At 52.9% G+C, this 57,082-nt stretch carries 54 protein-coding genes and 2 pseudogenes (2 of these 56 only partly in view); 15 read left to right on the forward strand and 41 right to left on the reverse strand.

All coding sequences use genetic code 11. The annotated features are described in order from the left end of the window. The 5 genes in view from arnT to arnB are tightly spaced (at most 3 nt apart) and all read right to left on the reverse strand, a layout consistent with a single transcriptional unit that may run on beyond the window. Positions 1-993, reverse strand: the 5' portion of a protein-coding gene (gene arnT / locus ACK8NJ_RS07725; protein WP_179151185.1) for a lipid IV(A) 4-amino-4-deoxy-L-arabinosyltransferase. The gene continues 660 nt to the left of window position 1, outside the view; the window shows 993 of its 1,653 coding nt (coding positions 1-993); its start codon is at positions 991-993; the stop codon falls past the left edge of the window. Next, positions 993-1,883, reverse strand: a complete 891-nt coding sequence (gene arnD, locus ACK8NJ_RS07730; protein WP_000169719.1) for a 4-deoxy-4-formamido-L-arabinose-phosphoundecaprenol deformylase — start codon at positions 1,881-1,883, stop codon at positions 993-995. The genes arnT and arnD overlap by 1 nt, the downstream gene beginning before the upstream one ends. After that, positions 1,880-3,862, reverse strand: a complete 1,983-nt coding sequence (arnA, locus tag ACK8NJ_RS07735; protein ID WP_097439665.1) for a bifunctional UDP-4-amino-4-deoxy-L-arabinose formyltransferase/UDP-glucuronic acid oxidase ArnA — start codon at positions 3,860-3,862, stop codon at positions 1,880-1,882. The genes arnD and arnA overlap by 4 nt, the downstream gene beginning before the upstream one ends. Beyond that, positions 3,862-4,830, reverse strand: coding sequence for an undecaprenyl-phosphate 4-deoxy-4-formamido-L-arabinose transferase (gene arnC / locus ACK8NJ_RS07740; RefSeq protein ID WP_000461642.1), 969 nt, complete (start codon positions 4,828-4,830; stop codon positions 3,862-3,864). The genes arnA and arnC overlap by 1 nt, the downstream gene beginning before the upstream one ends. A gap of 3 nt (positions 4,831-4,833) precedes the next feature. Continuing rightward, positions 4,834-5,973 (reverse strand): UDP-4-amino-4-deoxy-L-arabinose aminotransferase, encoded by a 1,140-nt coding sequence (gene arnB / locus ACK8NJ_RS07745; RefSeq protein WP_411962311.1) that lies wholly within the window; start codon positions 5,971-5,973, stop codon positions 4,834-4,836. A 307-nt stretch (positions 5,974-6,280) separates the two neighbouring features. Here arnB and ais point away from each other — a divergent pair, with 307 nt between their 5' ends. Continuing rightward, positions 6,281-6,883: a lipopolysaccharide core heptose(II)-phosphate phosphatase Ais gene (ais, locus tag ACK8NJ_RS07750; RefSeq protein WP_001306469.1), complete on the forward strand. Its 603-nt coding sequence runs from the start codon at positions 6,281-6,283 to the stop codon at positions 6,881-6,883. 38 nt (positions 6,884-6,921) lie between these two features. Here ais and nudI read toward each other — a convergent pair whose 3' ends face one another. Beyond that, positions 6,922-7,347, reverse strand: coding sequence for a nucleoside triphosphatase NudI (gene nudI, locus ACK8NJ_RS07755; protein ID WP_001303598.1), 426 nt, complete (start codon positions 7,345-7,347; stop codon positions 6,922-6,924). Between the two features lie 278 nt (positions 7,348-7,625). Between nudI and ACK8NJ_RS07760 the strand changes: the two genes are divergently transcribed. The 6 genes from ACK8NJ_RS07760 (at position 7,626) to yfaU (ending at position 13,858) form a co-directional block, all read left to right on the forward strand. Beyond that, the gene (locus ACK8NJ_RS07760; protein WP_000717009.1) at positions 7,626-8,168 is read left to right on the forward strand and encodes a YfaZ family outer membrane protein; all 543 of its coding nucleotides are present in this window, start codon (positions 7,626-7,628) and stop codon (positions 8,166-8,168) included. 99 nt (positions 8,169-8,267) lie between these two features. Further along, the gene (locus ACK8NJ_RS07765) at positions 8,268-9,470 is read left to right on the forward strand and encodes a nicotinamide mononucleotide deamidase-related protein YfaY (RefSeq protein WP_411962312.1); all 1,203 of its coding nucleotides are present in this window, start codon (positions 8,268-8,270) and stop codon (positions 9,468-9,470) included. Positions 9,471-9,689: 219 nt separating this feature from the next. Next, positions 9,690-10,472, forward strand: coding sequence for an IclR family transcriptional regulator (locus tag ACK8NJ_RS07770; RefSeq protein WP_411962313.1), 783 nt, complete (start codon positions 9,690-9,692; stop codon positions 10,470-10,472). 14 nt (positions 10,473-10,486) lie between these two features. Then, on the forward strand, positions 10,487-11,692 hold the full coding sequence (rhmD, locus tag ACK8NJ_RS07775; RefSeq protein ID WP_309803668.1) for an L-rhamnonate dehydratase: 1,206 nt from the start codon (positions 10,487-10,489) through the stop codon (positions 11,690-11,692). Between the two features lie 56 nt (positions 11,693-11,748). After that, a complete protein-coding gene (locus ACK8NJ_RS07780; RefSeq protein WP_411962314.1) occupies positions 11,749-13,038 on the forward strand; it encodes an MFS transporter in 1,290 nt (429 codons plus the stop codon). 16 nt (positions 13,039-13,054) lie between these two features. After that, on the forward strand, positions 13,055-13,858 hold the full coding sequence (yfaU, locus tag ACK8NJ_RS07785) for a 2-keto-3-deoxy-L-rhamnonate aldolase (protein WP_411962315.1): 804 nt from the start codon (positions 13,055-13,057) through the stop codon (positions 13,856-13,858). Between the two features lie 40 nt (positions 13,859-13,898). Here yfaU and ACK8NJ_RS07790 read toward each other — a convergent pair. The 5 genes and pseudogenes from ACK8NJ_RS07790 to glpA all read right to left on the reverse strand — a co-directional run. After that, a pseudogene (locus ACK8NJ_RS07790) lies at positions 13,899-14,132 on the reverse strand (hypothetical protein); the annotation flags it as partial. Continuing rightward, positions 14,133-15,128 (reverse strand): ISNCY family transposase, encoded by a 996-nt coding sequence (locus ACK8NJ_RS07795; protein WP_097420762.1) that lies wholly within the window; start codon positions 15,126-15,128, stop codon positions 14,133-14,135. Positions 15,129-15,320: 192 nt separating this feature from the next. Further along, a complete protein-coding gene (glpC, locus tag ACK8NJ_RS07800) occupies positions 15,321-16,511 on the reverse strand; it encodes an anaerobic glycerol-3-phosphate dehydrogenase subunit GlpC (protein ID WP_001000377.1) in 1,191 nt (396 codons plus the stop codon). After that, positions 16,508-17,767, reverse strand: coding sequence for a glycerol-3-phosphate dehydrogenase subunit GlpB (glpB, locus tag ACK8NJ_RS07805; protein ID WP_217800939.1), 1,260 nt, complete (start codon positions 17,765-17,767; stop codon positions 16,508-16,510). Before glpB ends, glpC begins: the two co-directional genes overlap by 4 nt. After that, positions 17,757-19,385, reverse strand: coding sequence for an anaerobic glycerol-3-phosphate dehydrogenase subunit A (gene glpA / locus ACK8NJ_RS07810; protein WP_000857243.1), 1,629 nt, complete (start codon positions 19,383-19,385; stop codon positions 17,757-17,759). The genes glpB and glpA overlap by 11 nt, the downstream gene beginning before the upstream one ends. 272 nt (positions 19,386-19,657) lie before the next feature. On the opposite strand from glpA, the gene glpT reads away from it, so the two are divergent. Both glpT and glpQ read left to right on the forward strand, forming a co-directional pair. Continuing rightward, positions 19,658-21,016 (forward strand): glycerol-3-phosphate transporter, encoded by a 1,359-nt coding sequence (gene glpT / locus ACK8NJ_RS07815; RefSeq protein ID WP_000948724.1) that lies wholly within the window; start codon positions 19,658-19,660, stop codon positions 21,014-21,016. Positions 21,017-21,020: 4 nt separating this feature from the next. Further along, positions 21,021-22,097: a glycerophosphodiester phosphodiesterase gene (gene glpQ, locus ACK8NJ_RS07820; protein ID WP_001600213.1), complete on the forward strand. Its 1,077-nt coding sequence runs from the start codon at positions 21,021-21,023 to the stop codon at positions 22,095-22,097. Between the two features lie 41 nt (positions 22,098-22,138). Here glpQ and ACK8NJ_RS07825 read toward each other — a convergent pair whose 3' ends face one another. Then, on the reverse strand, positions 22,139-23,017 hold the full coding sequence (locus ACK8NJ_RS07825) for a LysR family transcriptional regulator (protein ID WP_001600212.1): 879 nt from the start codon (positions 23,015-23,017) through the stop codon (positions 22,139-22,141). A 151-nt stretch (positions 23,018-23,168) separates the two neighbouring features. Here ACK8NJ_RS07825 and ACK8NJ_RS07830 point away from each other — a divergent pair, with 151 nt between their 5' ends. Next, positions 23,169-24,359 (forward strand): MFS transporter, encoded by a 1,191-nt coding sequence (locus ACK8NJ_RS07830; RefSeq protein ID WP_000660227.1) that lies wholly within the window; start codon positions 23,169-23,171, stop codon positions 24,357-24,359. A gap of 80 nt (positions 24,360-24,439) precedes the next feature. Beyond that, positions 24,440-25,090, forward strand: coding sequence for a lipopolysaccharide kinase InaA (inaA, locus tag ACK8NJ_RS07835; RefSeq protein ID WP_000301032.1), 651 nt, complete (start codon positions 24,440-24,442; stop codon positions 25,088-25,090). A 53-nt stretch (positions 25,091-25,143) separates the two neighbouring features. Here inaA and yfaE read toward each other — a convergent pair whose 3' ends face one another. The 3 genes from yfaE to nrdA all read right to left on the reverse strand — a co-directional run bounded on the left by yfaE (position 25,144) and on the right by nrdA (position 28,959). Then, positions 25,144-25,398 (reverse strand): ferredoxin-like diferric-tyrosyl radical cofactor maintenance protein YfaE, encoded by a 255-nt coding sequence (gene yfaE, locus ACK8NJ_RS07840; RefSeq protein ID WP_000135039.1) that lies wholly within the window; start codon positions 25,396-25,398, stop codon positions 25,144-25,146. Next, positions 25,398-26,528, reverse strand: coding sequence for a class Ia ribonucleoside-diphosphate reductase subunit beta (gene nrdB, locus ACK8NJ_RS07845; protein ID WP_000332037.1), 1,131 nt, complete (start codon positions 26,526-26,528; stop codon positions 25,398-25,400). Before nrdB ends, yfaE begins: the two co-directional genes overlap by 1 nt. Before the next feature lie 145 nt (positions 26,529-26,673). Continuing rightward, positions 26,674-28,959: a class 1a ribonucleoside-diphosphate reductase subunit alpha gene (gene nrdA, locus ACK8NJ_RS07850; RefSeq protein WP_001075170.1), complete on the reverse strand. Its 2,286-nt coding sequence runs from the start codon at positions 28,957-28,959 to the stop codon at positions 26,674-26,676. A gap of 127 nt (positions 28,960-29,086) precedes the next feature. Between nrdA and ypaB the strand changes: the two genes are divergently transcribed. Next, positions 29,087-29,230, forward strand: a complete 144-nt coding sequence (gene ypaB, locus ACK8NJ_RS07855) for a protein YpaB (RefSeq protein WP_273885480.1) — start codon at positions 29,087-29,089, stop codon at positions 29,228-29,230. Positions 29,231-29,654: 424 nt separating this feature from the next. Further along, positions 29,655-33,398: an AIDA-I family autotransporter adhesin YfaL/EhaC gene (gene yfaL, locus ACK8NJ_RS07860; protein WP_411962316.1), complete on the forward strand. Its 3,744-nt coding sequence runs from the start codon at positions 29,655-29,657 to the stop codon at positions 33,396-33,398. Between the two features lie 60 nt (positions 33,399-33,458). Here yfaL and ubiG read toward each other — a convergent pair whose 3' ends face one another. Further along, entirely contained in the window at positions 33,459-34,181 is a 723-nt protein-coding gene (gene ubiG, locus ACK8NJ_RS07865; RefSeq protein ID WP_000990773.1) for a bifunctional 2-polyprenyl-6-hydroxyphenol methylase/3-demethylubiquinol 3-O-methyltransferase UbiG, read from the reverse strand. 146 nt (positions 34,182-34,327) lie between these two features. Here ubiG and gyrA point away from each other — a divergent pair, with 146 nt between their 5' ends. Together gyrA and ACK8NJ_RS07875 are read left to right on the forward strand one after the other, a co-directional pair. Then, a complete protein-coding gene (gene gyrA / locus ACK8NJ_RS07870; RefSeq protein WP_001281263.1) occupies positions 34,328-36,955 on the forward strand; it encodes a DNA topoisomerase (ATP-hydrolyzing) subunit A in 2,628 nt (875 codons plus the stop codon). A 142-nt stretch (positions 36,956-37,097) separates the two neighbouring features. Beyond that, positions 37,098-37,190: pseudogene (locus ACK8NJ_RS07875) on the forward strand (hypothetical protein); the annotation flags it as partial. Positions 37,191-37,306: 116 nt separating this feature from the next. Here ACK8NJ_RS07875 and ACK8NJ_RS07880 read toward each other — a convergent pair. The 25 genes from ACK8NJ_RS07880 to ACK8NJ_RS08000 form a co-directional block, all read right to left on the reverse strand. Further along, the gene (locus ACK8NJ_RS07880; protein ID WP_074400346.1) at positions 37,307-38,032 is read right to left on the reverse strand and encodes a protein mom; all 726 of its coding nucleotides are present in this window, start codon (positions 38,030-38,032) and stop codon (positions 37,307-37,309) included. Beyond that, on the reverse strand, positions 37,953-38,138 hold the full coding sequence (locus ACK8NJ_RS07885) for a Com family DNA-binding transcriptional regulator (protein WP_001372435.1): 186 nt from the start codon (positions 38,136-38,138) through the stop codon (positions 37,953-37,955). The genes ACK8NJ_RS07880 and ACK8NJ_RS07885 overlap by 80 nt, the downstream gene beginning before the upstream one ends. A gap of 123 nt (positions 38,139-38,261) precedes the next feature. After that, positions 38,262-38,828 (reverse strand): DUF4376 domain-containing protein, encoded by a 567-nt coding sequence (locus tag ACK8NJ_RS07890; protein ID WP_411962517.1) that lies wholly within the window; start codon positions 38,826-38,828, stop codon positions 38,262-38,264. Beyond that, positions 38,828-40,438 carry a prophage tail fiber N-terminal domain-containing protein gene (locus ACK8NJ_RS07895; protein WP_411962317.1) on the reverse strand — a complete coding sequence of 537 codons (1,611 nt, stop codon included), beginning with the start codon at positions 40,436-40,438 and terminating at the stop codon, positions 38,828-38,830. The genes ACK8NJ_RS07890 and ACK8NJ_RS07895 overlap by 1 nt, the downstream gene beginning before the upstream one ends. Beyond that, entirely contained in the window at positions 40,425-40,955 is a 531-nt protein-coding gene (locus tag ACK8NJ_RS07900; protein WP_411962318.1) for a tail fiber assembly protein, read from the reverse strand. Before ACK8NJ_RS07900 ends, ACK8NJ_RS07895 begins: the two co-directional genes overlap by 14 nt. A 14-nt stretch (positions 40,956-40,969) precedes the next feature. After that, positions 40,970-41,779, reverse strand: coding sequence for a phage tail protein (locus ACK8NJ_RS07905; protein WP_411962319.1), 810 nt, complete (start codon positions 41,777-41,779; stop codon positions 40,970-40,972). A 3-nt stretch (positions 41,780-41,782) separates the two neighbouring features. Further along, positions 41,783-42,367 (reverse strand): YmfQ family protein, encoded by a 585-nt coding sequence (locus ACK8NJ_RS07910; protein ID WP_000951402.1) that lies wholly within the window; start codon positions 42,365-42,367, stop codon positions 41,783-41,785. Then, on the reverse strand, positions 42,352-43,428 hold the full coding sequence (locus tag ACK8NJ_RS07915; protein ID WP_411962320.1) for a baseplate J/gp47 family protein: 1,077 nt from the start codon (positions 43,426-43,428) through the stop codon (positions 42,352-42,354). Before ACK8NJ_RS07915 ends, ACK8NJ_RS07910 begins: the two co-directional genes overlap by 16 nt. Further along, positions 43,418-43,870 carry a phage GP46 family protein gene (locus ACK8NJ_RS07920; protein WP_000206927.1) on the reverse strand — a complete coding sequence of 151 codons (453 nt, stop codon included), beginning with the start codon at positions 43,868-43,870 and terminating at the stop codon, positions 43,418-43,420. The genes ACK8NJ_RS07915 and ACK8NJ_RS07920 overlap by 11 nt, the downstream gene beginning before the upstream one ends. Beyond that, positions 43,867-44,403 (reverse strand): phage baseplate assembly protein V, encoded by a 537-nt coding sequence (locus ACK8NJ_RS07925; RefSeq protein ID WP_411962321.1) that lies wholly within the window; start codon positions 44,401-44,403, stop codon positions 43,867-43,869. Before ACK8NJ_RS07925 ends, ACK8NJ_RS07920 begins: the two co-directional genes overlap by 4 nt. Then, positions 44,394-45,464 carry a phage baseplate assembly protein gene (locus tag ACK8NJ_RS07930; RefSeq protein WP_411962322.1) on the reverse strand — a complete coding sequence of 357 codons (1,071 nt, stop codon included), beginning with the start codon at positions 45,462-45,464 and terminating at the stop codon, positions 44,394-44,396. Before ACK8NJ_RS07930 ends, ACK8NJ_RS07925 begins: the two co-directional genes overlap by 10 nt. Continuing rightward, a complete protein-coding gene (locus ACK8NJ_RS07935; protein WP_328070885.1) occupies positions 45,464-46,738 on the reverse strand; it encodes a DNA circularization protein in 1,275 nt (424 codons plus the stop codon). Before ACK8NJ_RS07935 ends, ACK8NJ_RS07930 begins: the two co-directional genes overlap by 1 nt. Further along, the gene (locus ACK8NJ_RS07940; protein ID WP_411962323.1) at positions 46,738-48,531 is read right to left on the reverse strand and encodes a phage tail protein; all 1,794 of its coding nucleotides are present in this window, start codon (positions 48,529-48,531) and stop codon (positions 46,738-46,740) included. Before ACK8NJ_RS07940 ends, ACK8NJ_RS07935 begins: the two co-directional genes overlap by 1 nt. A gap of 86 nt (positions 48,532-48,617) precedes the next feature. Next, positions 48,618-49,013 (reverse strand): phage tail assembly protein, encoded by a 396-nt coding sequence (locus tag ACK8NJ_RS07945; protein ID WP_289251651.1) that lies wholly within the window; start codon positions 49,011-49,013, stop codon positions 48,618-48,620. A 1-nt stretch (position 49,014) separates the two neighbouring features. After that, positions 49,015-49,371, reverse strand: a complete 357-nt coding sequence (locus ACK8NJ_RS07950; RefSeq protein ID WP_001062748.1) for a phage tail tube protein — start codon at positions 49,369-49,371, stop codon at positions 49,015-49,017. A 9-nt stretch (positions 49,372-49,380) separates the two neighbouring features. Continuing rightward, entirely contained in the window at positions 49,381-50,856 is a 1,476-nt protein-coding gene (locus ACK8NJ_RS07955; RefSeq protein WP_032084906.1) for a phage tail sheath subtilisin-like domain-containing protein, read from the reverse strand. Then, positions 50,856-51,041 carry a DUF2635 domain-containing protein gene (locus ACK8NJ_RS07960; RefSeq protein WP_053289374.1) on the reverse strand — a complete coding sequence of 62 codons (186 nt, stop codon included), beginning with the start codon at positions 51,039-51,041 and terminating at the stop codon, positions 50,856-50,858. Before ACK8NJ_RS07960 ends, ACK8NJ_RS07955 begins: the two co-directional genes overlap by 1 nt. Then, the gene (locus ACK8NJ_RS07965; protein WP_411962324.1) at positions 51,022-51,633 is read right to left on the reverse strand and encodes a hypothetical protein; all 612 of its coding nucleotides are present in this window, start codon (positions 51,631-51,633) and stop codon (positions 51,022-51,024) included. The genes ACK8NJ_RS07960 and ACK8NJ_RS07965 overlap by 20 nt, the downstream gene beginning before the upstream one ends. Then, positions 51,630-52,172, reverse strand: coding sequence for a phage virion morphogenesis protein (locus tag ACK8NJ_RS07970; protein WP_000513058.1), 543 nt, complete (start codon positions 52,170-52,172; stop codon positions 51,630-51,632). Before ACK8NJ_RS07970 ends, ACK8NJ_RS07965 begins: the two co-directional genes overlap by 4 nt. After that, a complete protein-coding gene (locus ACK8NJ_RS07975; RefSeq protein WP_167813343.1) occupies positions 52,172-52,609 on the reverse strand; it encodes a gp436 family protein in 438 nt (145 codons plus the stop codon). Before ACK8NJ_RS07975 ends, ACK8NJ_RS07970 begins: the two co-directional genes overlap by 1 nt. After that, positions 52,609-52,920: a hypothetical protein gene (locus tag ACK8NJ_RS07980; RefSeq protein ID WP_411962325.1), complete on the reverse strand. Its 312-nt coding sequence runs from the start codon at positions 52,918-52,920 to the stop codon at positions 52,609-52,611. Before ACK8NJ_RS07980 ends, ACK8NJ_RS07975 begins: the two co-directional genes overlap by 1 nt. Before the next feature lie 76 nt (positions 52,921-52,996). After that, a complete protein-coding gene (locus ACK8NJ_RS07985) occupies positions 52,997-53,899 on the reverse strand; it encodes a Mu-like prophage major head subunit gpT family protein (RefSeq protein ID WP_411962326.1) in 903 nt (300 codons plus the stop codon). Continuing rightward, complete coding sequence (locus tag ACK8NJ_RS07990) at positions 53,899-54,861, reverse strand: phage protease (protein ID WP_235166595.1); 963 nt, start codon at positions 54,859-54,861, stop codon at positions 53,899-53,901. Before ACK8NJ_RS07990 ends, ACK8NJ_RS07985 begins: the two co-directional genes overlap by 1 nt. Before the next feature lie 214 nt (positions 54,862-55,075). Next, a complete protein-coding gene (locus ACK8NJ_RS07995) occupies positions 55,076-55,840 on the reverse strand; it encodes a phage minor head protein (RefSeq protein ID WP_411962327.1) in 765 nt (254 codons plus the stop codon). After that, a protein-coding gene (locus ACK8NJ_RS08000; protein ID WP_410778449.1) for a DUF935 domain-containing protein crosses the window boundary here: on the reverse strand, positions 55,833-57,082 show its 3' portion. It continues 322 nt past the right edge of the window; only the last 1,250 of its 1,572 coding nucleotides appear in the window; its start codon lies beyond the right edge, outside the window — the gene reads right to left on this strand; it ends in the stop codon at positions 55,833-55,835. Before ACK8NJ_RS08000 ends, ACK8NJ_RS07995 begins: the two co-directional genes overlap by 8 nt.

Raw genomic sequence — 57,082 nt, forward strand, 5'->3', positions numbered from 1 at the left:
AGCGTAATGCGCCATCAGCATTGCCAGAGGTGCAAAGCAGGAAAGAATATAGGTGGGCAATTTGCCTTTAGCGACGGAGAAAAACAGCAGCGGCATTATCGTCCAGCTCAACAAATAGACGGTTGCGGAATGCTTGCGGTTTTTCCAGCCTGCGTACAGTGCTCCGGGGAGTAATCCCAGCCACGGCAGGCTACCGGCAATGATGACCGGCAAGTAGTACCAGAACGGAGCTCTATGCTGAGCATCATCCATTGCAAAGCGTTGAATATGCTCAACCCAGAAAAAATAGTGCCAGAAGTCAGGCTCCCGCTGCGCTATCGCCAGTCCCCAGGGGAGAACCGTCAGTACGCAACTGATGACCGCCAGCCAGCCGTAAATAAAGAGATCTTTCCAGCGTTTTTGCGTCGCTACCCATGGCAGCACGCTTAATACCGGCACGGCAAGGGCGAGAAAACCTTTGGTCATCACCCCCATGCCGCAGGTGATTCCCAGCAGTAAAAATCCTGCGCTTTTGCCTTTCCACGTCTGTGCCTGCATTGCCAGCCAGAAGCTGCACATTCCCGCCACCAGCCAGAATGCAATAAACGGATCGAGCACGGCATAAGTGCCGATGGCATAGACAATGAACAATGAGAGGTAAATCACTGCGGCGAGTAATGCCAGACGTTTATCGCGCCATAAGCGCAGAGTAAACCAGGTCACCAGCGCGGCAGTTAACAGGGTCGCAAAGATAACGCCTGCCCGCACACCAAAGTTATTCGCGCCAAATAGCCATTGCCCAATGCTGTTAATCCAGTATCCGGCAATGGGTTTTTCGAAATAACGTAGCCCTAACAAATGGGGCACAATCCAGTCGCCGGATGCCAGCATTTCTCGACTGATTTCCGCATAACGCGTTTCATCGGGTTGCCATAGCAGACGCGTGCTGATCGGTAACAGGTAATAGCAGGCAATAAACGCGAAGAGGCCGATAAGGTAACGTACCGATTTCATCAGCGACTACCCGCAATTTGTTGGCAACCCAGCCAGCCTTCACGTCCGGCAATATTTCCGCGAACAACTTGTCCGAGCGGTAACGTCCCTGATAACAGTTCGCTTAAAGGGCAAAATGTCACGCCTTCCTGGGCTGCCCGTTTCAGGAGATCCACAAAATTATGCTGATAAGCGCAGCCTTCAACTTCTGCATGAATGGTATAAACCGGCGTGCCTTTATCTCGCAGGATGCGGTTGAGTAACCAACCGTTAAAATCTTCTGATTTCACATCCCGACCAATCACTTCATCCCAGGTGGGTAAGGTCACCGGAATTTGCGCAGTACCGGGTTTTCCTGATTCGAGCAATGGACGAAACGGCATCGCTCCACGACAATCGCTGTTGTAGCGCAAATGGAACGCTTCTTTTGCTTCGATCACCTGCTGGTCGGCACGCCAGCCAGCGGCTGCGGAGCAAGTTACCGGTTGGCCGATAATTTCTTCCAGGGTGCGAAGGCCGCGTGCGATATCGTCGACCATTGTTTGCCGATCCCAGTTACCGCTATGGGCTTGCCAGGCATGGTGATCCCAGGCGTGCAGGCCGACTTCGTGGTGTTTAGCCGCTTCACGAATGATATCGGCATTGGCATGACCAATCTCTTTACCTGGCCAGGCCGTACCTGCCAGTAAAATATCCCAGCCATAAAGCGATGCCGCGTTTGAGCGCAGCATCTTCCACAAAAACTGTGGCTTCACCAGTCGCCAGAGATGGCGGCCCATATTGTCCGGGCCGACGCTGAAAAAAATGCTGGCCTGAATATTATGCTTACTCAAGATTTCCAGCAGACGCGGCACGCCTTCACGGGTGCCACGAAAGGTATCGACATCAATGCGTAAGCCTACTTTGGTCATGATGGTTTATCCGTAAGATCAACGGTGCGCAGGAAGAAATCCAGCGTTTCGTCGATGGTTTCCTGCATATCAATTTTCGGCTCCCAGTCCAGGCAGCGGCGGGCATTGCGGATGCTTGGTTTACGATGCTCTACGTCCTGATATCCTTTGCCGTAGTAGCTGCTACTTTCGACAACGCGAAAGCCCGCAAACGGTGGGAAGTGATGGCGCAGCGGATGTTTTTCGAAGCTCGCCAGCAGCATCTCGCCCAGTTCCTCAATGCTCGCTTCGTTATCAGGATTGCCAATGTTGATAATTTCGCCGTCGCAGCGATTTCCCGCATTTTCGATGATGCGGTATAACGCCTCGATACCATCGCGAATATCAGTAAAGCAGCGTTTTTGTTTTCCGCCATCAATCAGCTTAATCGGTGAACCTTCTACCAGATTGAGAATGAGTTGCGTAATAGCGCGGGAGCTGCCAATTCGCGCTGCATTAAGGTTATCCAGTCGTGGCCCCATCCAGTTAAACGGGCGGAAGAGGGTGAACTGTAAACCCTCTTTTTCGCCATAGGCCCAGATCACTCGATCAAGTAATTGTTTAGACACCGAATAAATCCAGCGTGGTTTATTCACCGGGCCGACGATTAAATTAGAATGGTCCTCATCGAAGTATTTATCGCTACACATCCCATAAACTTCTGAAGTCGACGGGAAGATGATTCGCTTACGGTACTTCACGCAGTAGCGGATAATGCGTAGATTCTCTTCAAAATCGAGTTCAAATACGCGCAGTGGGTTGCGGGTATATTCAATCGGCGTGGCTATCGCCACCAGCGGCAAGACGACATCACATTTTTTGACGTGATACTCAATCCATTCGGAATGAATACTGATATCGCCTTCGACAAAGTGAAAATGCGGATGATTCAGAAAACGGCTTATCGCATCGCTGCCAATATCCAGACCGTAAACTTCATAATGATCTTCGCGCAGCAGGCGTTCTGTCAGATGGTTGCCAATAAAGCCATTCACCCCGAGGATGAGTACCCGGGTACGGCGTCGGGCGGTGCAGGCAGGCTGGCTATTCAAGCGTGAACCTTGCACCAGGCCCAGCGTCTGCGCTAATTGCGAGCCCTGCATAGTAATGCCGTCGCCCGCCTGTCCGGTGACGATTTCCAGCGCGCCATCGCCACAGGCAATCAGCAGTGGCGCTACAGAAATCACGCTCCCCGGCTGTGCTGCAGGCGCATGAGAATGCACGCGTGACGACCAGACGGTAAATTTCTGATTACCAACATAGCTGAAGGCACCCGGCCACGGATCGGCAACGGCACGCACCATGTTGTGCAGCACGGATGCCGGTTTATGCCATTCGAGGAAACTGTCTTCCGGTGTTCTGCGACCAAAACAGGTGGCTTCGTTTTCGCGCTGGGCGATTTCCAGAATATTACCGTGTTTAATGGTGGGTAATGTCTGCTCCAGTAGCTGGCGCGCGGCATGACATAACTTATGATGCAGCGTAATGGCGATATCGTCTGGCGCAATGGCAATGCGCAGTTGCGCCACAATGGCCCCGGCATCGGCACGTTTCACCATTCGGTGCAATGTAACGCCAGTTTCCGTTTCACCGTTCACCAGCACCCAGTTCAGCGGCGCGCGACCACGATATTTTGGTAACAGCGAACCATGCAGATTAAATGCACCTGCGGGAGCGAGCTGCAAAATCTCGTCGCAAATAAGATGGCGATAATAAAAAGAGAAAATCACCTCTGGTGAGAGTTGGGCAATACGTTCCACCCACAGCGGATGATTAACGTTATCCGGCGCATAAACCGGAATGCCTCTTTCCGCCGCCAGACGAGCCACCGAACCATAAAAGGCTTTTTCACCGGGATTATCGGTATGGGTAAAAATGGCGCTAATTTCGTAACCGGCAGACAGCAGGGCTTCAATACCGAGGCATCCCATATCGTGGTAGGCAAAAACGACGGTTTTCATTATTCATTTTCCTTGCTGGATGGACGGATAACTTGCTGAACAAAATAGCGGGGGCGGGCGCGGACATCGGTGTAGATCCTGCCGATATATTCACCGAGTAATCCCATGCCGATAAACTGAGCGCCAATAAAAGTAAACAGCACGGCAAATAGCATAAAGACGCCTTCTGCCGCCCATTGTGGTCCGAAGGTCAGGCGTAAAATCACCAGCAGCACAGCAATGCTAAAACCTCCAATCGCAATAATGCTGCCGAGCAGACTCAGCATACGTAGCGGCGTTGTGGTAAGGCAGGTCACCAGGTCGTACATCAAATTAATCAGGCGCATAAAGCTGTATTTGGATTCACCAAACTCACGCTCGGCATGATGCACTGGAATTTCAATGGCACGGCGGGCGAAGATATTCGCCAGAATCGGGATAAAGGTACTGCGTTCATGGCAGTGCAACATCGCATCGACAATATGACGGCGATAGGCGCGCAGCATACAACCATAGTCACCCATCGCTTTGCCAGTGGTGCGCTGAATAAGCCGGTTAATCATCTTCGAAGCGGTTTTACGAAACCAGCTGTCCTGGCGGTTCTGGCGTACAGTCCCTACCACGTCGTAACCTTCATCGGCTTTTGCCACCAGACGGGGGATCTCCTCTGGCGGATTCTGGAGATCGGCATCGAGGGTAATAATTAAGTCGCCGGTGACGTGACTGAATCCCGCCATAATCGCTGAGTGTTGCCCGTAATTGCGGTTAAGCAAAATAGACACAATATGGCTATTCTCCGCTTGTGAGGCTTCGACCAGCATATGCGCGGAATTATCGCTACTGCCGTCATCAATCAGCAGGATCTCATACTCTTTCCCCAGTGATTCACAGGCTTTTGTGGTGCGCCTGATTAATTCCGGTAAGCTTTCCTGCTCGTTATAAACGGGAATAACCACCGAGACTTTCTTAACAGGGTGGATTTCAAACATGGCTTATTGTCCTGCGAGTTGCTGAAGGGCTGTGATGACGCGGTCGGCATCGGCGGTAGTCATATCCGGGAACAGCGGCAACGAACAGATGCGTTCGCTATTCCATTCGGTATTCGGTAACGACAGCGTGGTAAAACGCTCGCGATAATATTTTTGTGTGTGAGCGGCGCGGAAATGTAACCCGGTACCAATACCTCTTTCTTTTAACGCTTCCATCAACGCATCGCGACTGATACCACAACGTTGTTCATCGACACGAATAATAAACAGATGCCAGGCGTGAACGTGCGGCCAGGCGGGAAGGCTTAATGGCTGAAAGGGGAGAGCTGCTAGTGCTTGCTGATATTGCTGGGCAATTTCGCGCCGACGGGTGTTGAGGTGCTCTAATTTTGCTAACTGTGTCAGGGCAATCGCGGCGTTAATATCGGTCAGATTGTACTTATAGCCCGGTGTTAAGACTTCAGCTTGCGGTGCACGGCCCCAGGTTTGTCTGTCATAGGCATCGACACCCAGACCGTGAAATTTCAGCATCCGTAGCTGGCGGGCAAGGTTTTCATTATCTGTAACAATCAGGCCACCTTCCGCACAGGTAATATTTTTGATGGCGTGAAACGAAAAAATAGCGGTACCTTTTGCGCCAATATGTCGCCCTTTGTAATACGTACCGACGGCATGGGCAGCATCTTCGATAACTGCGATGCCGTAACGTTCGCCAATGGCGCGAATGGCGTCAATATCTGCTGGCGCACCGGCATAATGCACCGGAATGATGGCTTTAGTGCGTGGCGTAATGGCTGCTTCGATCGTTTCAGGCGTGACCATCAGCGTATCGCGGTCGACATCCACCATTATCGGCGTTGCACCCAACAAGGAAATCATATTGAGGGTTGAAACCCAGGTCAGGGAAGGCGTAATAACTTCATCGCCCTTGCCAATTTCCAACGCCATTAGCGTGATATGCATTCCGGCGGTGGCTGAACTGACCGCGATGGCATGCTGATTTCCCGTCAACTGGCAAAAGGCTTGTTCAAGCGCCTGATTCTTCGGACCGGTTGTGATCCAACCGGATTCGAGAACCTCTTTAACTGCAGCGAGTTCCTCCACGCCCATTGCTGGTCGCGAAAAAGGCAAAAATTCTGACATTGCTTTTCCTTCCGCCATTGAATACCTGTCCACTTATATTTGCTATAAAGAGTGTTGTGTATATTTTGCCATTTGGAGCAAAATTTTAAGGATAGAATATTAACTTAACCTTAAGAAACTAATATTAGACGTAAATATTGAAATTTTTATATTTTTTCTTATTTAGGCTTTGCATTTGGCAAAATTTTGAGGCATTTTGCCGGCATCGCAGGATTTTTAATATTACACCAACTGCTAATTATCGCCAGAAATGTCGCTCAATTTCACGGTAATTGTCTGGTTGCGCTTGTCTATAGGTGGAGTTTACGTGTTAGCTTTTTGCCGCTCTTCGTTGAAGTCAAAAAAATATTTCATCATTTTACTGGCGCTCGCTGCAATTGCCGGACTGGGTACTCATGCCGCCTGGAGTAGCAATGGTTTGCCACGTATCGACAATAAAACGCTGGCCAGACTGGCACAGCAGCATCCGGTTGTCGTTTTGTTTCGCCATGCTGAACGTTGCGATCGTTCAACCAATCAATGCTTGTCAGATAAAACAGGTATTACGGTCAAAGGTACCCAGGATGCCCGTGAACTGGGCAACGCTTTTAGTGCTGATATCCCTGATTTCGATCTTTATTCCAGTAATACCGTCCGGACCATTCAGTCGGCGACCTGGTTTTCAGCGGGTAAAAAGCTGACGGTAGATAAACGACTTCTTCAGTGCGGTAATGAGATTTATAGTGCAATTAAGGACTTACAAAGCAAAGCGCCTGATAAAAATATCGTTATTTTCACCCATAATCATTGCCTGACATATATTGCTAAAGATAAGCGTGATGCGACATTTAAACCTGATTATCTGGATGGTTTAGTCATGCATGTGGAAAAAGGCAAAGTTTATCTGGATGGGGAATTCGTTAACCACTAAATTTTCAATCTGACAGCCAGTAATGGCTGTCATCATTATTACAGAAGACCTTTCAAACGTAACGTTTTTCGGGTGGCGACATTCAAATCATAGTGCGCCAGATCTTCAGGTTTTACCCACGCGTAGTCCTGAAACTCTTCGTTTATTTTCACTTCTCGGTTGGCAGAAACGCAGTCAAAAATCAGGTAAATCATATAAATCTCTTCCTTGCGACCATCTGCATACGTCTTGGTGCGAATATCATCGCTGAAGGTCCACGGCGTGATTTCTGTCAAAAGCAACTGTTCTCCCAGTTCTTCGCGAATTTCGCGGCGTAGTGCCTCTTCAATTCGTTCGCCAGGCTCTACGCCGCCACCCGAAAGCGCCCATTGACCGGGGAAAACGCCGCGATCGTCGGCCATTTTACACAGCAAATAAGCACCATCATTTTGAATCAAAGGGCATACAATAGTCCGTTGTCGCACAGGGGTATTCCTTATAAATTAAAAGAAACCATGAGAATACGGTAACTCAGAAATATGTGAAAGTGACAGTAATCTCTTTTGCGATGATAACTGCACTTATTATTATTTTTGTGTGTATCGATAAAGTGTGTTTATTTTTTCGGCGTTTAATTATTTAAGAAGTATTTAGTTACAATAAGTGACTAGATCCCTTTTTTCGCTCATTGAATCCTCTGTGCCAGGCAGTACAATCCCGCAGCTTTGGGAATTTTGATTTATTGCTTGTGGGAGAGGGGAAAATGAAAAAAATTGCGCTAGCAGGTCTGGCCGGAATGCTGTTGGTTTCTGCATCGGTCAATGCAATGAGCATCAGCGGCCAGGCGGGTAAAGAATACACCAATATTGGTGTCGGTTTTGGGACTGAATCGACGGGCCTGGCGTTAAGCGGTAACTGGACACATAACGACGACGACGGTGACGTCGCGGGCGTGGGGCTGGGGTTGAATCTGCCTCTCGGGCCGTTAATGGCGACCGTTGGCGGAAAAGGCGTTTACACCAACCCGAATTACGGCGATGAAGGTTATGCCGCAGCGGTAGGAGGTGGTTTGCAGTGGAAAATTGGCAACAGCTTCCGTTTGTTTGGCGAGTATTACTACTCTCCGGATTCGCTCTCCAGCGGTATTCAAAGTTATGAGGAAGCGAATGCTGGCGCGCGTTACACCATTATGCGTCCAGTCAGTATTGAGGCGGGTTATCGCTACCTGAATCTGTCGGGTAAAGACGGTAACCGCGACAACGCAGTGGCTGACGGCCCGTATGTTGGGGTTAACGCCAGTTTCTGATCCCTTCCGGCGCGGCATTCTGCCGCGCCATTCAGTTTCTTACTACGCCTTATCTCCCTTTGCGTTATAGTGATTCGATAACAAAAGCAGGAGATAACCATGTTAAAAGTGGAAATGTTATCCACCGGGGATGAAGTGTTACACGGGCAAATCGTTGACACTAACGCTGCCTGGCTGGCCGATTTTTTCTTTCATCAGGGGTTGCCATTATCTCGCCGCAATACGGTGGGGGATAACCTTGATGACTTAGTCACCATTCTTCGCGAACGGAGTCAGCACGCCGATGTGCTGATCGTTAACGGCGGGCTGGGGCCGACCAGTGATGATTTAAGCGCACTCGCCGCTGCGACAGCAAAAGGTGAAGGCCTGGTGTTGCATGAAGCCTGGCTCAAAGAGATGGAACGCTATTTCCACGAACGTGGACGAGTAATGGCACCGAGCAACCGTAAACAAGCAGAGCTGCCTGCCAGTGCTGAATTTATCAATAACCCGGTAGGCACCGCCTGTGGTTTTGCCGTGCAGCTTAATCGTTGCCTGATGTTCTTTACCCCTGGCGTACCGTCAGAATTTAAGGTGATGGTCGAGCACGAAATCCTGCCGCGCCTGCGCGAGCGTTTTTCTTTACCACAGCCGCCGGTTTGCCTGCGTTTGACTACCTTTGGTCGTTCGGAAAGCGATCTGGCACAAAGCCTGGACACTCTACAACTGCCGCCGGGCGTAACAATGGGCTATCGCTCCTCAATGCCTATCATCGAACTGAAACTCACCGGACCGGCAAGCGAGCAACAGGCGATGGAAAAACTGTGGCTGGACGTTAAACGTGTTGCCGGACAGAGCGTGATTTTCGAAGGCACCGAAGGACTGCCCTCGCAGATCAGCCGCGAATTGCAAAACCGCCAGTTCAGCCTGACGTTGAGCGAGCAATTCACCGGTGGTTTATTGGCTTTGCAACTTTCTCGCGCAGGTGCTCCATTGCTGGCGTGTGAAGTGGTTCCTTCACAGGAGGAAACCCTGGCGCAAACTGCGCACTGGATTACAGAACGGCGGGCCAACCATTTTGCCGGGCTGGCACTGGCTGTTTCTGGTTTCGAGAACGAACATCTCAACTTTGCGCTAGCCACGCCAGACGGCACTTTCGCTCTGCGTGTGCGTTTCAGCACTACGCGCTACAGCCTGGCTATCCGTCAGGAAGTGTGCGCAATGATGGCACTGAATATGCTGCGCCGTTGGTTAAACGGCCAGGACATCGCCAGTGAGCATGGCTGGATTGAGGTTGTTGAGTCCATGACTTTATCTGTCTGATTCCGCCACTCTGTGCCGGTTTACTGCACCGGCACATTCCCCCTCCGGCAAAATTTGTCCAACCTGTTGTACTCAATAAGAAAAAATCCGTGCGCTGATTCACAAATTTGTGCGTAATTTCTCCAGTCCGCTGGACGAGGTGCGGGATTTGATGCGCTTCACAATTTTACTCCCCCTGAGCAACGAGACTGATTCCAGTATCTAAGACTGGAGCCCAGTATGTTGGAATCAAGCAAAGTTCCCGCCCTGACACGGGCTATTGATATTCTCAATTTGATTGCCCGCATTGGCCCCTGTAGTGCTGCGACGATCATTGACACATTGGGGATCCCTAAAAGCACGGCCTATTTGCTGCTTAATGAACTCAGGCGTCAGCGTTTTCTTAGCCTTGATCACCAGGAAAATTTTTGTTTGTGGACCAAGCTGGTGGAGCTTTCCGGTCATGCGTTAAGCAAGATGGATCTCCGGGAACTGGCTCGACCGCGTTTGACGCAACTGATGGATACCACCGGGCTGTTATGTCACCTGGGGATTATTGATAACGGCAGCGCTTATTACATTTTGAAAGTGGAGTCATCAGCCACTATCAGCGTGCGTTCCCATGAAGGAAAAAGCCTTTCGCTTTATCGCTCCGGAATAGGTAAATGCCTGCTTGCCTGGCAACCTGCAGCTGTACAGCAAAGTATTATCGAAGGGCTGGTCTGGGAGCAGGCGACACCCACAACGATTACTCATCCACAGCAACTTCACGAAGAACTGGCGCGTATTCGCCGTCAGGGCTGGAGCTATGACAACGGCGAAGATTACGCCGATGTCCGTTGTGTCGCTGCGCCGGTGTTTAACGCGAATAACGAGCTTACCGCTGCGATTTCGGTGGTCGGTACCCGCTTACAAATCAATGAAGAATACCGTGATTATCTGGCGGGCAAGGCCATTGCCTGCGCCAGGGATATTTCACGTCTGTTGGGATGGAAAAGTCCCTTTGTCTTACAGGCCTCATAACAATGGAGAACATCATGACCCTACCAAAAATCAAACAGGTTCGCGCCTGGTTTACTGGCGGTGCGACAGCAGAAAAAGGCGCTGGCGGCGGTGATTATCACGACCAGGGGGCAAATCACTGGATTGATGATCATATTGCCACCCCGATGAGTAAATACCGCGAATACGAGCAGTCCCGCCAGTCATTTGGCATTAACGTTCTTGGCACGTTGATTGTTGAAGTTGAAGCAGAAAACGGCCAGACCGGATTCGCCGTTTCGACAGCCGGTGAAATGGGCTGTTTTATTGTCGAAAAACATCTTAACCGATTCATTGAGGGTAAATGTGTCAGTGATATCAAACTGATCCACGATCAAATGCTCAATGCCACCCTGTATTACTCCGGCTCTGGTGGCCTGGTGATGAACACGATTTCCTGTGTCGATCTGGCTCTGTGGGATCTGTTCGGCAAAGTGGTCGGGCTTCCGGTTTATAAACTTTTAGGCGGCGCAGTTCGTGATGAGATTCAGTTCTACGCCACAGGTGCGCGTCCGGATCTGGCAAAAGAGATGGGCTTTATCGGTGGCAAAATGCCGACGCACTGGGGGCCACATGATGGCGATGCAGGGATCCGCAAAGATGCCGCTATGGTCGCGGATATGCGTGAAAAATGCGGTGAGGATTTCTGGTTAATGCTCGACTGCTGGATGAGTCAGGACGTGAACTATGCCACCAAACTGGCCCACGCTTGCGCGCCCTATAACCTGAAATGGATCGAAGAGTGCCTGCCGCCACAGCAGTATGAAGGTTATCGCGAACTGAAACGCAACGCGCCAGTCGGAATGATGGTCACCAGCGGTGAGCATCACGGCACACTGCAATCTTTCCGTACGCTTTCAGAAACCGGTATCGACATTATGCAGCCGGATGTTGGCTGGTGCGGTGGCTTAACCACGCTGGTGGAAATTGCCGCAATCGCCAAATCCAGAGGGCAACTGGTGGTGCCGCACGGTTCGTCTGTTTACTCTCACCATGCGGTGATCACCTTCACCAATACGCCATTCAGCGAATTCCTGATGACCAGCCCGGATTGTTCAACGATGCGTCCGCAATTTGATCCGATTCTGCTTAATGAGCCAGTGCCGGTGAATGGTCGTATTCATAAATCAGTGCTTGATAAACCCGGTTTCGGCGTCGAACTCAATCGTGACTGCAATTTGAAACGCCCCTACAGCCACTAATCACTCCGGGCGTTGCTGTGACAACGGTAACGCCCACATATTCTAAGGAGCTTTTTATGAGCACCGCTTTGCTTGACGCCGTGGTGAAGAAAAACCGCGCGCGTTTAATTCCGTTTATGTTGGCGCTGTATGTGCTGGCGTTTCTCGACCGTTCGAATATTGGTTTTGCCAAACAGACCTACCAGATTGATACCGGGCTGAGTAATGAAGCTTATGCGCTGGGAGCAGGCATTTTCTTTGTGGTATACGCGTTTCTGGGGGTTCCGGCGAATCTTTTGATGCGAAAACTGGGGGCCAGAACCTGGATTGGTACGACAACACTGCTGTGGGGATTTCTTTCGGCAGCCATGGCATGGGCCGATACTGAAGCGAAATTTCTGATCGTTCGCACTCTGCTTGGTGCTGCGGAGGCCGGGTTTTTCCCTGGTATGATTTATCTCACCTCGCAATGGTTTCCGCAGCGTAATCGCGCCAGCATTATGGGGTTGTTCTATATGGGCGCACCGCTGGCGTTAACACTGGGATCACTGCTTTCCGGCGCGCTGCTGGAGATGCATGGATTTATGGGGCATCCCGGCTGGTTCTGGATGTTTGTGATTGAAGGATTGCTGGCAGTCGGCGCTGGGGTATTCACATTCTTTTGGCTTGATGACACACCGGAGCAGGCACGTTTTCTGAGTAAACAAGAAAAAACGTTGCTTATCAATCAACTGGCAAGTGAAGAACAACAGAAAGTGACTTCTCGATTGAGCGATGCGCTGCGTAATGGCCGAGTCTGGCAACTGGCGATTATCTACCTGACCATTCAGGTGGCGGTTTACGGATTAATTTTCTTCCTGCCGACCCAGGTTGCTGCATTGCTGGGGACAAAAGTGGGCTTTACGGCGTCGGTGGTCACCGCCATTCCGTGGGTTGCGGCCTTGTTTGGGACCTGGCTTATTCCGCGCTATTCCGATAAAACCGGCGAACGGCGTAATGTCGCAGCGTTGACATTACTGGCGGCGGGCATTGGTATTGGTCTGTCCGGGCTGCTTTCTCCAGTACTGGCGATCGTAGCACTGTGTGTTGCAGCCATCGGGTTTATTGCCGTGCAGCCGGTGTTCTGGACGATGCCGACACAACTGCTTTCCGGTACGGCGCTGGCGGCGGGGATTGGTTTTGTAAACCTGTTTGGTGCAGTGGGTGGGTTTATTGCCCCGATCCTGCGCGTGAAAGCAGAAACGTTGTTTGCCAGCGATGCGGCGGGATTACTGACGCTGGCAGCGGTGGCGGTCATCGGTTCGCTGATTATTTTCACTCTGCGTGTAAATCGCACTGTTGCGCAGACCGACGTGGCACATCATTAATAGGTTAAGGAACACGATGAACGCATTATTAACCAATCCCTTTAAAGAACGTTTACGCAAGGGCGAAGTGCAAATTGGGCTGTGGTTAAGCTCAACGACTGCCTATATGGCAGAAATTGCCGCTACTTCCGGTTATGACTGGTTGCTGATTGACGGGGAGCACGCGCCAAACACCATTCAGGATCTTTATCACCAGCTACAGGCGGTAGCGCCCTATGCCAGCCAACCCGTGATCCGTCCGGTGGAAGGCAGTAAGTCGCTGATTAAACAAGTCCTGGATATTGGCGCGCAAACTCTACTGATCCCGATGGTCGATACTGCCGATCAGGCACGTCAGGTGGTGTCTGCCACGCGCTATCCTCCCTACGGTGAGCGTGGTGTCGGGGCCAGTGTGGCACGGGCTGCTCGCTGGGGACGCATTGAGAATTACATGGCGCACGTCAACGATTCGCTTTGTCTGTTGGTGCAGGTGGAAAGTAAAACGGCACTGGATAACCTGGACGAAATCCTCGACGTCGAAGGGATTGATGGCGTGTTTATTGGACCTGCGGATCTTTCTGCGTCGTTGGGCTACCCGGATAACGCCGGGCACCCGGAAGTGCAGCGAATTATTGAAACCAGCATTCGGCGGATCCGTGCTGCGGGTAAAGCGGCTGGTTTTCTGGCTGTGGCTCCTGATATGGCGCAGCAATGCCTGGCGTGGGGAGCGAACTTTGTCGCTGTTGGCGTTGACACGATGCTCTACAGCGATGCCCTGGATCAACGACTGGCGATGTTTAAATCAGGCAAAAATGGGCCACGCATAAAAGGTAATTATTGATATCAAAGGCCCATGGGGGTCGGCTGTGGGCCTGTGTTAATTAGTGGTTATTCGCTGCCAGATCGGCTTCGCTTAGCTGGGTGGCTGCGAGCACCAGGTCACGATCAATGCCCTGTACCAGCATGCGCAAAGCAATTTTAATGGCTTGTTTACGCATACCTTCCTGCAAACCTTCTAATTTACCCTCCTGCCAGCCTTCAAGCTTACCTTCCTGCCAGCCAATCTGATGCCCTTCCTGCCTCAGCCGTTCAGCAATAGTCATCAATCTCTCCTTTTAATGACAGTTCGGAATATCAGCATCAGTGAGTTGGGTTGTCGCCAGCACAATCTCACGTTCAAAGCCCTGCTCCAGCATGCGCAAGGCAATTTTAATGGCTTGTTCATGCATGCCTTCCTGCAAACCATCTAATTTACCTTCTTGCAAACCTTCTAATTTACCTTCCTGCCAACCTTCAATTTTACCTTCCTGCCAGCCTTCAATCTTACCTTCCTGCCAGCCAATTTGATGCCCTTCCTGCCGCAGCCGTTCAGCAATAGTCATTAATCTCTCCTTTTGTAGTGGTGAACGTTCGGCAATCTCCTCAATAAAACGGGTGAAACGGGAGGTATCGCCGCATTGCAGCAGATAATTAAACAGCGTTTGTAGCTGGCTGTCATTAGTGAAGCCTCTAACCAAAAGCGTGGTGATCCTGTCGACCATACCGATTAAATCGCGGTCGCGAATATGCTTTTGAATCAGTTCAAGCAGAGCTATACGCCGATGTTGCATGATCTCATCGTCAGGTACGATGGTGATATCCACCAACGGAAAAGCTTCGGTGTACAACTGCCGGGCAAGTTGCGGATCGTCAAACTCATCCAGCCAGTTGAGTGAGTACGGGTAGGGCGAGGTTTCGCCATGATAAAACAGTAACGGTACCACCAGCGGGACTCTGTCATAGCCTTTGTCCAGATGACGTTGCATGGCGGCAGTGGCATAGCGCATTAGCCGAAAGGCCATATTCTTTTCCGCTGAACTTTGATGTTCAATCACGCAGTAGATATAGCCGTCACCGTCGCTGGTTTCCACCGACCACAAAACATCCGAGTAGTAAGCGCGTAAACTTTTTTCAATAAAGCTGGTGGGTTCCAGGCGTAAAGTTTGCAGGTTGCAAAGCTTGCGCAGCGGCTCTGGTAGATGTATTTCCAGAAAATCCCGAGCGGTTTCGGGTGTGAACATAAAGGTTTTAAACACCGCATCATGCGGGGAGGAGGTTGTTGATTCGGTCATGGTTGTCCGTCACCTGATATTTATGATGACGCGACATTACGGTTATCCCAGGCCTTTGACATCTGCCAGTTTCAGCCTTTGCGAGACGTTTTCAGAGGAATTTTCACTGCGTTGCAACGCATACATTGGGCACGGAATCGTGTACGCAAAAATGCCCGGTAACAACATGCTTACCGGGCATCAGAAAGGAGTTTAAGCCAGCGCCTGGGCCAGCAGCGTAATCGGATGTTCGCAGCGAAGACTTGTGGACATCTCAATCTGCCATTTGCAGGTTTCGCAGTCGGTAACCACCAGATCTGCGCCGCTTTCTTCTATCTGACGGAACAGTGGTGCGCCGATGGCTTGTGAGGTGGGGTAGTTCTCTTTTTTGAAACCGTAAGTACCTGCAATACCGCAGCACTGGGAATCCAGCACCGTTAACTCAAGCCCCGGGATTTTACGCAACAGCTCCAGGGTGTAGAGCGTCCAGCCCATTTTTTCCATATGGCACGGAGTGTGATAAACCACTTTCAGCGGCAGCGGTTTCAGCGGCAAGGTTTTGCCTTCGTCCAGCTTGCGCCACAGCCAGCGGGTCGCCAGTTCGATGTGATCGCGCAAGCCTTTGTTGTCGACATTCAGCACTTCCGGATATTCGTCGCGCAGGGCAAATGTACAGGTTGAGGAGGTGGCAATCACCGGAATGCCTTTTACTCCCACTGCTTCGCGGATCGACTCTACATTTGTGATTGCCTGTTTACGTGCTTTATCGGTAAAGCCGTTGGCGATCAGCGGTACGCCGCAGCATTTTTCTTTGCTGAGCAGTTGTACACCGGTACCCATTGCGTTGAGCACTTTAATTAAATCTTTGCCTAACTGCGGATGGTTGTAGTTAACGAAGCAGCCGTGAAAGAAAGCCACCTGGTCTTTATATTGTGCCTGCTGGGCCGCCACGCTGCGATACCAGCGACGGAACGTACCGAAGGAGTATTTCGGTAGCGTGCGGCGATGATCGATTTTTAACGCCGCATCAAGCAGCTGCCGCACTGGTTTCAGCGAGGTAGCGGTATTGACGATTGGTGCGAATGGCGTGGAAACGCTACCCATCAGGTCGGTATGACTCAACACAAAATTGCGCAGCGACGGGCGTGTGGTGTCATATTTCGCCCGCGCGCGCTGGATGATATCGCCAATCTTCACATCGGACGGGCAGGCGACTTCGCAGCGTTTGCAGTTGATGCAATATTTCAGCGCTTCGTCATACAGTGCGCCATCTTTCAGACGCAGACGCTCGCCATCCGGCCCGGCTTGTTTTGGCCCTGGATAGCCGGGATTCACCCGGCTCACCGGGCAGGCGGTGGTGCAGACGGTGCACTTAATGCAGTTTTCGAAGCTGGTGTCGTTCATAGTTGGCCTCCTGCGCGTTGGGCAATCTGTTGAGCGGCATGTAAAGCACTGACGGCACAAACACCGCCGCCGCATCCCTGGGCGATGGGATCAAATCCGCCCAGCACCGAACCGATGGCAAACAGGTTCTCAATGGTTTGCCCTGCCTGCGACGGGCGTAGTGCCTCATCAGTGGTTACACCGAACTGCTGCCACGGTTGCGGCGCAAAAAAATCGCCCTTATACCATTCACCCCGTGTGGCGGTTTGTAGCACATCAAGGCCGAGAATCGGCTCGCGAATGCCGTTACGTTCCGCTACCAGTCCGCCGCTAAAGAAACTGCCGCTCGCAAGCACCGCAAATTGTGGTCGCAGCGGGATATCGGCGTGATTGCGGGTCCAGATTTCATTCACTACGCCATTTTTACAGGTCACTTTTTTCACTTCATCGCCTGGCATCCACACGCCACCCTGGCGCACAAACTGGCGCTGTAACTGGTTTTGCAGACGAATGCCCAGCACGGAAGGCGGCAGCGTTGGCAAAAGCATCAATGAACAAGGTAGTTTTTCATTCAACCAATGCCACAGTTTGTCATCGGCCAGGCCGAAGCAGGCGGGCATCAGGATCATTTCGCAGGTATTGGCGACAGGAATAAGCGCATCAAGTAACAGCGGCCAGTTTTCTTCGTTATCAAGGAAACGGGCGATATTCACCGCGCGAAACTCGGTGGCGTTGTTGCGCAGCACATCCAGTTCCGGCAGCTCTATTTCTGCGGTTTCAACGGCAAGGTCGAGTTCGCGCAACGAAGCCGCCGCAAGATGCGCCTGAAAATCCATCAGGCCGCTTATCCCGACCACACATATTTTCTTCGCGGGCAACGGCCAGACAGGAACTTCTGGCGAACTTAGCCAGGTTGAGCGCAGAGTGCCGAGCGGGGTAACTCGCTGGTGGGCCAGTTCTACGCTGCCCTGTAATTGCGCACCGCTTTCAGCGATTAATGCCTGCGCCTGGCAAGCGAGATCGAGTACGCGTTGTGGCCCGAGAAGAGTGTAAGGATGGGCAGGTGCCTGCTGACGCAAAGCTTCCAGTCCACTGTGAATGTCTGTCACCGGTTGACCATCCGGCAGATGGCTCAGCAAATCCAGCGATCCAGATGAGAAATGGAGCGCGCTTTGACCACGCGTGACAATGGCACAGCGCAGGCCGTGTTTTTGCAGTTGCAGGCCACAGAGTAATCCGGCGAGGCCGCCGCCCATAATGACAGTATCAAAGCGCATCTTTCTGCTCCTTCTCCAGACCACACAGTCCCTGATAAACCCAGCGGGTAAATTCGCTTTCGCGCAGTGCATCTCCCCAGGCGATGGGTTGCACGCCTTTCCAGCGTTCGTTAAGGAAGGTGGAAAGTTGCTCGATAGATTGCGCGGACGTCGTGACGTTAAAACGTTGCAGCAGTCCGGCAGCGCGGCAGGCGCAGAGTTCGCCCTGGCAGGTACCCATCCCCACACGGGTACGACGGCGTAAATCCAGCAGGCTATTAACGTTTAAATTTTCTACCGCGTACTGAACTTCACCCGCAGTTACCGCTTCGCACTCACATACCAGGCTACGGTGCAGACGGCCTTCGCTCAGCCAGGCGGGTGTGCGATCGCCATGACGATAAACCGCAGAACCGCGCAGCGGGGCAGGCAGGGAGATGACTTTACGCAAGGTAACTTCAGCGGGCTCCTGTGAACCAGGAAGTGCCAGATCGGCGGTTGTACAGGGGCGCGTGTTGCCCAGCTTGCGACATACCGCGTCGGTAGCCCATTCCGCCATCAGCCGATAGGTCATCAGTTTGCCGCCGGTGATGGTGATAAATCCGTCCAGACCATCGCGTTCAGCATGGTCGAGCAGCACGATGCCACGACTGACGTTACGGCCGCTTGGGTCGTCATCGCTGGCAACCAGCGGACGCACGCCAGAGTAAGCCCGCAAAATGCGCGTTTTCGCCATAACGGGGGCCAGTTTTTCCCCTTCACGCAGCAGAATATCAACTTCTTCTGCCGTCACTCGATTATCGTCAATCTCGTTGTAATCAATACGTAAAGAGGTGGTGCCAATCAGCGAAATGGTATCGCCAGGCACCAGAATATCGGCGTCGGAAGGTTTGCGGCAGCGGTTGATCACATGCTGATTAATGCGGTGATCCATAATCAGCAGCGATCCTTTCGCCGGGAACATGCGAATGCGCAGATCGGCATATTCGGCAATGTGTTGCCCCCAAATCCCGGCGGCATTAACTACGACAGGCGCATGAAGTGCCTGAATTTCGCCGGTGAGATGGTTACGTACACGAACACCGCACACCGTCGCGCCTTCACGAATCAGCCCCGTGACTTCATGAGCGGTAAGGATAACGGCACCGTGTTCTTTGGCATCCAGCATGTTTGCTGCGGTCAGACGAAATGGATCAACGGTGCCATCCGGAACTTTCACCGCGCCAATCAGTGCCGGGTTAACGGCAGGTTCGATAATGCGCGCTTGCTGCGGGTCTATAGCTTCTGCGCTGATCCCTGCTTCTTCGCAGGCGCGGATAAAAGTGGCCTGGAAGGAGAGGTCATCTTCCGGCAGGGTGATAAACAGGCCGTTGGTCGGTTCAACGCAGTGACGTGCAATGCGTTTCAGGATCTGGTTTTCACTAATACATTCGCGGGCCGATTCCGCATCGGTTACCGCATAGCGCGCACCGCTGTGCAGCAGGCCGTGGTTACGCCCGGTGGCACCGGTTGCGATGTCGTGGCGCTCAACCAAAATCACGCGCAGCCCGCGCAGGGCACAGTCGCGGGCAATCCCGGCTCCCGTTGCACCGCCGCCAATGATAATCACGTCACTTGATTGCGAGTCGCGAGTTTTCATTGTTATCCCTCTGAAGTTCGTTTTTTACCATTTAGCCATAGTAAAAACATGAATTGTTTGATTTCGCGCATATTCGCTCATAATTCGAAAGTGAAACGTGATTTCATGCGTCATTATGAACATTTAACCCATCGTATTTAATAATGTGTGCGGTAATTCACATTTAATTTATGAATGTTTTCTTAACATCGCGGCAACTCAAGAAACGGCATGTTCTCCCACTGAATCAGGCTGTTAATCATAAATAAGACCACGGGCCACGGAGGCTATCAATGTTGAGTATTTTTAAACCAGCGCCACACAAAGCGCGCTTACCTGCCGCGGAGATCGATCCGACTTATCGTCGATTGCGCTGGCAAATTTTCCTGGGGATATTCTTTGGTTATGCTGCTTACTATTTGGTTCGTAAGAACTTTGCCCTCGCTATGCCTTATCTGGTCGAGCAGGGATTCTCACGCGGTGATTTAGGTTTTGCCCTTTCGGGGATCTCGATTGCTTATGGATTTTCGAAATTCATCATGGGCTCGGTGTCGGATCGCTCGAATCCGCGCGTTTTCCTGCCCGCAGGTTTGATTCTGGCGGCGGCGGTGATGCTTTTTATGGGCTTTGTGCCGTGGGCGACGTCGAGCATTGCGGTGATGTTTGTGCTGCTGTTCCTCTGCGGTTGGTTCCAGGGGATGGGATGGCCGCCGTGCGGTCGTACTATGGTGCACTGGTGGTCGCAGAAAGAACGTGGCGGCATTGTGTCAGTGTGGAACTGTGCGCATAACGTCGGTGGTGGTATTCCGCCGCTGCTGTTCCTGCTGGGGATGGCCTGGTTCAATGACTGGCACGCGGCGCTCTATATGCCCGCTTTCTGCGCCATTCTGGTGGCACTGTTCGCCTTTGCGATGATGCGCGATACCCCGCAATCCTGTGGCCTGCCGCCGATCGAAGAGTACAAAAATGATTATCCGGACGACTATAACGAAAAAGCGGAACAGGAGCTGACGGCGAAGCAAATCTTCATGCAGTACGTGCTGCCGAACAAACTGCTGTGGTACATCGCTATCGCCAACGTGTTCGTTTATCTGCTGCGTTACGGCATCCTCGACTGGTCACCGACTTATCTGAAAGAGGTGAAACACTTCGCGCTGGATAAATCCTCCTGGGCCTACTTCTTCTATGAGTATGCGGGCATTCCGGGCACCCTGCTGTGCGGCTGGATGTCGGATAAAGTCTTCCGTGGCAACCGTGGGGCCACCGGCGTCTTCTTTATGACACTGGTGACCATCGCGACTATCGTTTACTGGATGAACCCGGCAGGTAACCCAACCGTAGATATGATTTGTATGATTGTTATCGGCTTCCTGATCTACGGCCCTGTGATGCTGATCGGTCTGCATGCGCTGGAACTGGCACCGAAAAAAGCGGCAGGTACGGCAGCGGGCTTTACCGGGCTGTTTGGTTACCTGGGCGGTTCGGTGGCGGCGAGCGCGATTGTTGGCTACACAGTGGACTTCTTCGGCTGGGATGGCGGCTTTATGGTAATGATTGGCGGCAGCATTCTGGCGGTTATCTTGTTGATTGTTGTGATGATTGGCGAAAAACGTCGCCATCAGGAATTACTGCAAAAACGCAACGGAGGCTAATGGCATGATATTGACGCTGAAAAACCTTAGCATGGCGATCATGATGAGTGGAATGATCATGGGAAGCAGTGCAATGGCGGCGGACAGCAACGAAAAAATAGTCATCGCCCATCGCGGTGCCAGTGGATATTTGCCGGAGCATACGCTGCCAGCAAAAGCGATGGCGTATGCGCAGGGAGCGGATTATCTGGAACAAGATTTGGTGATGACCAAAGACGACCATCTGGTTGTCCTGCATGACCATTATCTCGATCGTGTTACTGATGTTGCCGATCGTTTCCCGGATCGGGCGCGCAAAGACGGTCGTTACTACGCGATAGATTTCACGCTCGATGAAATTAAGTCACTGAAATTTACCGAAGGTTTCGATATTGAAAATGGTAAGAAAGTACAGACTTATCCGGGGCGTTTCCCGATGGGTAAATCTGACTTCCGGGTACACACTTTCGAGGAAGAGATTGAATTTGTTCAGGGGTTAAATCACTCTACCGGGAAAAATATCGGTATCTATCCAGAAATTAAAGCGCCGTGGTTCCATCATCAGGAAGGGAAGGATATTGCGGCAAAAACGCTGGAAGTGCTGAAGAAATATGGTTACAGCGGTAAGGACGACAAAGTTTATTTGCAATGTTTTGATGCCGATGAACTGAAGCGTATTAAGAATGAGCTGGAACCTAAAATGGGCATGGACCTCAATCTGGTACAGCTGATTGCCTATACCGACTGGAACGAAACTCAGCAGAAACAGCCGGACGGAAGCTGGGTTAATTACAACTACGACTGGATGTTTAAGCCGGGGGCCATGAAACAGGTGGCGGAATATGCTGATGGTATTGGTCCGGATTATCATATGTTGATTGAGGAGACATCGCAGCCAGGTAATATCAAACTCACTGGCATGGTGCAAGATGCTCAGCAGAACAAGCTGGTAGTGCATCCTTATACCGTGCGGTCAGATAAACTGCCTGAATACACTACTGATGTGAATCAGTTATATGATGCTCTGTATAACAAAGCGGGTGTAAATGGGCTGTTTACTGATTTCCCTGATAAGGCAGTAAAATTCCTTAATAAAGAGTAATGCTATTGCAGGATGGCGTTCATGCGCCATCCTGTCTCACATCAAATTTTTCCAATCTCCACTAATTGTTCCGTGCACATTTGCAGTAAAAACAGTGGACTGCCTTCTACCGGCTTTTCTTTAGCCAGCAACGAAATCTGTCGATAGAAGGTTGGTTCGAGAGGAACGGAACACAATTCATCTGCAATGGTTTTCAGCGTTAACTCTGGTAATAAGGCGATGCCTAATCCCTGTCGAATAAAACTGATCGCTGTATCCGGGTGATTAAATTCATATTTTATCTGTGGGGTAATATTCTTTTCTTTAAATAGTGCCATAATGCTTAATTCATAGCGTCCTTTACTAATAATTAATGGTTCACCCATTAACTCTTCCACTGTAATAGTGCTGTTTTTTGCCAGAGCATGGTTGGGCGGTAACACTACGGTGAATTTATCCTGATAAATGGGCACGGAGTACATTCCGCTCACCGGAAAATGAACAAAACCGGCATCAATGGATTCATTCTGAAGGGAATCAATAATCGCTGTGCTATTTTCCTCAAAAGGAATAATTTTTATATTCGGATGATGAATTTCAAAGTAGCGAATCACAGCCGGTAAGATACAGGCGCAGACGCTGGGGAAACAACCAAGTCTCAGCGTTCTTTGAGGGTTCTGCTTTTCCTGCTCGGCTATCTCTTTTACTGCGTTCACTTCCCGATTAATGGCGCGCAGATGATGCATAATGCGGTGACCTGCAGAGGTCAGTTGTATAGCTTTACGGCGATCGCGTAACAGTATATTCACGCCAAGTTCTTGTTCGAGGGCAGCAATTGCCTGACTTACCGCCGACTGCGTCATGAACAATCGCTTGCTGGCTTCAGTAAAGCCACCGTAATCCAGCACGGCGAGTAAAGAATTTATTTGGGTAAGAGTCATTAGAGTTTGCTAATCAATAATATTAAAACGATTAATTTCTCTAATAGCATGCCGCCATTTATACTTCTGTTCTGCAAAGTACATCACAATTTGACGCAACCGCAGTAACGGGAGTGTTGTCTGCGTGCGTCATCCTGACAGGCGGTAGGGTATGAAAGAGAAGTTATGGACGAAGGATTTTTGGGCAATAACCATCATCAGCTTTATTATTTTCTTCGTCTTTTATGTTTTACTAACATTGTTGCCAATTTATATCTCTGACCGCTTGCATGCCTCTCCTGATAAAGCCGGTTTATTGGTGACTTTATTTTTAATTGCGGCGATTGTTATTCGCCCCTTTGCCGGGCAATGGGTGGGTAAATACTCGAATAAAACTATTCTGGTGCTCTCTTCTCTGGCCTTTTTATTGGTCACAGCGTTGTATCCTTTTTGCCACTCAATTGAATCACTGCTTTTTATTCGGGTGCTTCATGGTATTACCTTCGGGGTTATCACTACGGTAAAAGGAACGATTTCCGCGCGGCTGATCCCGGCCTCCCGACGTGGGGAGGGCATCAGTTTTTTCTCTCTGGCAATGGGGCTGGCAATGGTGGTCGGGCCGTGGATTGGCCTGAATATGGCGCGCTGGGAGGCCTTTAATATGGCTTTCTGGTTATGCACCGGCGTGGCAGCGGTGGGGATTATTCTGTCGCTGATTATGACAGTGCCGCCGGTTATCAGCCATGCTGATGGTTCAACGCCGAAAATGGGCTTCGCCGCCATGTTCGATCGCGCGGCGTTGCCATTTGCGATGGTCACCTTTTTTATGACCTTTTCGTATGCCGGGGTTTCTGCTTTTCTGGCGCTTTATGCACGCGAACTTAACCTGATGTCGGCAGCCAGTAATTTCCTGCTTTGCTACGCTATCTTCCTGATGATTTGCCGTACCTTTACCGGCAATGTCTGCGACAAAAAAGGACCGAAATATGTGGTTTACCCTTGCCTTGTGTTCTTTACGGTTGGACTGGTGGTTCTCGGCTACACCCAGGGAAGCATAATGATGGTTGTTTCTGGCGCGTTGATTGGTATCGGGTATGGTTCCGTGACGCCAGTTTTTCAGACGCAGATTATCAGTTCAGTGGAACCGCATAAAATCGGTGTCGCAAACTCCCTCTTCTTCAATGCGATGGATGCAGGCCTGGCGCTGGGAGCCTGTGTGATGGGGATGATGGTTGCACATACTGGCTACCGAATGATTTATCTGCTGGGTGCACTATTAGTGGTAGTGGCTGGTGGAGTCTATGCGCTGCAAATGAAGGGTAAAAGCGGTGTCGCGCTAGTAGTGGCAAAAGAAATTCATTAATACGACACGTTTCATTAAGATTTTTCGCAGGTAACCACCTATAGTCATTGTCGTTAATAAAAAATGACAGGCGATAGGGTATGGCAGTTTCAGCAAAGCACGACGAATTTAATCACTGGTGGGCAACTGAGGGCGACTGGGTTGAAGAGCCTAACTATCGCCGTAATGGTATGAGCGGGGTGCAATGCGTCGAGCGCAACGGCAAAAAGCTATATGTAAAGCGCATGACGCATCATCTGTTTCATTCCGTACGTTATCCGTTCGGCCGACCAACGATTGTCCGTGAGGTTGCGGTAATTAAAGAACTGGAACGGGCCGGTGTCATCGTGCCGAAGATCGTTTTTGGTGAAGCAGTGAAAATTGAGGGGGAATGGCGCGCGTTGCTGGTGACTGAAGATATGGCGGGGTTCATCAGCATTGCTGACTGGTATGCCCGGCATGCAGTAACACCCTATTCTGACGAAGTACGGCAAGCCATGTTGAAAGCAGTGGCGCTGGCGTTTAAGAAAATGCATAGCGTTAATCGTCAGCATGGCTGTTGCTATGTTCGCCATATCTATGTGAAAACAGAAGGTAAGGCAGAAGCTGGTTTTCTTGATCTGGAGAAAAGTCGTCGCCGCTTGCGTCGCGATAAAGCGATTAATCATGACTTCCGCCAGCTGGAAAAATATCTGGAGCCGATCCCTAAAGCGGACTGGGAGCAGGTGAAAGCGTATTACTACGCCATGTAATCGTTGTAGGCCAGATAATACGCGTAAGCGTCGTATCTGGCGCTAGTACCCGATCACAACTCGATTTCAATATCGCCTTTTGCCCGGCAACAACAGGGCAAAATTTCCCCCGGCTGAATAAAGGCTAACGGTTCGGCAATCCAGTCCACCTGGCCTGCAACAAGGCGCGTGCGACAGGAACCGCAGTAACCTTCGCGGCACTGGTACTCAACCGCCACATTGTGGGATTCCAGCGCCGCCAGAAGGGAAGGGTGTTCATCCTGGCACAGCAGTTGTGTGCCAGTGATGCGCAGGGTAACGCGAGCCATCAGAGCTGGAAGTTACTCAAATCGTCGGTGTCCACTTCCGAGTCAATCTGCCCGACCAGATAAGAACTGACTTCCACTTCCTGCGGAGCAACCTGCACGTTATCAGACACCAGCCAGGTATTGATCCACGGGATTGGGTTGGAGCGAGTCTGGAACGGCAGATCCAAACCGACTGCCTGCATACGGATATTGGTGATGTATTCAACGTACTGGCAGAGAATGTCTTTATTCAGACCAATCATCGAACCGTCACGGAACAGATAATCCGCCCAGTCTTTCTCTTGCTGTGCCGCCTGGACAAACAGGTCATAGCATTCCTGCTTACATTCTTCGGCAATTTCCGCCATCTCCGGATCATCCGCGCCGCTGCGCAGCAGATTCAGCATATGCTGAGTACCGGTCAGGTGCAGGGCTTCATCGCGGGCAATCAGGCGAATAATTTTGGCGTTACCTTCCATCAGTTCGCGTTCTGCAAAGGCAAAGGAACAAGCAAAGCTGACGTAGAAGCGGATCGCTTCCAGCGCGTTAACGCTCATCAGGCAGAGATACAGTTTTTTCTTCAGCTCGCGCAGGCTAACGGTTACGGTTTTACCGTTAACGGTGTGGGTACCTTCGCCCAGCAGATGCCAGTAGCTGGTCATTTCGATCAGCTCATCGTAATAGCTGGAGATCCCTTCCGCACGTTTCTGGATCTGCTCGTTGGTGACGATATCGTCAAACACAACAGACGGATCGTTAACGATATTACGAATGATATGAGTATAGGAACGGGAATGAATCGTTTCTGAGAACGCCCAGGTTTCGACCCAGGTTTCCAGTTCAGGGATCGAGATCAGCGGCAGCAGTGCCACGTTCGGGCTGCGACCCTGAATGGAGTCCAGCAGCGTCTGATATTTCAGGTTGCTGATAAAGATGTGTTTTTCGTGTTCAGGTAGTGCCTGGTAATCGATACGGTCACGAGAAACGTCAACTTCTTCCGGACGCCAGAAGAAAGAGAGCTGCTTTTCGATCAGCTTTTCGAAGATGTCATATTTTTGCTGATCGTAGCGAGCCACGTTGACCGGCTGACCAAAGAACATCGGTTCTTTGAGCTGATCATTTTTCGTCTGTGAAAAGGTGGTATATGCCATGAATGTGTCCTGTTGGGAGTTTAATGCCGGATAAGGCATTTTACGCCGCATCCTGTGCCTGATGCGACGCTGGCGCGTCTTATCAGGCCTACAAACCGAGCCGTATGCCGGATAAGGCGTTCACGCCGCATCCGGCATCTCAATATCAGATCTTACATGCGCCGCTTTCGCAGCCATCGTCCTGGATTGACGGCACCAGATCGTCTTGTGCGTCTTCAGCACCGTCACGGGTGTTCTGATAATACAGCGTTTTAACCCCGAATTTGTAGGCGGTGAGCAGGTCTTTCAGCAGTTGCTGCATCGGCACTTTTCCTGACGGGAAGCGTGACGGATCGTAGTTGGTGTTAGCAGAGATCGACTGATCGATAAATTTCTGCATGATACCCACCAGTTGCAGGTAGCCATCGTTACCCGGCATTTCCCACAGCAGCTCATAGGCGTCGTGCAGATGCTCGTAGTCCGGCACCACCTGGCGCAGAATACCGTCTTTCGACGCTTTGATGCTGACGTAACCACGCGGCGGCTCAATACCGTTAGTGGCGTTAGAGATCTGCGAAGAAGTCTCGGACGGCATCAGAGCAGAAAGCGTGGAGTTACGCAGGCCGTGCGTTTTGATTGACTCACGCAGTGCTTCCCAGTCGTAATGCAGCGGCTCATTAGCGATGGCATCCAGATCTTTCTTATAGGTATCGATCGGCAGGATCCCTTTCGCGTAAGTGGTTTCGTTAAACCACGGGCACGCGCCTTGCTCTTTCGCCAGCTCATTAGAGGCTTTCAGCAGGTAATACTGAATAGCTTCGAAGGTTTTATGCGTCAGGTTGTTGGCGCTGCCGTCGGAGTAGCGTTTACCGTGCTTCGCCAGGTAGTAAGCGAAGTTGATCACACCAATACCCAGCGTACGACGACCCATCGCTCCACGTTTGGCGGCCGGGATCGGGTAATCCTGATAGTCCAGCAGCGCGTCGAGTGCGCGTACTGCCAGAATTGCCAGCTCTTCCAGTTCATCCAGGCTGTTAATTGCGCCCAGGTTGAAAGCAGACAGCGTACACAGCGCGATTTCACCGTTCTCGTCGTTGACGTCGTTCAGCGGTTTGGTCGGCAGGGCGATTTCCAGGCACAGGTTAGACTGGCGCACTGGCGCGATGGCCGGATCAAACGGGCTATGGGTATTGCAGTGGTCAACGTTCTGAATATAGATACGACCGGTAGACGCACGTTCCTGCATCATCAGCGAGAACAGCTCAACGGCTTTCACACGCTGCTTGCGGATGCTGTCGTCTTTCTCATATTTGGTGTACAGGCGTTCAAACTCTTCCTGATCGGCGAAGAACGCGTCGTACAGCCCCGGTACGTCGGACGGGCTGAACAGGGTGATATCTTCACCTTTCAGCAGACGGGTATACATCAGTTTGTTGATTTGTACCCCGTAGTCCATATGACGCACGCGGTTGCCTTCCACCCCACGGTTGTTTTTCAACACCAGCAGGCTTTCAACTTCCAGATGCCACATCGGGTAGAACAGCGTAGCCGCACCGCCACGCACACCGCCCTGAGAGCAGGATTTCACCGCTGTCTGGAAATGCTTATAGAACGGAATACAACCGGTATGGAACGCTTCGCCACCGCGAATCGGGCTACCCAGCGCACGAATACGCCCGGCATTGATGCCGATCCCGGCACGCTGGGAAACGTATTTAACAATCGCGCTGGAGGTGGCGTTAATGGAATCCAGGCTGTCACCGCACTCGATCAGTACGCAGGAGCTGAACTGACGAGTCGGGGTACGCACGCCGGACATGATTGGCGTCGGCAGCGAAATTTTAAATGTGGAAACCGCGTCGTAAAAACGCTTCACGTATTGCAGGCGCGTTTCACGCGGGTAGTTCGAGAACAGGCACGCGGCAACCAGAATATAAAGGAACTGGGCGCTTTCGTAGATTTCGCCGGTCACACGGTTCTGCACCAGATATTTGCCTTCCAGCTGCTTAACCGCAGCATAAGAGAAGGTCATATCACGGTCGTGATCGATAAACGTGTCCATCTGCTTGAACTCTTCTTCCGTGTAGTCTTCCAGCAGATGATTATCGTATTTGCCCATCTCGACCATTTTCACCACGTGGTCGTACAGTGCAGGCGGCTCAAACTGGCCGTAGGCTTTTTTACGCAGGTGGAAGATCGCCAGGCGCGCGGCGAGATACTGATAATCCGGCGCATCACGGGAGATCAGGTCTGCGGCAGCCTTGATAATAGTTTCGTGGATGTCAGAGGTCTTGATACCGTCATAAAACTGAATGTGGGAGCGCAGCTCGACCTGGGAAATCGAAACGTTATGCAGTCCTTCTGCCGCCCAATCCAGAACGCGATGGATTTTGTCGAGATTGATGCGCTCTGTGCTACCGTCGCGCTTTGTCACCAGCAGATTCTGATTCATGTATGTCGTACCTGTTTTTGGAATTCTTTCCGCAATAGTTTCATGCAGACTACCTGTAGTGAGGGAAGCTGCTTAGAACACTATATATAGGGGGTATGTTTGGGATTCACTGCAAGATAGTGTGAAAATGGCCCTCTTGCAAGTGCATAACTTTGTGGATAACTCAGGAAGGAAAAAGTGGCTTTCGCGCACCTTAGGTCAGACAAGGTGTCCGGGAAAGTCAATGGGAAGAGAAAAAATTGTTAAAAATAACTGTTCGGCGATTTCTTGAACGGAAGAATAGGTTAGATAAATTGATATAGATGGTTTATTAATCTTTTGGCTAATGATTGCAAAAATTGATCTAAGCACGAGTCATCACATAATCTGATGTATCAGTTATGGTCAATATATAAGCGAATGTAAGCGATTGTTGATGTCGAAATGGTTGTTTTCTCTTCGGTTGTTGTTAAATGCGAAGCCATTTTGTTAATTTACCATATATTATAAGAAAATTATTCATTACTTTAATTCAGTTTAAATATAACTGATATCCCTTAAGGTGATTAACTTGAATTATGACGCACTGATATTATTCATGAAATAATAACAAAATGGCCATTACACCGGGTTGAACAATTTACAAAAGAAAAATAACCCATATCGTATAATGCGATTAAATATGCCGTCTTATAGAAAATGATGGTCAGATTAATATGCGGATTATTTTTCTACGCAAGGAGTATTTATCTTTACTCCCGTCAATGATTGCATCTCTTTTCTCTGCTAACGGTGTCGCGGCGGCCATTGATTCATGTCAGGGATATGATATCAAAGCGAGTTGTCACGCCAGCAGGCAAAGCCTTTCAGGCATTACGCAGGACTGGAGCATCGCCGATGGGCAATGGCTGGTTTTTTCGGATATGACCAATAACGCCAGCGGTGGGGCCGTATTTTTGCAACAAGGAGCGGAGTTTTCTCTATCGCCAGAAAATGAAACTGGAATGACTCTGTTTACCAATAATACTGTCTCAGGAGAATATAATAACGGCGGGGCAATATTTGCTAAAGAAAACTCAACGCTGAATCTTACTAATGTTATTTTTTCCGGTAACGTTGCAGGTGGCTATGGTGGCGCAATCTATTCTTCTGGTACTAACGATACCGGTGTCGTCGATTTAAGTGTCACTAACGCCGTGTTTCGCAATAACATCGCTAATGACGGCAAAGGTGGTGCAATTTATACCATCAACAATGACGTCTATTTAAGTGAAGTTATTTTTGATAACAACCAGGCATATACATCAACAAGTTACAGTGATGGCGATGGGGGCGCAATCGATGTCACCGATAATAATAGCGATATCACGCATCCGTCAGGTTTCACAATAATAAATAACACCGTATTTACAAATAACACTGCTGAGGGATATGGCGGGGCGATTTATACCAATAGCGTGACGGCTCCCTATCTTATTGATATTTCAGTTGATGACAGCTACAGCCAGAACGGCGGCGTGTTAATCGATGAGAACAATAGCGCGGCAGGTTATGGGGATGGTCCTTCCACTGCGGCGGGCGGCTTTATGTATCTCGGCTTAAGTGAAGTTACCTTTGATATTGCCGACGGAAAAACGCTGGTTATCGGCAATACAGAGAATGACGGAGCTGTTGACTCTATTGCTGGTACCGGGGTAATCACCAAAACAGGTTCCGGCGATCTGGTACTTAATGCAGATAACAATGACTTTACTGGTGAGATGCAGATAGAAAACGGTGAAGTTACCCTGGGCCGCAGCAACTCCCTGATGAATGTCGGCGATACGCATTGCCAGGACGATCCGCAAGACTGCTATGGTCTGACGATAGGGAGTATTGATCAGTATCAGAATCAGGCTGAGCTAAACGTTGGCTCGACCCAACAAACTTTTGTGCACGCATTGACGGGCTTTCAGAATGGCACTTTAAATATCGATGCTGGTGGCAACGTTACTGTTAATCAGGGCAGTTTTGCTGGCACCATCGAAGGTGCTGGTCAGCTCACCATTGCGCAAAACGGCAGCTACGTGCTGGCAGGGGCTCAGTCGATGGCGTTAACTGGCGATATAGTCGTTGATGATGGTGCGGTGCTTTCGCTGGAAGGCGACGCGGCAGATCTTGCCGCTCTCCAGGACGATCCGCAGTCGATCGTGTTAAACGGCGGTGTGCTTGATCTCTCTGATTTCGCCACCTGGCAGAGCGGCACATCATACAACGATGGCCTTGCAGTCAGCGGCAGCGGCGGTACGGTTATCGGCAGTCAGGATGTGGTGGATCTCGCAGGTGGCGACAATTTGCATATCGGCGGCGACGGGAAATATGGCGTCTACGTGGTGATCGATGCGGGCGACGGGCTGGTTAGCCTGGCAAACAATAATAGTTACCTGGGCACCACGCAAATCGCTTCCGGTACGCTGGTGGTGAGCGACAACTCGCAGCTTGGAGATACCCATTACAACCGCCAGGTTATCTTTACCGATAATCAACAAGAAAGCGTGATGGAGATTACTGCCAATGTCGATACTCGCTCTACAACGACTGAGCATGGGCGTGATATTGAAGTGCGCGCCGACGGTGAAGTGGCAGTTGATGCGGGGGTAGACACGCAGTGGGGCGCACTGATGGCTGACAGCAGCGGGCAGCATCAGGATGAGGGTAGCACATTGACGAAAACGGGGGCGGGTACGCTGGAACTGACCGCCAGCGGTACAACGCAGTCGGCGGTACGTGTCGAAGAAGGCACCCTGAAAGGTGATGTTGCGGATATCTTCCCTTATGCTTCGTCGCTGTGGGTCGGTGACGGGGCAACGTTCAAGACTGGCGCGGATCAGGATATTCAGTCAATTGATGTTACTTCCAGCGGCACTATCGACATCAGCGATGGTACGGTTTTGCGCCTGACCGGGCAGGATACTTCCGTCGCCCTTAATGCCTCACTGTTTAACGGCGATGGGACGCTGGTGAATGCCACCGATGGCGTGACGTTGACAGGCGAGCTTAATACCAACCTTGAAACTGACAGCCTGACCTATCTTGCCGACGTGACGGTTAATGGTGATCTGACCAATACGTCCGGTGCGGTTAGCCTGCAAAATGGCGTCGCTGGCGACACGCTGACGGTAAACGGTGATTATACCGGCGGTGGTACGCTACTGCTCGATAGCGAATTAAACGGCGATGACTCGGTAAGCGATCAATTGGTGATGAACGGTAATACTGCTGGCAACACAACTGTGATGGTTAACTCCATTACAGGGATTGGTGAGCCGACATCGACAGGCATTAAAGTGGTTGATTTCGCAGCTGATCCCACGCAGTTTCAAAACAATGCGCAGTTCAGTCTGGCGGGCAGCGGCTACGTCAATATGGGAGCGTATGACTACACGCTGGTGGAAGATAACAACGACTGGTATCTGCGATCGCAAGAAGTAACGCCGCCTGATCCAGATCCGACGCCAGACCCTGATCCCACGCCGGATCCTGACCCAACCCCCGACCCGGCCCCTACGCCTGCTTACCAGCCGGTGCTGAATGCCAAAGTTGGCGGTTATCTCAATAACCTGCGTGCGGCAAATCAGGCGTTTGTGATGGAGCGACACGATCACGCTGGTGGCGATGGTCAGACGCTGAATTTACGTGTTATCGGCGGACGTTATCATTACACAGCAGCGGGGCAACTGGCTCAGCATGAAGACACTTCTACGGTGCAGCTTAGCGGCGACTTGTTTAGCGGGCGCTGGGGCACGGATGGCGAGTGGATGCTTGGGGCGGTTGGTGGCTACAGTGATAACCAGGGCGACAGCCGCTCGAATATGACCGGAACTCGCGCCGATAACCAGAACCACGGTTATGCCGTTGGTCTGACCTCAAGCTGGTTTCAGCACGGTAATCAGAAGCAGGGGGCCTGGCTGGATAGCTGGCTGCAATACGCGTGGTTTAACAATGATGTTTCCGAACAAGACGATGGCACAGATCATTACCATTCGTCGGGGATTATCGCCTCGCTGGAAGCGGGGTATCAGTGGTTACCGGGGCGTGGTGTGGTGATTGAACCGCAGGCGCAGGTGATTTATCAGGGCGTGCAGCAGGATGATTTTACCGCCGCTAACCATGCGCGCGTGTCACAATCGCAGGGTGATGATATTCAAACGCGGCTGGGTTTACACAGCGAATGGCGTACCTCTGTTCATGTCATACCAACATTAGATCTGAATTATTATCACGATCCCCATGCGACGGAAATTGAAGAAGATGGCAGCACTATCAGTGACGATGCGGTGAAGCAACGGGGTGAAATAAAAGTGGGAGTCACGGGCAATATCAGTCAGCGAGTTTCGCTGCGCGGCAGCGTGGCGTGGCAGAAAGGGAGTGATGATTTTGCCCAGACGGCAGGGTTTTTGTCGATGACGGTGAAATGGTAGCTGCTTTGCGCCCGGCATTGTAGCCGGATGTGGTGCGAGCACCTTACCCGGCTAACAATTTTATTTATTCTGCGTGTGCAGCATATAGTTCACATCGACGCCGGGGCCGAGTTTAAAAGTATTAGTGATCGGGTTGTAATGTAACCCGGTTATATGTCGCTCTTTAAGGCTTGTCTGATCTACCCAGCCAAGCAGTTCTGCCGGTTTAATAAACTTCTTCACATCATGCGTACCTTTGGGCACCATGCGCAAAATATATTCCGCGCCAACCACCGCCATCAGCCACGACTTGCCGTTGCGGTTAAGCGTCGAGAAAAAAACATCGCCGCCCGGTTTCACCAGTTGCGCACAGGCTCTAACCACTGACTGCGGATCGGGAACGTGCTCCAGCATCTCCATGCAGGTCACCACATCATACTGCCCGGCATGTTTTGCCGCGTGCTCTTCCACGGTTTCCTGCACGTACTCTACCTGAATGCCACTTTCCAGCGCGTGCAACTTTGCCACCTGCAATGGCTCAAAGCCCATATCCAGACCGGTCACCGTCGCGCCTTCGCGCGCCATACTCTCGGCCAGAATGCCGCCGCCACAACCGACATCGAGCACCTTTTTGCCAAATAAACCGCCAGCACGCTCGGCAATATAGCCCAGACGCAGCGGGTTAATGCGGTGCAGCGGTTTGAACTCACCTTCAAGATCCCACCAGCGGGAGGCGACAGCTTCAAATTTAGCGATCTCTTCGTGGTCTACGTTATGGTTTACCGGCGATTTTTCGGCATTCATTGGTACTTCTACTCCGTAATTGGCAAGACAAACGAGTATATCAGGCATTGGAGGTGAATAAAGCGTATAGGTTTACCTCAAACTGCGCGGCTGTGTTATAATTTGCGACCTTTGAATCCGGGATACAGTAGAGGGATAGCGGTTAGATGAGCGACCTTGCGAGAGAAATTACACCGGTCAACATTGAGGAAGAGCTGAAGAGCTCCTATCTGGATTATGCGATGTCGGTCATTGTTGGCCGTGCGCTGCCGGATGTCCGAGATGGCCTGAAGCCGGTACACCGTCGCGTACTTTACGCCATGAACGTACTAGGCAATGACTGGAACAAAGCCTATAAAAAATCTGCCCGTGTCGTTGGTGACGTAATCGGTAAATACCATCCCCATGGTGACTCGGCGGTTTATGACACGATCGTCCGTATGGCGCAGCCATTCTCGCTGCGTTACATGCTGGTAGACGGTCAGGGTAACTTCGGTTCCATCGACGGCGACTCTGCGGCGGCAATGCGTTATACGGAAATCCGTCTGGCGAAAATTGCCCATGAACTGATGGCCGATCTCGAAAAAGAGACGGTCGATTTCGTTGATAACTATGACGGCACGGAAAAAATTCCCGACGTCATGCCAACCAAAATTCCTAACCTGCTGGTGAACGGTTCTTCCGGTATCGCCGTAGGTATGGCAACCAACATCCCGCCGCACAACCTGACGGAAGTCATCAACGGTTGTCTGGCGTATATCGATGATGAAGACATCAGCATTGAAGGGCTGATGGAACACATCCCGGGGCCGGACTTCCCGACGGCGGCAATCATCAACGGTCGTCGCGGTATTGAAGAAGCTTACCGTACCGGTCGCGGCAAGGTGTACATCCGCGCTCGCGCAGAAGTGGAAGTTGACGGCAAAACCGGACGTGAAACCATTATCGTCCACGAAATTCCGTATCAGGTAAACAAAGCGCGCCTGATCGAGAAGATTGCGGAACTGGTAAAAGAAAAACGCGTGGAAGGCATCAGCGCGCTGCGTGACGAGTCTGACAAAGACGGTATGCGCATCGTGATTGAAGTGAAACGCGATGCGGTCGGTGAAGTTGTGCTTAACAACCTCTACTCCCAGACCCAGTTGCAGGTTTCTTTCGGTATCAACATGGTGGCATTGCATCATGGTCAGCCGAAGATCATGAACCTGAAAGACATCATCGCGGCGTTTGTTCGTCACCGCCGTGAAGTGGTGACCCGTCGTACTATTTTCGAACTGCGTAAAGCTCGCGATCGTGCTCATATCCTTGAAGCATTAGCCGTGGCGCTGGCGAACATCGACCCGATCATCGAACTGATCCGTCATGCGCCGACGCCTGCAGAAGCGAAAACTGCGCTGGTGGCTAATCCGTGGCAGCTGGGCAACGTTGCCGCGATGCTCGAACGAGCGGGCGATGATGCTGCGCGTCCGGAATGGCTGGAACCAGAGTTCGGCGTGCGCGATGGTCTGTACTATCTGACCGAACAGCAAGCCCAGGCAATTCTGGATCTGCGTCTGCAGAAACTGACCGGTCTTGAGCACGAAAAACTGCTCGACGAATACAAAGAGCTGCTGGATCAGATCGCAGAACTGCTGCGTATTCTTGGCAGTGCCGATCGTCTGATGGAAGTGATCCGTGAAGAGCTGGAGCTGGTTCGTGAACAGTTCGGTGACAAACGTCGTACTGAAATCACCGCCAACAGCGCAGACATCAACCTGGAAGATCTGATCACTCAGGAAGATGTGGTAGTGACGCTCTCTCACCAGGGCTACGTTAAGTATCAGCCGCTTTCTGAATACGAAGCGCAGCGTCGTGGCGGGAAAGGCAAATCTGCCGCACGTATTAAAGAAGAAGACTTTATTGACCGACTGCTGGTGGCGAACACCCACGACCATATTCTGTGCTTCTCCAGCCGTGGTCGCGTCTATTCGATGAAAGTCTATCAGTTGCCGGAAGCCACTCGTGGCGCGCGCGGTCGTCCGATTGTCAACCTGCTGCCGCTGGAGCAGGACGAACGTATCACCGCGATCCTGCCGGTGACCGAGTTTGAAGAAGGCGTGAAAGTCTTCATGGCGACCGCTAACGGTACTGTGAAGAAAACCGTCCTCACCGAATTCAACCGTCTGCGTACCGCCGGTAAAGTGGCGATTAAACTGGTTGAAGGCGATGAGCTGATCGGCGTTGACCTGACCAGCGGCGAAGACGAAGTAATGCTGTTCTCCGCCGAAGGTAAAGTGGTGCGCTTTAAAGAGTCTTCTGTCCGTGCGATGGGCTGCAACACCACCGGTGTTCGCGGTATTCGTTTAGGCGAAGGCGATAAAGTCGTCTCTCTGATCGTGCCTCGTGGCGATGGCGCAATCCTCACCGCAACGCAAAATGGTTACGGTAAACGTACCGCGGTGGCGGAATACCCAACCAAGTCGCGTGCGACGAAAGGGGTTATCTCCATCAAGGTTACCGAACGTAACGGTTTAGTGGTTGGCGCGGTGCAGGTAGATGACTGCGACCAGATCATGATGATTACCGATGCCGGTACGCTGGTACGTACTCGCGTTTCGGAAATCAGCATCGTGGGCCGTAACACCCAGGGCGTGATCCTCATCCGTACTGCGGAAGATGAAAACGTAGTGGGTCTGCAACGTGTTGCTGAACCGGTTGACGAGGAAGATCTGGATACCATCGATGGCAGTGCCGCGGAAGGGGACGATGAAATCGCTCCGGAAGTGGACGTTGACGACGAGCCAGAAGAAGAATAATTTTACTTCTTCATGCCAAAAGGGAGCTATCTCCCTTGTTTGAATTGAAAAGTCCAGGCTGCAAAGTCTGGGCTTTTGTCGTATTAGGGCGCGGTAAAGTTTTGCTGTGCTCGTAAAAAATGGCTGGCTTTACACAAGGAATGTGGCAATGAGTGGTGAAAAAAAGGCGAAAGGCTGGCGGTTCTATGGTCTTGTAGGTTTGGGCGCAATAGTACTGCTTTCCGCTGGCGTCTGGGTGAAGCGGCGCACGAAAAACGCGAAAATGTTTCACGATAAATGCGAAAACTTTAATTTTCGCGCTTCAAACGAAACAGCGGCATTAACCGCTGCTTTTTTATTCATTAAGTGGGATCACTTCGGGTAAGGCTGAATCCTGAATAGCTTAGTGTTTAGGCGCTTTTTTGCACGCTTGTTCAGGAACCTGATGTAGCGATACTGATTAAATTTGTGTACCACAGCCCGCTCCTTATTAGCCCGCAAATATACGCCTCGTTGCCCTCCGCGCTTAATCGCGTTCATCGCTATCTCGTGATACCACTCGCCGTCCAGCTCGTAGAACGTGCTTTCATGGCTACCAATAAAATCAAAATTCGACGCCTGATATACCACGCCAGCACGTCCGCAGCGTTCGTCTGCAAAAGACTGAACCCACTCAACTGACGGATACAGTAACCTGATAACTTTCAGCGCGTAGCTGATAGCCCGTGATTCAGAATTGCGGGGCATGTCGTCGTGTAGCCACATGCGGTTCAGCTCCATATAGCCCCGGTTATCCGTTTCAAGCACGACCCGACGCCCTGAGTTGGGGTTAAGGGCATATCCCCACTGAAGAACGCCAACCAGATCACGTCCGCTGAATACGCCCAGATGCAGGTAGGAGTTATTCACAAAACGGCGGGAATAGTGCTTTGTCTGAATGATTGTGCGGGCCAGCCAGCAGGATATGGTTTCAACACGTAGCTCCTTTGAACCATAGCCGACAATACGGCCTTCATACTCAATAACGCAGGGTTTTGTCAGAATGCGTGATTTCTTCTCTTTTCCCACAATACAGCTCCGTGGGATGCTCTTTGGCATTCGATATGACAATGTAACGTTTACAGCGAGGGCATTTAATTTCTATATGCTTAAAACCTCCTTTAAACAGTAATTTATTGCAGTTTTTACAGCGAACAGAGTCCATGATTCCCCCTGTGTAATAACCAGACATAATCGCCCGGAGGGCTGGGGGTATTTAATCACAATCGATGCAAACCGACGATCGATATGATGTTATCGATCGTCATAAACTATACAAACTGATTATTTAATCACCGACAGTTAATGCTCTCACCTCGTCCAGCATGGACAGCCGGGAAAGTTGCTCCTTCATTTCACGCTGGCGCTGATAAATCCCGTTATTACGATCAACCTGTGCCTGCGCCATTGCGGCCGTCAACTCCTGAAGCTGCGCCATTGTCAGAGTAACGAGGTTGTTTGCTACATCTCCCCACCCAAGCGTTGCCCGCGCACCTGCTACTTTTGCGGCCATTGCTACGGGCGCAATGCGAGCCATCGAATCGGGGCCAGCATTCCAGGTGTGACCGTTCCATTCGAACGTGAACGGCTGCGACTCCTGTTCTGCGCGCCATGCCTCGATTTCCATCTTTTTGGCATCTTTTGCCGCTGCGATAAGTTCAGGCGTGACGCTGAACGGGGCAATTTCGCCCCATTTGCCGCTTTGCAGCTCCTGCCAGATTTGCTGGCCTGTTGTTGCTGTGTCTTCTGGCGTGGCTGTGTAGGGAACGGCTTCATCCATCCCTTCCAAAAGCACCTCGCAGTCAATCGCGCCGGATTCGGTGTAGCGGGGACTGGTAATTTCTTTTATCTGCATCATGCAATCCTCATGAATAGCGCCACAAAAGCCTGGTCGCTGTATGTTGTGGGTGCTCCAGACAGTGAAATATAGGTTCCGGGGAGTGATTTGCTCTTGCAGCCGGTAATATAGAATCGCGGTGTTGCCGCATACGTACCAAACGGGGTGAACGGGCACTCTATCGCCACAGGTGCAAGTCGTGAGCCGGGGTAAGTCTGACCACGGGATACTTTAATATTTGTGTCGCCGTCAGCGGTTCCCTGGTATGACGCCAGTATTAAACTTCCTGGCTGCGCCGGGTCGCGCCACTCATTGTTATAATTATTGTAAATATACGAATACAGCATGGCCCGGACATCAGTAAGCGATGCCAGCTTGCGCCAGCTTATTGACCAGTTGCTCTGACCAACGCGCTTGCCTATGTGTAAGTGCCCGTCTGAGTCGTAAAAAGCCAGTATCTTCAGAACCTTCGAAGCATCGTTATATCCGCTGTCATTAAGCCACAGCAAATCAACAATCCCCCGCTTTTCTCCTTCAGGCGCGAGGTATTCTTTATCACTGGCGCTGACGTAATAACGACCAGGTTTCGCCCACTGTGACCACCACGACGCCGTATAGCCCTCATTAAAATTTATTCGCCCCTGGCTTTGGTCTTCAAATGTGTAGCCAAATCCGTAAGCCCCGGCGAGTGGCAGATGCACCCTTTGTTCATACTCAGTTCTGGATGGCCATGTATAAGGGGTGGCAATTACCTGTTTATTTTTCACCCCGGAAATCTGTAAATTCCATTGGGCCCGAGCCAGTGCTGACGGGCCAGCATCAACAATTTCCTGCAAATTATTCTTAATTTTGAGATAGCCACCTTCCAGAATTTCGTCAATTTCGCCTTTGGCGTTCTCTGCTGATTCTGCGGCGGTCGCTGCATCCTGCGCATATTGTTTGGTCTGCTGCTCGTGTTGCTCAGCTTTCTGCGCGTGTTTTTGTGCGTTCTGTTCGCTCAGGGCGGCGTTGTCAGCACTGTTTTTTGAGTCAGTGGCACTGTCAGCAGAATTCTTTGCTGCCTGCTGCGCCTTTTTTACCGCATCAGTAACATTCTGCACGCCCTGCTGCACCTGCCCGGCGTTCAGCCCAACTTCTGAGGCCAGCTGTTCTACTTGCTGTTTGCTGGCTGCTACAGCTTCTGCATTCTTCTGTACGTCATTCGCCAGCGTCTGGCAATCATCCTTAATCTTCTGCGCATCAGTAACGTGTTGCGCGGCCTGTTGCTCGCTTTCCGCTGCTGCTTCCGCGCTCTGCTGCGCCTGTTGCGCCAGTTCTTCGAATTTCTTCAGGGCTTCCGGGCGCAGGTCAATATCGGTTGCGCCCAGAAAATCATTCAGCGAACCGTCCGCTGAATCTTCATAAACGCGGATGACACCGATTTCTGAAAGGCGCTGTTCATTCTGCGTCAGGCGAACGCTGTACACCCCCGGCAGAACGGGGAAGTCATATTCCCCGTTCTGTGTGGTGACATGGCTGAAAACACTTTTCAGAATCCCTGCACGGTTGTGCAGGGAGGTCAGTGTAATGGTTGCGCCGCCCAGCGGTTCTCCCGTGGGCGTTTTAATCACACCTTTAAGCTGCGGCATCGGGACGCTCCGGCCAGTTGATGGAGTAAAAGGAGGCTTCGTCAGTAACGGTGCTTAAATCCAGTGCCTTTACCGCTTTGATATATGCCATCCACTGCGTAAGACGGGCTTTATCATCGTCGCTGATGGTGCCCAGCTCCAGCTCGGTTTTCCAGTCGGAGGTGATGTCCTTCGCTTCATTCAGCAGGATCTGGCGTTTTTTTTCTGCCAGTCGCGAGTAATCAACAGGAACCGGCAGCACTTCGCCATCTTTGTAATACCAGCAGGCTTCAATGCCAAAACCTTCCGGCAGCTCGTCCACTTCCACAATAGTGAAGCCAGCCGGATAAAGACGGGACACGTCTTCCGCCATCGAATAAATCACGCCGGTTTCAGGGTGAATACACAATTTGTATTTCTTCGTGAATTTATCCAGTGATTCATAAAAATCCTGTCCGTCTTCACTGCGGAAATACTGAATATCCTTACCATAAGGCATATTTTCCGGGTAATAACGCGAAACGTTTCTTAGTTCCATTGTTTTCTCCTTAATTAACCTGATACGGTGCGCCATGAACCATTGATATAAATCTGCGCGGATTTGTAATACACACCACCGATGTTATCCGCCGAACGGCTTCCCGTATCCTGGACATAAATTCCTGACAACTGACAGCCTGAAGGCGCGCGGAACGTCCAGGTGATTTCGTTACCACCCGGGTTGTAAAACACCTCATTGGTGTACTGAAAATTACGCACAGCGCCGGAATCGGTGGTGCTGATGGTGATATCGCTGGTGCCATCAAACAGCACATTGTTAATCCTGCGGGCCGTCTGAAGGCGGGTTGCCGTTCCGGCGTTGCCGCTGATGTTGCTGATGGTGATATCCGAAGACAGGGCCATGCCGTTGATCCTGCGGGTATTCGGTACAGCACTATTGGCTTTATTTACCGTTTCACGTAATGAAAGTGCTTCGATAATTTCACCGGCTGTGTTTTTCCCGAGAATACCGCGCACAAAAGCACTGAGCGGTGTTAATGCCATTGTGTCTTCGCCGGTAAAATACGGGAATGTATTATTCTGACCAGTTAATCCGGCAATAGCTCCGGCTGAACCACTGTTCGTAATAAACAGTTTTTTCAGCGCCGTCATAATCTGGTCGGTGGTATTTTTATCCGGTTTGATATTTGCCTGCCGGAGAATTTCCAGCAGTTCGGACTGAATAATATTAAACCAGTCCGGCCCCGGATAGGTGGGCGGAATACCATTCCCGCCTTCGGTGAAATAAAGCGTTGTTTTGCTTAATTCAGCCGCGACAGGTGGCATTACCGGCACACCCGTCGGATTATCCACATGAAACATAAATTATTCTCCGGTGTAATAATATTCATATTCCGTGCCCGCCAGCCGGTAATGCTTCAGCAGGCATTCCAGCTCGCGGGTGCGTTCGCTGATTAATGGCGTCATGACGTCATCAATACAGGTAAACCGTCCGGCATCTTTATCCGGGACTTCCACTTTCAGCAGCCAGCGATACCGGGCCGGATGCAGCGGGTACATGCAGTCACGCAGACAGTGATGCGGCAGAACGGCCGTCACCTTAATGGTGAAGCCCAGCGCCGCCGCAGCGGCTTCAATCTGCCAGGTTGCCAGCCCACCCTTGCGGCGGTATTTCTCCACCACGGCCCGGCGGCGGGCTTCCGTTGTGGTGGCGGCAATTCCGCATTCCGGTAGCGCCAGATATTGCTCCCACTCCGGCAGCAGCTGGAGCGTGGTTTCCGGTCGCATCTCCACATGCAGACGCGAGGCGTCGTATTCAACGCGGGTTAAACGCTCTGCAAGCGCCCTTAAAAAGCGGTTTAAATCCGCGTCGTTATCACGCGGCCATGCCTTACCCCGTGGCATGACCTGTTGCAGTGCGGTCAGCCATTCCGTCACGCTGTGAGCCATGTCACCTCCCCGATGGTGATAAGCTCATCCACATCACTGGTGGTGTCTTCCCCGATGTTGAGGAAGTAATCCGTGATACCGGACGTCATACCGATGGCCGTGCGCAGCGAGGACACCGGCAACATCTGACCGGGGGCCAGCGTTTTCTGTAATGCGGTCAGGTTTGCCCTGACGGCGTTCCTGTTCGCCTGGCTGTCCGGTGTCAGACGGATGGACAGGTCGACTTTCTTCAGCCTGACCTGTACCGGCCAGACCTCGATGCCGCCCGGTTTGCCCACCATCACGCCCGTGGCCGGGTGTTTGTGGCAGAACAGATACTGCTCCATTGTTTTCAGGTCGTCCCGTGTGGGGATAATGTCTTCACGGTCATCATAAAGCCATGCCAGCCCGACCGTGCCGGGGCCGTGCCACGCATCCCACGCCCACGCGCGGCTGACGCCCGGCACTTCACGCGCCCAGATGACGTAATCATGCAGTGCACCGCCCACCGGGGGATTGCGGCGCACATACAGCAGACGGTCCAGCAGCTCTGCGATGGATTCAATATCTGCGCCGCCGGTAATACCGCTATTCACCACTGCACCGGTGCTGCCCGTTCCGGGCAACGGGGACAGCAGGGTCAGAACCGAACCGGCAGCAAGATTGCCCGCCACACCAGCTTCTTCAGCCTGCACGATGACGGTGACCTCGCCGTTCTGTACCTCGCCGGATGTGAGCACCTGATACACCTGGTTCGTGTCGGACTGCATCCGGGTTTCTGCCGGAAGGGGAGACTGACTGGTGAAGGTCACCGGTCCGCTGGCAAAGGTGGCCTGCTTGCGGATAACCCCTTCATACGTTGCTGTTTTGATAATGGTTTCATCATCAGACGCGGTGGACGGGATTATCTGGTCCTTGATCCAGCTCTGATGGTCGTATAAATCCCGGACCTGACTGCTGAATGACACGTTCAGCGCCTGCTCAACACTGACAGGCGGCAGCTTTTGCAGGCCGAGTTCATACGCAATATCTTTTTCGCCGTCGGCAATCAGTTTGCCCAGCGTGGGGATTTCATACGGCATTAATGGTGGCCTCCCATCGGCGGGTGATTTCGATTGTGAGCGTGGTTTTGTCCGGGCGGGTTAACACCACCTGAAAGGCAATACGGTCAGGGACGATGATTCTGGCCGTGACGGTGGCGTTACGGGCGTAACCGGCCCGCAGCAGCGGTTGCATGGACAGCCGCGCGTAGTCTTCCACGCGCAGGCGGACATCTTCCGTCAGTTTTTCGCGCTCTAGCAGCCACAGGCGGGAACCCCACGAAAAATCGCTGTACGTGTCGCCCGGCCAGCCGCGCGGGTCGCCGGAACCATCTGGAATGACATCATCGTCATCAGCACGGGCATCAGTGAAAAGGCAGATAAGAACCTGAGTGACCAGCCCCTCATCCAGTGAGAGGCCGTTATGGGTGACGGTGATGTCACCCCGTGAGAGAGTATTATTCCAGCGGATTCCGGTCGTCATATGGGCGGTGATGTCTTCTCATTGTCGCCGTCCTTATGAATGTGTTTGATAAAAGATTTACCGTTGATTGTGGCATCTTCAGTAAATTCACAGGGACCGACGAATTTCATTTGTTTACCGATAATATTCAGCAATTCGTCGGCGGTGAGATTTACCGTTTTCCCTGAAAGATTTAATTGTTCTCCTGTGATTTCAATAATACCGCCTTTCTTTAACGTGATATGCGATTTGCCGTCCTGGTGATACAGCCGGACATCGCCGGGGGACAGGTCTTTAGGGCGACATCGCTTGTCTTCCACCGCAATGGCAACCAGACCATCACGCCGTCCACCAACGGCCAGCACAATGGCTTCAGAACCTTCCGGCGGAACGGAAGTAAAACCGTAATTCTGGAAGCGTTCCACATCGTCATCAGTGGCGTCTGCCAGCGTCTGGATTTGCAGGTTCTGCCGCTCCAGACTGTCAGACACCATGCGGACAATGGCACGGTCAACCATCAGCCGCAAACGGCGGGCAATGGCGTTTAATCCCATGTTGCCACCGCCTTTGTTTTCTTCGTCTTCGCTTTCATTTCCGGCATATCCAGTGATTCAGGCGGAACCAGCGCCAGAACCGTCATCCGCCCCTGTGCGCCATCCGTCCAGGTCACCCCGGATATCAGCCAGGTGGTTTTCAGGTTCTGAATGCTGTCGTCGATATCGACAAGGCGGTTGGTCTGCCACAACGGGCCGCTGTCGCCCTGTTCGCGCCAGCCTGCCACCGTGATTTCCGTCGTGCGGGATTCCCCCAACATCCGGGCTTTGTACCATTCTCCGCGAATGCTGGCACCGCCCACGGTCAGACTGTCTTCATTGACCAGAATACGCGGGCGGTAACGGTTAATTTCCGGGTCTTCGGTGATGTACTGGCGACCGCCCACCATCGAGGCAGGCTGGCTGTCCCACAGTTTGCCACCGGCACTGGTGGTGCCCTTGATGATGTACTGACTGTTACGCTCCCGCCAGCTGAAGCGCCCACGGGCGGCGAGGATATTTTTTCCCAGCACCAGTGACACGCCTGCGCGAACGGAAGAGGCGCGGGTGATAATCAGGTTACCCGCTCCGTCAGACGTCAGCAGAACGCCGCGCTGTTTTGCCAGCCGGTCGAGCAGTTCAAACCCCGTTTCACCCTGTTCCAGAACGACAGACGCAAACGCCTCCCCGGTCGGGGTTTCCGTGATGACGGTTATCCCGAACGGGCGGCAGACATCAGCCGCCACCTGTTCAAGTCGCACGCCTTTCCATTTCCCGGACGAATGCACCACAGAGCAGTCCACCAGGTCACCGGTTTTGTCGCGCCCCATGACACGAATCTCCACGTTATCTGCGTCATAGCTGGGGATAAAATCATCGATATACCCCGTCAGCACGGTATCCGCGCCCAGCCTGACTGTGCAGGATTGCCCCTCACGAATCACGCGCGGTGCCGCCGCTGACCAGCGGGTTGTCACACTGAGATCAAACTCACCGGCAATCGCCTTCAGGGAACGACTGACGGACATTTCCGTCCAGCCTTCCCACAGTTTGCCGTCAACGGTAAGAATCACGGATTCCATCAGTCGGTAATCTCCACAGGTTGCGTTGGCAGTATGAATGACGGATGGCGCAGGCGGTTACGCTGCACGATTTCATCCCGTCGGCTTGTGTCACCATGTTCGCGCCATGCCAGCAATGCGGCAGATGTGGTTGTGGTCAGCGTCACCTGCCGGGTTTCCGGCAGACGGGCGGCACGCTCGCGGGCATCCGTAATCACGGCCTGCCGTAAATCGCGCAGCGTTCGCCACAATGCCCGCTGGTTATTTTCCACCGCTGCCACCGCCTGCTCATGCAGTTCAGCCGCCAGCGTGTCACCGGCAGATAATGCCGCATCACTGGTATCGAACGTCATCGAGGCCACGGCATTTGCCTGTCCCAGCAGGGTTTCCAGCACAACCACCTGGCGGAAGTCGTCAATGTTCTTCTGCAGGCTGACAGATACCGGCTGATAATCCGGTGACAGCCCGATAGCAAAGCCAATTTCGCCGTCTGCCACGCTGCCTGGCTTCACTGTGATATCTTCCGGCAGTGCGCCGGTGGCAACCTGTCGGGCGCGTTCTCCGGCCCACTGGTTGCGTAATGTCGTGTAAACCGCCAGTGCTTCGGGTGGTTCCGTCACCAGATCAACCACGCCGTCGATGAACGAGGACAGCTCACTGACCAGGCGCCCCGGCGTGGCAATAATGGTTCCGGCCATCTCCTTAAAATGGTTCAGCCTGTCCATCCACTGATTCAGTGCTGCCGGTAGCGTGGGCAGGTTAGCCACAAGGTTTTCCATATCGGCCAGAAAGCTGTCGGCCATCTCACCCAGCCCGTCGAGTGCGCCGAACCAGTCGCCATCGTCAATGGCGGCTTTCACCGCATCAATGCCCGTCAGCACTTCCTGCTGCGTGTTATCCGCCGCAGACGGGAACAGGCGCTCGCCTGCCTCAAACACTTCAAAAGTGACATACGCAATGCCGTCTTCCTCCGTGCTGAGGCGATGGGTAACCTTGCCAACCTGTACGGTCTGTATCCCGAACCACGGGTGGATAAGTTCGCCGGGGCCGGGGGTATTGAGCGCATCTAAAAGGGCGTTTAAATCATCCTGGAAGTTTTTACCCAGCAGCTTTGCGTTAATCTGCTGTTGACCGGGAACGGCCCCGTTATCATCAGTCCAGGCGGTTTCACGCCGGGGGTAAGCACGGGGAATAGCCCTGCGGCCACCGGTGCCTTCCGTATCCACCAGAAAGAAGGAGACGCCGCGAAACGAGGCATCGCGCAGCCCGTCCCATTTGCCTTTGCTCGTTGTCATTACCCTTGCTCCACGCTGGTGACGCCAGCCTGCGCACTGAGTCTGACGCCGGGTTGATCCACTCTGACACTTTTCACGCGGGCGTCACCTTCCACCACCACGCGGATTTCCCCCTGCAACTGCTGCGGAACGAATGGTGCGTTCTGCGTGGATTGCAGAACATCCCAGGGCGACGGCGCGGCGATGTTCTTTTTCTCCAGAGAGTTAAACCAGTTCTTGATATCCGTCCATACCGTCGGGCGGTTGTTGTTTTCCTGAACCCGTGCGATTAGCGCATCAGCTTCCTCTTTGTTCTTTGGGAAAGCCGAGAGCACCATGTCAAGGAGATTAAATCCTGATGCCGTTTGTGGTGTAACCAGCGCTGGCGTCTTTGGCCCACGTGGGTTGCGGGAGTTGCGGGGATTGCGCGATGAATCCGGCGCATCCGGCAGACCTCCGGTATTACCATTCATCCCGCCACTGCCCATATTAACCACATAAACCGGCATCACACCGGAGCCGAAAACATCTGTAATGCCACTGGGTATCCCTTTGCCTTTCCCTTTGGGATTCATGATGTCGTGTATGGTTTTACCGAACTGATACGTTTTTCTGATGGCGATAATGCCGCCCAGCGCGATCGCCATATACTTACCGACCTGTAACCAGGTCTGGACGGTATCCTGGTCAACGCTGTTGATGGCATCAGCCAGTTCCTGAACGGGTTTTGCCAGTTCCCTTTCAGCAAAACGTTGCCATTCGTTATTCAGTGATTGCATTGCGGCATTAAAGCCTTCGGCATTGGTCTGTGCGGCCTTTTGCGTGGAACCCAGCTCAATCGTGCCGTAAATCATTTGTTCCATCAGTTGCCGGTTTTCAGGGGTGAGCAGCGCCTTAATCCCCTGCATTCCGGTCAGATCAAACACATCCTGAAGTTTCAGCGGGTCGTATTTGGCCCGTTTAAGGATTTCCATCATCAGTTCATAGGGCTTTTTGATGTCTTTTGTGCCTTTGACAAAAACATCAACACCGTTTTTTTTCAGAAACTCGATGTTCTTTTTGTCCGACAGGGAGGCATACATGGCCTGAATACTGGTTACCGTCTCATCAATGCTGCCTTTGTTTTTGGCGAACACCTGAGCAAATGCCCCCATCTGGGCAATGGCTTCCGGTCCCTGATCCTGAATGATGGAAAACAGTTTCGGGGCAGCGCGGGCAACATCGGCAACGCTTACAGACCCCACTGCGAACTGCGAATACAGCCTGTCCATCATGTTACTGACCGCATCAGCGCCCCGGACGTTTTTTTCCCAGAACTGCGCCATCAGCCCGGCTGCAACCTGTCCGTCAACACCGAACGCCTGCATCATCAACCCCATGTTGCGGAGGTTGTCCACCACATACTGATAATCACCGGTTTTCCCCAGAAGTTCGCTGGCCCCCTGACCAAGCGCAGAGGCATCAATACGAATATCTTTCTGGTTCGACACATCCCTGATTTTGTCGTGAAGCGTCTTTACCTGTTCAGTGGTTAACTGGGCATCCGTACCCATCCGGCGCATCTGCGCATCAAAATCGGCAACCTGTTTGATGGTTAGGCTACTGCCAAGCCCGGCTATCATTGCCGTGTAGCGGTTGCCCAGCGTATCAAGGCCGCGTCCTGCGGCCTCCGTTGTGGCTTTGACAAGGCGCATGGCCTTCTGATGGTTCCGGGCGAACTGCGACATATTTGCGCCGTACTGCCGGGCTTTGGCGGTCAGGTTCCCGGCAAGGTTGATCATGATTTCCGTGCTGAGACGGTTACCTGTTGCCATGCTGTTTCTCCAGTTGCTTTATCAGGCGGAACAGCTGCCGCAGGGGCAGCTGTTCCAGGTACTGAATACTGAATCGCTGAGACAGGTTAACCAGCAGGTTCATCAGTGCCGCCGCCAGCGGCATCAGTTCGCCCCCGCGTTGCCACCTCCTCAAGCATGTCATCCAGCGCAGCGGCTTTCGTGCTGATAAGTTCAAGGTCTGCCGGGTGGAGCATTCGCAGCTGTTTCATGTCCAGCGGGCCGGGAATGCTGCCGATGGCCGCAACCTGACGGCGCATCATCTCCAGCCCCATCAGCACTTCAGAGCAGTAGGCCACCGCCTTTCCGTTCCCGCCCAGTACCACACGTTCTGCGGCCAGTTGTGCATCAATCACGTCGCTGGCGGTCAGCTCGCGCAGCTTCACGGTTTTATGCAGGGTTTCATCTGCCGTGCCTTTGCCGGTCAGAAGCCCGTGTTTCAGTTCAAATTCCATCGCGGCCATGTCACACCTTCACGCATTTTTCACCGATAAAGTTGGCACTGATGGTGCCGGAATCCTCGTCCAGCTCCGCCGGATTATCCGTGGCGGAACCCGTCATCATGTAGTTCAGGCCATTGTCGCCGTAGAACATCACCGTGACGTCTTCCCAGCTGCTGATTTCAATCACGTCCATATCCGCTGCCGCCGCAATGGTCACCTTGATGGACGGCGAGGCCATCTTGCTGGAGATGCCCCAGACCTTGCCGCCGCCCATATGCTGGGTGCGACTGAAGCCGCCCGGATTCAGCGTGGATTTCCCCTCGGTTTTAATTTCGCGGCCATTCACGCGAATGGTCGCCATGCCAAGAATTTTTGCCATGCGGCCCCCTTAAAGTTTGAACTGAATCAGGCCTGCCAGCACACGCAGCTGGTTCACCAGATTCGGGTGGCAGATAAAGTTCAGGCGGTTTTTATCGCTGCTGTCGCGTGTCACCTGAAGCGTGTCCTTGTAATCGCTGAAGTTCTCCACAAGGCCCGCAGGAATAAGTTCGGTCTGGCAGATATCCAGCAGCTCTGCGGTGCACAGCTTCGGCGTCATCACCGGCTGCCCCGCATCCAGTGAGTCCAGCACGTCATCATCTGCCAGCTTGTGACGCGGATAACGGTTCGTGAAACGGTTTTTGATGATGTAACGGATACGGCCCAGCGTGGCGGGGGACTGCACATCCAGGTACGACACATCCGCATCACCGTACTGGTTAACCCGGTACATGGTGATTTCACGCTCGATGCAGACGTTATCCCCGGCGTCCACCATGTGCGTGGCAATGCCGTCATGCAGCAGCAGGTTACGTTCCGGCATATCCCAGCGAACATTACGCGCAGGCGGTAGAATGCCGGTCAGGACCAGCGTCTGAAGCGGACGCGCCGGGTCAATGGCAAGGTGATACGCTGCCGTTGCGCCGTATGACGCGGCCCACATCCACGCCGGATGCGGTGACAGGTTGGTGCCGATACAGCTAATCAGCCAGTCATTGCGGGTTTCACCAAACGTGCCGGTTTCCCCGTGCGTGCCACGAAACGCCGTCCACAGCTGCGCCTCCATCATTTTGAGCGGCCCCCAGCGGTTCAGCAGTTCATCACGCAGGGTGTTCAGGCTTTTCGTGTCGGTGAACGGGGCGATGATATCGGTAAACCACTCCGGGCCGATGGCCGCAACGGCATCCGCCATTTCCGGTGTCCCGGTGCCGCCGGTAAACGCAGTAGCGGTCACCTTCACACCTGCCGGGAAGGCTTCACCGGTGTAGTAGTTCAGGCGAACGTCGGCACCGTTGCCGGTGACGCCGTGCCAGTTCACGGTCAGCTCCACGGTATCCGTGGCATCATCCTTCACCGCAGCGGCCACCTGCGTGGCAGGCTTTTTCGTCACCGCATCAGCAATGGCTTTTGCAATGTTTTCCTTCGTAGCCCCGGCGCTCACGCTCACCTGAACGGACACACCGTTAATCAGCAGTGCCACCGTTCCGGCTTCAGTCGCTGTACCCAGCACGGTCAGCGTGGCTTTTGCGGCAGCGCCTTCAGGCGCGGCAACCGGCATTGCCCAGGTTTCCGTGTACGTGTTGGCACGACGCAGCATTTTGAGCATTTCAGCCAGCATCGACCCTTTGCCATAAAGCTGGTCTGCCTGGCTGTCACTGGTGATGCGGGTCAGTGACAGGGCGTCTGCGCTGCCGGACGATACCGCGTGGCCCATGACCAGAATTTTTCGGCTTTGCGCGGATGCACCATCCAGCGCCTGAGAATTGTCGATATCGATCCAGACAAGCGGGACGCGGATATCATCAGGAATTGAACCCAGCGACATTATTTTTTCCCTCTGGTTTTGTTGTTATTTTTCGGAAGTGCGGTTATTTCCACATCTCCCTCGGCTTCACGGCGCAGCCAGTAAGCGCAGACGTCGAGACGTTCCCCTTCCGGGGATAAATGCGCGCCATCCGGTTTACGGACACGGACGTTTTCCCGCGCTGGCTTAATCAGTTTCTGTTCCATCGTCACCCCGTACATGGATCACGTCGTTAATTTCAGTGTGTTCGCCGCAGCGCAGCGTTGCCCCGAGGCGCAGGAAGTCCGGGAGCGCGGCGAGATCAATCTCTTCATCCAGCCGGAACTCCTGCTCCCACGTCACCGCCCACATGGTGACACCCAGCCCGTCGAGGCTGACGGAGTAAATGTTGTCTGCCCGCACATCAGCAGCCATGCGTTCAGCCCCCATGCCCCCGGTGGCATCCGACGACAGCAGGCGTTTAATCACCTTTCCGGCCAGCACTTCACAGCGCACGTCGCGGGAGTACCCCCACGAATCCGTCGCCATGATGTAAGCCACCCAGGTAACCAGACCGGACAGCCCGCCGCGCGGGTTGATATCCCGGACGCGCAGGGCAGCTACCCGGATACAGCCGGTGCGACCGGACAGATAGCGTTTGACTTCATCCGGGCTGTTGAACTGGCCGATGTGACGCTCCACCACGTTGGCCCGGTCGGGGGTGTCCCCCTGAAGGGCCGTCTGCAGCCAGGCCACAATGCGCTCTGCGGCCGCAACGGTGCTCCCCGGTGTGCGCAGTTCAGGGCGTTGTTCTGTCATGGCAGAACCTCCTTCCAGAAATGACTGATAACCTGTTGCAGCTCCTGCTGGTTGGCAGAAGACAGCCCCAGAAATTCACGTTGTGGAATGTTCATCATGCGGTTATGTGCGCCGACGGTCTGCCAGACCGGATATTTCAGCGCCCGCCCGAAACACTGCGAGATAAGCCGTTTGTGGGCGCTGACCGGCACACTGCCGGAAAAGCCGTCATTCATGATGCGGGCATAATCCAGCGGTGAACCGATACGCACCACGCGGTTTTCCACGATGTACTGGATACTCTCCAGCAGATGGCCTTCACCACGCAGCAGACTCTGGTTGCCGTGGCGGGTTTTTTTGTACCCGTCAGACCAGTCCGGCCAGCGTTCACCGCCCGGACTGGTTTTCTCATCGATGATGCGGCGGCGGGTCTGTGATTCCACCACCGCACCTATGCTCTCCAGCAGCTCTGCCTGCAATGAACCATCTGCCAGCTTTTCAACGGCACGGCGGATATCCTCCAGACGCTGGTCACCGCTGACCTGTACAGAAATACCCATCACAGCACCCCTTTCAGGTTGTTACGGGTGAACAGCCGGGCATTGGCACCCACCACAATGATTTTCCCGTGATCGGTTTCTGCCGGGGTGGCATACGCTGGCAGGCCCAGGTCACGGGTGCCGTTCGCCATCTCACGCAGGGTTTTAATGGCGTCGTCGTAGCGTTTCTGGATCAGCTCCGTGATTTGATTGTCACGCTCTGACAACCAGTAAAACGCCAGCGATACCGCCACGCGTTGCAGCGGGCGCGGGATTTCCGTCACTCCCAGCGGCAGCTGGTAGCGGCGGGACAGAAACGAATCAATTTCCGCTTCGGCATCACTGATGGCCTGACGGATTTTGTCTTCATCCAGTTCGTTGGTTTCCCGGTTAATCGCCATGTTCCAGACAAGATTGCCGTCCGCGCGTAACAGGTCTTCCTGCGTGATATACCCCATCAGCCTTTCTCCGCTTCCCGGACAATCAGATTCGGCTCTGCCATCAGGCGGTTGGCAACCGCAGCGGTCACCGCCACATCCTCACCGGCATGTGACCAGAAACGGCCACAGCGCCAGAACCCGTTTTCAGACACGGCCCGGACGTTCAGCCGGACAGGGGCGTCACCCTGTACAGTAACCGGGTCTTCAGCCGGACGTGGTTCATTCGCCTGACTGTCAGCCACAATAACGTCTGCCAGCGGTGCCGGGTTTTCCTGTGCTGTGCTGTTCTTTGCGGCTTTCGCGCCTTTGGTTCCTGCTTTTTCACTCATGACTCTGCCTTTTAAAAGGCAGTTAAAAGGGCATTCACAGCGCCTTTTAACTGCGGTTTACAGGTTACGCGACGGGTTATGCCGGCGTGGTGATGAACGGGCTGACCACGATGTCCACATCCTTGTACCAGATGTTGGAATCGCCGCCGTTAACCAGCATGGCGTCAATGATGCGCTTCGCCGCCGCGCGGTTTTTCGGCCCCACCACAAGGGTGGTCGGGCGGATGCCCAGCGGTTCACCGTTGGTGGCCTTCATACCCCGCAACAGATTGCTGGCCTTCTCGTAGTTCTCCGCTGTCAGTGCCGCACGGGAACCGACGGCGGTCTGCCAGAAGCCGAAGCCCGCATTGCAGCGACCGTCCACCCCGTAAAGGAACTCGTTATTCTTGAAGGTGTGCTCGCTGTTCAGATCATCCAGGGCTTCAAACTTAAAGGCGCGTCGCGTCTGCCAGATGATGGGTTTCAGTACCTGAGAATCATCAATCAGGAACCACGGTTCTCCCTGGTCTGATGCCGGGGTGCCGACAACGTTGCTGCAGGTGCCGTCGCCCAGCGGGTGGTCTTCATCAAAGAAGTTCTGACCGTCAAAACACAGGGTGTTAAACCCGGCACACAGCAGGGGGTAACACAGCTTGTCCGGGAACTCCGATGTCTGGCGGCCATAGCGTTCAGCGATAATGCTGTACTGACCAATCTGATCGTCTTCAATGTGTTCGCGTTTAACGCGGATCGAACTTTCCCAGGTTTTGTTCGCCAGGGTGTAACCATAACCGTCCAGCGTTGCCATCTGACGGGCACTGACCCATTCCTTAATCTCCGGTAAATCTTTCATCCAGCCGTAGGTATTGGAGGCGGACGAACTCGGGATTTCAGAGGCAATACGCTGCCACTGTGGGGTAACACCACTCAGACCACGGGTATAAGCGGCGCTCAGACAGGTGGTCAGCGCGTGAAGGACTTCGGAAGTGACTGCTCCCATCAGTTATTCTCCTGTTTCGGTTTAGCGGCGAGGAACTCTTCCCCGGTAATACCCATGCTGCGACACATCGCCAGTTCGGCGTCGGTCAGCGTCTGCGCGGGTTTATCCTTGCCCTGGCTGGGCTTGTCGTTGTTCACCAACGGCTGTGTGCCTTTGGTGTATTCCGCAAACTGTTTGCGGCCTTCTTCCGTACGACAGGTGGCCAGGAACATGTCGCGGTTTGCCGGGGCCACTTTTCCGGCCTCGATGGCCGCATCCACAAGCGCCTCGGCTTCCTTCTCTTCCAGTTGCTGAAGGCGTTTTTCTGCGGTTTCGGCACGGTTCAGTGCCAGATTGTGGGTTTCCACCGGCACAAACTTCGTCAGGTCAGGTGTCTGTGCGCGGTTCAGCGCCACCTGTTCGTTCTCCTGAAGTTGTTTAATGGCGGCCACGGTATCGTCCACCGTGGCAGATTCAGCCAGCCCAAGCAGGCCGGTGATTTGCACAGGTACTGTCATCGGGTTTTTCTCCGTATTCAGTGCAGGAAAGTCCAGGTTAGGTTTGTTGGTCAGCCCGACGCTGGACAGGCGCGTCACCACACCGTCTGCGTCAAAGAAAAACGCCGGGCTGTAATAGCGGTAACGGCGTTCGCTCAGCATCCACCGGGCGTACTCGCTCCAGACAACACGGCCTTCAATGGTGCCGCTGTCCGTCACGCGCAGTTCTTCCACCCAGCCATACGCCGGGGCTTCATCACCGCGTTGCCCTTTAATTTCGGTGGCGTGTTCAATGTCCACCGGAATTTTGATGTCGGACGAGCGGGTGACCACCTCATGCGGATTGCGGTTAATCCACGTCCGGCCATCGCGCCCGGTGAACTCACCCGCAGGAACGAGTTCAAGCCATTCAGGCAGTTGAGCGGGTGTCAGCTCAGGAATGGGTTCTGGCAGGGAAAAACACAGCGCCAGCAGTTCCGGTTGCATGTCAGTCTCCGTCGTTTGGGGTTACCGACGGTCAGTATGCGGAAGGCAGAAAAAAAGCCGGATTTACCGGCTTCACTGAAAACGGGAAGAACACCCCCTTCAAAACCCCTTCAAAAACGCCACAGCATCTTCAAAAAAGTCAGAATGCACATTCACGCCATCAGAATAAAAAACGCGTTTCTGATGCGTTTCAGGGGGATTTACGGCGGGAGGGTTATTCACTGTCAAAACGGGCCTGTTTTGTCGCCAGCTGGCGTGCCAGCTCCTGCGCGCGGTTTATGCCGGGATTGTAGTTCCAGCCCGGATCAATCCCTTCCGGCACCTCTTCCTCTTCGCCCGTGCGTTTGTTCACCCAGCGGACGGTTCGGATTTCCGGCGCTTCGGTGTGAATGGTGCCCTGTGCTACCAGTTGCGCATATTCACCACGGCTGACCTGACGGATGGTGCATTTGCAGCCCCAGCCATTAGGGGCGAAATGCGTCTGCCAGAAGGGATGATCTACCGGCAGACACAGACGCGCCCATTTCACATGCTCCGCCCGGTGCTCACGGGATGGTCCCAGCTCGTAAATCAGATACGGCATGGCCCGCTTTGTCCGCTGAATGCGTTCCCACTGGCCCGCCGCGCGGGCGGTGCGCATGTTGGTGTCAAAAATCGTGCGGAGACGACGGTCGCTGCCCAGCTGTACGGTGCGCCTTTCGCCCGTCAGCGGATCATCCATCTCCTGTACGCCCCACCATCCGCGTTTTATCAGCAGCGGTTGCAGCGCCTCCCGGAACTCGCTGAACGTCTGCCCGCTTTGCAGGGCGTCTTCCACAAGGGCTTTCACATCCGACAACAAATCCAGTTGCAGCATTTTTGCCACGGTGAAGCTGCTCCGGTGCTCTTCCCGCCACACATCCCGGTAATCAAAACCGGGGCGCAGCTTCTTCGCCTTCAGCCACGCCAGCGCCTCTTTCGGGATAAGAGTTTCACGCATGACCGGTGTCCCCCAGCGCACGCGCCTTAAAGCACACCTCCGCCAGTTGCAGGGCAAAGTCGTCCGCGTTCAGCGTTTCCTGAAGCTCAGGCAGGCGTTTCAGAAAGTCATCAAAACTGTCGCATTCCTGCGCCAGTGTCAGCACCGGGTTCGTGAACGCTTCGCCGGTTTTCTGCCAGTCACGCAGGGCATCATCCACCATCTGTGCCAGTTCGTCGGGGTGTTCCCGGTTCAGGGCGACGCGCTCGCGGTTCATCGCCACATCACCTGACATTCCGGCAGACACCGGATGCAGAACATCAGCCCCGTCGTCCGGTTCAGCCAGGCCGAACCGGTCCCGCAGCTCCGATTCCTGAACCCGCATCCCCCGGTCAATCAGTGGCACCAGAGCATCTGTCAGCGCCTTCAGATCTTCCGCTTCACTGATACGCAGAACAACACGGGGGTAGTGCGCCTGTGGCCCGTAGTTGGCCTCGATATAGGGACGCACCAGATATTCATTCAGCGTGTTAGCCAGCTGCCGCGCGTCCCAGCGCACAATGTCCATACGCACCTGATTGTGCACGTCCGCCTGTGAACGCGAACTGCCGTTATCCGTGGTCATGGTCTGCCCCAGCACAGCCTTACTGATTTGCGCATCGCACCATTCCGCCATTTCACAGAACAGTGCACCGCCGTTATTCCGGCTGGCGGTTTCCTGCATCTCCAGTTGCATGGACTGCGGAATTGCACACCCGGCATCCGAGGCAATGGACGCAATCGCATCAATCAGTACGCGGATTTGCTCCTCCGTGGCGTTGGGACCGTATTTCCCCACCGTGACCGGAATGCCGAACTTTTCCGCAAATGCCCACCAGTCACGCACGGTAAAGGATTTCAGCATGTACATCACCGCTACCAGACGGGCCAGACCATTACGCAGCGGCAGACCGGATTTCAGACGCGGCTGGTGAACAATGAATTTTCCCGGTGTCAGCGGTACGCCATCCACCGGTTCATCGTCAGTCAGCAGGCGGAACTGGCGCAGCGTGGGTTTTTCGGCTTTCAGAAAACGGGGATCAACCCACTCATAATCACGGGGCATCCAGTGGTTGTTGCGGGTGTTCCACAGGATTTCACAGACCGCCACCCCTTTCCCCAGCCCGTCGAGCAGATCAAACAACAGCTCGGGGATTTGCGGGGCTTCCATCAGTGCACGGATGGCGTCCGCCAGTTGCACGTCAGCATCGTCATCACTGGCGG

It is taken from the genome of Escherichia sp. F1 (assembly GCF_046764225.1).
GTDB lineage: Bacteria > Pseudomonadota > Gammaproteobacteria > Enterobacterales > Enterobacteriaceae > Escherichia > Escherichia coli.

Excerpts from the sequence above, each read along its gene's own strand:
- arnA (WP_097439665.1), bottom strand. The coding sequence starts at position 3,862 with ATGAAAACCGTCGTTTTTGCCTACCACGATATGGGATGCCTCGGTATT.
- nrdA (WP_001075170.1), bottom strand. The coding sequence starts at position 28,959 with ATGAATCAGAATCTGCTGGTGACAAAGCGCGACGGTAGCACAGAGCGC.
- inaA (WP_000301032.1), top strand. The coding sequence starts at position 24,440 with ATGGCAGTTTCAGCAAAGCACGACGAATTTAATCACTGGTGGGCAACT.
- ACK8NJ_RS07975 (WP_167813343.1), bottom strand. The coding sequence starts at position 52,609 with ATGGGGTATATCACGCAGGAAGACCTGTTACGCGCGGACGGCAATCTT.
- ACK8NJ_RS07770 (WP_411962313.1), top strand. The coding sequence starts at position 9,690 with ATGTTGGAATCAAGCAAAGTTCCCGCCCTGACACGGGCTATTGATATT.
- ACK8NJ_RS07910 (WP_000951402.1), bottom strand. The coding sequence starts at position 42,367 with ATGGCTCACAGCGTGACGGAATGGCTGACCGCACTGCAACAGGTCATG.
- ACK8NJ_RS07830 (WP_000660227.1), top strand. The coding sequence starts at position 23,169 with ATGAAAGAGAAGTTATGGACGAAGGATTTTTGGGCAATAACCATCATC.
- arnC (WP_000461642.1), bottom strand. The coding sequence starts at position 4,830 with ATGTTTGAAATCCACCCTGTTAAGAAAGTCTCGGTGGTTATTCCCGTT.
- ACK8NJ_RS07885 (WP_001372435.1), bottom strand. The coding sequence starts at position 38,138 with ATGGACTCTGTTCGCTGTAAAAACTGCAATAAATTACTGTTTAAAGGA.
- arnB (WP_411962311.1), bottom strand. The coding sequence starts at position 5,973 with ATGTCAGAATTTTTGCCTTTTTCGCGACCAGCAATGGGCGTGGAGGAA.
- arnD (WP_000169719.1), bottom strand. The coding sequence starts at position 1,883 with ATGACCAAAGTAGGCTTACGCATTGATGTCGATACCTTTCGTGGCACC.
- ACK8NJ_RS07895 (WP_411962317.1), bottom strand. The coding sequence starts at position 40,438 with ATGCCGCAGCTTAAAGGTGTGATTAAAACGCCCACGGGAGAACCGCTG.
- ACK8NJ_RS07935 (WP_328070885.1), bottom strand. The coding sequence starts at position 46,738 with ATGACAACGAGCAAAGGCAAATGGGACGGGCTGCGCGATGCCTCGTTT.
- ACK8NJ_RS07925 (WP_411962321.1), bottom strand. The coding sequence starts at position 44,403 with ATGGGATTAAACGCCATTGCCCGCCGTTTGCGGCTGATGGTTGACCGT.
- ACK8NJ_RS07765 (WP_411962312.1), top strand. The coding sequence starts at position 8,268 with ATGTTAAAAGTGGAAATGTTATCCACCGGGGATGAAGTGTTACACGGG.
- ACK8NJ_RS07940 (WP_411962323.1), bottom strand. The coding sequence starts at position 48,531 with ATGGCAACAGGTAACCGTCTCAGCACGGAAATCATGATCAACCTTGCC.
- ACK8NJ_RS07880 (WP_074400346.1), bottom strand. The coding sequence starts at position 38,032 with ATGCCAAAGAGCATCCCACGGAGCTGTATTGTGGGAAAAGAGAAGAAA.
- yfaL (WP_411962316.1), top strand. The coding sequence starts at position 29,655 with ATGCGGATTATTTTTCTACGCAAGGAGTATTTATCTTTACTCCCGTCA.
- ACK8NJ_RS07990 (WP_235166595.1), bottom strand. The coding sequence starts at position 54,861 with ATGCAACCGGAACTGCTGGCGCTGTGTTTTTCCCTGCCAGAACCCATT.
- gyrA (WP_001281263.1), top strand. The coding sequence starts at position 34,328 with ATGAGCGACCTTGCGAGAGAAATTACACCGGTCAACATTGAGGAAGAG.
- ACK8NJ_RS07945 (WP_289251651.1), bottom strand. The coding sequence starts at position 49,013 with ATGGCCGCGATGGAATTTGAACTGAAACACGGGCTTCTGACCGGCAAA.
- yfaE (WP_000135039.1), bottom strand. The coding sequence starts at position 25,398 with ATGGCTCGCGTTACCCTGCGCATCACTGGCACACAACTGCTGTGCCAG.
- ACK8NJ_RS07950 (WP_001062748.1), bottom strand. The coding sequence starts at position 49,371 with ATGGCAAAAATTCTTGGCATGGCGACCATTCGCGTGAATGGCCGCGAA.
- ACK8NJ_RS07930 (WP_411962322.1), bottom strand. The coding sequence starts at position 45,464 with ATGGAATCCGTGATTCTTACCGTTGACGGCAAACTGTGGGAAGGCTGG.
- ACK8NJ_RS07905 (WP_411962319.1), bottom strand. The coding sequence starts at position 41,779 with ATGTTTCATGTGGATAATCCGACGGGTGTGCCGGTAATGCCACCTGTC.
- ACK8NJ_RS07900 (WP_411962318.1), bottom strand. The coding sequence starts at position 40,955 with ATGGAACTAAGAAACGTTTCGCGTTATTACCCGGAAAATATGCCTTAT.
- ACK8NJ_RS07760 (WP_000717009.1), top strand. The coding sequence starts at position 7,626 with ATGAAAAAAATTGCGCTAGCAGGTCTGGCCGGAATGCTGTTGGTTTCT.
- ACK8NJ_RS07780 (WP_411962314.1), top strand. The coding sequence starts at position 11,749 with ATGAGCACCGCTTTGCTTGACGCCGTGGTGAAGAAAAACCGCGCGCGT.
- nrdB (WP_000332037.1), bottom strand. The coding sequence starts at position 26,528 with ATGGCATATACCACCTTTTCACAGACGAAAAATGATCAGCTCAAAGAA.
- ubiG (WP_000990773.1), bottom strand. The coding sequence starts at position 34,181 with ATGAATGCCGAAAAATCGCCGGTAAACCATAACGTAGACCACGAAGAG.
- glpB (WP_217800939.1), bottom strand. The coding sequence starts at position 17,767 with ATGCGCTTTGATACTGTCATTATGGGCGGCGGCCTCGCCGGATTACTC.
- glpC (WP_001000377.1), bottom strand. The coding sequence starts at position 16,511 with ATGAACGACACCAGCTTCGAAAACTGCATTAAGTGCACCGTCTGCACC.
- ACK8NJ_RS07890 (WP_411962517.1), bottom strand. The coding sequence starts at position 38,828 with ATGCAGATAAAAGAAATTACCAGTCCCCGCTACACCGAATCCGGCGCG.
- ACK8NJ_RS07995 (WP_411962327.1), bottom strand. The coding sequence starts at position 55,840 with ATGCGTGAAACTCTTATCCCGAAAGAGGCGCTGGCGTGGCTGAAGGCG.
- glpA (WP_000857243.1), bottom strand. The coding sequence starts at position 19,385 with ATGAAAACTCGCGACTCGCAATCAAGTGACGTGATTATCATTGGCGGC.
- glpT (WP_000948724.1), top strand. The coding sequence starts at position 19,658 with ATGTTGAGTATTTTTAAACCAGCGCCACACAAAGCGCGCTTACCTGCC.
- glpQ (WP_001600213.1), top strand. The coding sequence starts at position 21,021 with ATGATATTGACGCTGAAAAACCTTAGCATGGCGATCATGATGAGTGGA.
- yfaU (WP_411962315.1), top strand. The coding sequence starts at position 13,055 with ATGAACGCATTATTAACCAATCCCTTTAAAGAACGTTTACGCAAGGGC.
- rhmD (WP_309803668.1), top strand. The coding sequence starts at position 10,487 with ATGACCCTACCAAAAATCAAACAGGTTCGCGCCTGGTTTACTGGCGGT.
- ACK8NJ_RS07980 (WP_411962325.1), bottom strand. The coding sequence starts at position 52,920 with ATGAGTGAAAAAGCAGGAACCAAAGGCGCGAAAGCCGCAAAGAACAGC.
- ACK8NJ_RS07970 (WP_000513058.1), bottom strand. The coding sequence starts at position 52,172 with ATGGGTATTTCTGTACAGGTCAGCGGTGACCAGCGTCTGGAGGATATC.
- ACK8NJ_RS07915 (WP_411962320.1), bottom strand. The coding sequence starts at position 43,428 with ATGCCGTATGAAATCCCCACGCTGGGCAAACTGATTGCCGACGGCGAA.
- ACK8NJ_RS07955 (WP_032084906.1), bottom strand. The coding sequence starts at position 50,856 with ATGTCGCTGGGTTCAATTCCTGATGATATCCGCGTCCCGCTTGTCTGG.
- ACK8NJ_RS07795 (WP_097420762.1), bottom strand. The coding sequence starts at position 15,128 with ATGACCGAATCAACAACCTCCTCCCCGCATGATGCGGTGTTTAAAACC.
- ACK8NJ_RS07960 (WP_053289374.1), bottom strand. The coding sequence starts at position 51,041 with ATGGAACAGAAACTGATTAAGCCAGCGCGGGAAAACGTCCGTGTCCGT.
- ACK8NJ_RS07965 (WP_411962324.1), bottom strand. The coding sequence starts at position 51,633 with ATGACAGAACAACGCCCTGAACTGCGCACACCGGGGAGCACCGTTGCG.
- ACK8NJ_RS07920 (WP_000206927.1), bottom strand. The coding sequence starts at position 43,870 with ATGACGACCGGAATCCGCTGGAATAATACTCTCTCACGGGGTGACATC.
- ypaB (WP_273885480.1), top strand. The coding sequence starts at position 29,087 with ATGGCCCTCTTGCAAGTGCATAACTTTGTGGATAACTCAGGAAGGAAA.
- ACK8NJ_RS07985 (WP_411962326.1), bottom strand. The coding sequence starts at position 53,899 with ATGGGAGCAGTCACTTCCGAAGTCCTTCACGCGCTGACCACCTGTCTG.
- ACK8NJ_RS07825 (WP_001600212.1), bottom strand. The coding sequence starts at position 23,017 with ATGACTCTTACCCAAATAAATTCTTTACTCGCCGTGCTGGATTACGGT.